Origin of the sequence: Dietzia papillomatosis NBRC 105045, from assembly GCF_001570845.1 — a bacterium.
Lineage (GTDB): Bacteria > Actinomycetota > Actinomycetes > Mycobacteriales > Mycobacteriaceae > Dietzia > Dietzia cinnamea.
In genome coordinates, this window is record NZ_BCSL01000032.1 from 1 (window position 1) to 43,661 (window position 43,661).

The 43,661-nt window shown below is 71.2% G+C and carries 38 protein-coding genes and 1 pseudogene; 20 read left to right on the top strand and 19 right to left on the bottom strand.

From position 1 onward, the window contains the following. Together DPA01S_RS17050 and DPA01S_RS11645 are read left to right on the top strand one after the other, a co-directional pair. Positions 1 to 240 (top strand): annotated as a pseudogene (locus DPA01S_RS17050) (HNH endonuclease signature motif containing protein); the annotation flags it as partial. A gap of 69 nt (positions 241 to 309) precedes the next feature. Beyond that, positions 310 to 1,455: an alkaline phosphatase family protein gene (locus tag DPA01S_RS11645; protein ID WP_061229140.1), complete on the top strand. Its 1,146-nt coding sequence runs from the start codon at positions 310 to 312 to the stop codon at positions 1,453 to 1,455. A gap of 27 nt (positions 1,456 to 1,482) precedes the next feature. On the opposite strand, the gene DPA01S_RS11650 is transcribed toward DPA01S_RS11645, so the two are convergent. Further along, positions 1,483 to 2,208 (bottom strand): serine/threonine protein kinase, encoded by a 726-nt coding sequence (locus DPA01S_RS11650; protein ID WP_232303116.1) that lies wholly within the window; start codon positions 2,206 to 2,208, stop codon positions 1,483 to 1,485. Between the two features lie 307 nt (positions 2,209 to 2,515). Between DPA01S_RS11650 and DPA01S_RS11655 the strand changes: the two genes are divergently transcribed. The 10 genes from DPA01S_RS11655 (at position 2,516) to DPA01S_RS11700 (ending at position 10,264) form a co-directional block, all read left to right on the top strand. Further along, positions 2,516 to 2,809 (top strand): hypothetical protein, encoded by a 294-nt coding sequence (locus DPA01S_RS11655; protein WP_061229139.1) that lies wholly within the window; start codon positions 2,516 to 2,518, stop codon positions 2,807 to 2,809. Between the two features lie 4 nt (positions 2,810 to 2,813). After that, the gene (locus tag DPA01S_RS11660) at positions 2,814 to 3,716 is read left to right on the top strand and encodes a hypothetical protein (RefSeq protein ID WP_153038744.1); all 903 of its coding nucleotides are present in this window, start codon (positions 2,814 to 2,816) and stop codon (positions 3,714 to 3,716) included. A gap of 5 nt (positions 3,717 to 3,721) precedes the next feature. Then, on the top strand, positions 3,722 to 4,702 hold the full coding sequence (locus DPA01S_RS11665; protein WP_153038743.1) for a hypothetical protein: 981 nt from the start codon (positions 3,722 to 3,724) through the stop codon (positions 4,700 to 4,702). Next, positions 4,699 to 5,184 (top strand): hypothetical protein, encoded by a 486-nt coding sequence (locus DPA01S_RS11670; RefSeq protein ID WP_061916422.1) that lies wholly within the window; start codon positions 4,699 to 4,701, stop codon positions 5,182 to 5,184. Before DPA01S_RS11665 ends, DPA01S_RS11670 begins: the two co-directional genes overlap by 4 nt. 129 nt (positions 5,185 to 5,313) lie before the next feature. After that, entirely contained in the window at positions 5,314 to 6,495 is a 1,182-nt protein-coding gene (locus tag DPA01S_RS11675; RefSeq protein WP_061916425.1) for a zinc-dependent alcohol dehydrogenase, read from the top strand. Next, positions 6,492 to 7,241: a histidine phosphatase family protein gene (locus tag DPA01S_RS11680; protein ID WP_061916428.1), complete on the top strand. Its 750-nt coding sequence runs from the start codon at positions 6,492 to 6,494 to the stop codon at positions 7,239 to 7,241. Before DPA01S_RS11675 ends, DPA01S_RS11680 begins: the two co-directional genes overlap by 4 nt. After that, entirely contained in the window at positions 7,238 to 8,158 is a 921-nt protein-coding gene (locus tag DPA01S_RS11685) for an NAD(P)H-hydrate dehydratase (protein WP_083324213.1), read from the top strand. The genes DPA01S_RS11680 and DPA01S_RS11685 overlap by 4 nt, the downstream gene beginning before the upstream one ends. A gap of 25 nt (positions 8,159 to 8,183) precedes the next feature. Further along, a complete protein-coding gene (locus DPA01S_RS11690; protein WP_061229132.1) occupies positions 8,184 to 8,717 on the top strand; it encodes a transporter substrate-binding domain-containing protein in 534 nt (177 codons plus the stop codon). Positions 8,718 to 8,730: 13 nt separating this feature from the next. After that, positions 8,731 to 9,705, top strand: a complete 975-nt coding sequence (locus tag DPA01S_RS11695; RefSeq protein ID WP_061916431.1) for a cation diffusion facilitator family transporter — start codon at positions 8,731 to 8,733, stop codon at positions 9,703 to 9,705. 58 nt (positions 9,706 to 9,763) lie between these two features. Then, positions 9,764 to 10,264 carry a hypothetical protein gene (locus DPA01S_RS11700; protein WP_061916434.1) on the top strand — a complete coding sequence of 167 codons (501 nt, stop codon included), beginning with the start codon at positions 9,764 to 9,766 and terminating at the stop codon, positions 10,262 to 10,264. Positions 10,265 to 10,300: 36 nt separating this feature from the next. Here the strand turns inward: DPA01S_RS11700 and DPA01S_RS11705 are convergent, their stop codons facing one another. From DPA01S_RS11705 to nadA, 3 genes are all read right to left on the bottom strand, one after another. After that, positions 10,301 to 10,822 (bottom strand): hypothetical protein, encoded by a 522-nt coding sequence (locus DPA01S_RS11705; protein WP_061916437.1) that lies wholly within the window; start codon positions 10,820 to 10,822, stop codon positions 10,301 to 10,303. A gap of 64 nt (positions 10,823 to 10,886) precedes the next feature. Next, entirely contained in the window at positions 10,887 to 11,807 is a 921-nt protein-coding gene (gene nadC, locus DPA01S_RS11710; protein WP_083961807.1) for a carboxylating nicotinate-nucleotide diphosphorylase, read from the bottom strand. Between the two features lie 41 nt (positions 11,808 to 11,848). After that, complete coding sequence (gene nadA, locus DPA01S_RS11715; protein WP_174521550.1) at positions 11,849 to 12,880, bottom strand: quinolinate synthase NadA; 1,032 nt, start codon at positions 12,878 to 12,880, stop codon at positions 11,849 to 11,851. A 132-nt stretch (positions 12,881 to 13,012) separates the two neighbouring features. Between nadA and DPA01S_RS11720 the strand changes: the two genes are divergently transcribed. Next, on the top strand, positions 13,013 to 13,720 hold the full coding sequence (locus DPA01S_RS11720; protein WP_061229144.1) for an NUDIX hydrolase: 708 nt from the start codon (positions 13,013 to 13,015) through the stop codon (positions 13,718 to 13,720). Positions 13,721 to 13,726: 6 nt separating this feature from the next. On the opposite strand, the gene DPA01S_RS11725 is transcribed toward DPA01S_RS11720, so the two are convergent. Continuing rightward, positions 13,727 to 14,329, bottom strand: a complete 603-nt coding sequence (locus DPA01S_RS11725; protein WP_061229128.1) for a hypothetical protein — start codon at positions 14,327 to 14,329, stop codon at positions 13,727 to 13,729. Positions 14,330 to 14,470: 141 nt separating this feature from the next. On the opposite strand from DPA01S_RS11725, the gene DPA01S_RS11730 reads away from it, so the two are divergent. From DPA01S_RS11730 to treY, 3 genes are all read left to right on the top strand, one after another. After that, positions 14,471 to 16,630, top strand: coding sequence for an acyltransferase family protein (locus tag DPA01S_RS11730; RefSeq protein ID WP_061229127.1), 2,160 nt, complete (start codon positions 14,471 to 14,473; stop codon positions 16,628 to 16,630). Positions 16,631 to 16,704: 74 nt separating this feature from the next. Continuing rightward, the gene (glgX, locus tag DPA01S_RS11735; RefSeq protein ID WP_061229126.1) at positions 16,705 to 18,834 is read left to right on the top strand and encodes a glycogen debranching protein GlgX; all 2,130 of its coding nucleotides are present in this window, start codon (positions 16,705 to 16,707) and stop codon (positions 18,832 to 18,834) included. Next, the gene (gene treY / locus DPA01S_RS11740) at positions 18,834 to 21,263 is read left to right on the top strand and encodes a malto-oligosyltrehalose synthase (RefSeq protein WP_061916440.1); all 2,430 of its coding nucleotides are present in this window, start codon (positions 18,834 to 18,836) and stop codon (positions 21,261 to 21,263) included. Before glgX ends, treY begins: the two co-directional genes overlap by 1 nt. Before the next feature lie 71 nt (positions 21,264 to 21,334). Here treY and DPA01S_RS11745 read toward each other — a convergent pair whose 3' ends face one another. Both DPA01S_RS11745 and DPA01S_RS11750 read right to left on the bottom strand, forming a co-directional pair. Next, positions 21,335 to 21,700, bottom strand: coding sequence for an RNA-binding S4 domain-containing protein (locus DPA01S_RS11745; protein ID WP_061229124.1), 366 nt, complete (start codon positions 21,698 to 21,700; stop codon positions 21,335 to 21,337). Between the two features lie 183 nt (positions 21,701 to 21,883). Further along, positions 21,884 to 22,813: a type IV toxin-antitoxin system AbiEi family antitoxin domain-containing protein gene (locus DPA01S_RS11750; RefSeq protein WP_232303118.1), complete on the bottom strand. Its 930-nt coding sequence runs from the start codon at positions 22,811 to 22,813 to the stop codon at positions 21,884 to 21,886. Positions 22,814 to 23,205: 392 nt separating this feature from the next. Between DPA01S_RS11750 and DPA01S_RS11755 the strand changes: the two genes are divergently transcribed. Then, positions 23,206 to 23,910, top strand: coding sequence for a nitroreductase (locus DPA01S_RS11755; RefSeq protein ID WP_061229122.1), 705 nt, complete (start codon positions 23,206 to 23,208; stop codon positions 23,908 to 23,910). A 42-nt stretch (positions 23,911 to 23,952) separates the two neighbouring features. On the opposite strand, the gene DPA01S_RS11760 is transcribed toward DPA01S_RS11755, so the two are convergent. Together DPA01S_RS11760 and DPA01S_RS11765 are read right to left on the bottom strand one after the other, a co-directional pair. Beyond that, positions 23,953 to 24,192: a hypothetical protein gene (locus DPA01S_RS11760; RefSeq protein ID WP_061229121.1), complete on the bottom strand. Its 240-nt coding sequence runs from the start codon at positions 24,190 to 24,192 to the stop codon at positions 23,953 to 23,955. 4 nt (positions 24,193 to 24,196) lie between these two features. Further along, the gene (locus tag DPA01S_RS11765) at positions 24,197 to 24,871 is read right to left on the bottom strand and encodes an IMPACT family protein (protein ID WP_061229120.1); all 675 of its coding nucleotides are present in this window, start codon (positions 24,869 to 24,871) and stop codon (positions 24,197 to 24,199) included. Positions 24,872 to 25,011: 140 nt separating this feature from the next. Between DPA01S_RS11765 and treZ the strand changes: the two genes are divergently transcribed. Next, on the top strand, positions 25,012 to 26,757 hold the full coding sequence (treZ, locus tag DPA01S_RS11770; protein ID WP_232303120.1) for a malto-oligosyltrehalose trehalohydrolase: 1,746 nt from the start codon (positions 25,012 to 25,014) through the stop codon (positions 26,755 to 26,757). A 12-nt stretch (positions 26,758 to 26,769) separates the two neighbouring features. Here the strand turns inward: treZ and ilvA are convergent, their stop codons facing one another. The 6 genes from ilvA to lspA all read right to left on the bottom strand — a co-directional run bounded on the left by ilvA (position 26,770) and on the right by lspA (position 34,943). Continuing rightward, on the bottom strand, positions 26,770 to 28,044 hold the full coding sequence (gene ilvA, locus DPA01S_RS11775; RefSeq protein ID WP_083324340.1) for a threonine ammonia-lyase IlvA: 1,275 nt from the start codon (positions 28,042 to 28,044) through the stop codon (positions 26,770 to 26,772). Between the two features lie 68 nt (positions 28,045 to 28,112). Continuing rightward, positions 28,113 to 31,658, bottom strand: a complete 3,546-nt coding sequence (dnaE, locus tag DPA01S_RS11780; RefSeq protein ID WP_061916449.1) for a DNA polymerase III subunit alpha — start codon at positions 31,656 to 31,658, stop codon at positions 28,113 to 28,115. Between the two features lie 35 nt (positions 31,659 to 31,693). Beyond that, complete coding sequence (rarD, locus tag DPA01S_RS11785) at positions 31,694 to 32,626, bottom strand: EamA family transporter RarD (protein ID WP_109149080.1); 933 nt, start codon at positions 32,624 to 32,626, stop codon at positions 31,694 to 31,696. A 37-nt stretch (positions 32,627 to 32,663) separates the two neighbouring features. Further along, on the bottom strand, positions 32,664 to 33,425 hold the full coding sequence (locus tag DPA01S_RS11790) for a hypothetical protein (protein ID WP_063935653.1): 762 nt from the start codon (positions 33,423 to 33,425) through the stop codon (positions 32,664 to 32,666). Continuing rightward, on the bottom strand, positions 33,422 to 34,348 hold the full coding sequence (locus DPA01S_RS11795) for an RluA family pseudouridine synthase (protein WP_061916452.1): 927 nt from the start codon (positions 34,346 to 34,348) through the stop codon (positions 33,422 to 33,424). The genes DPA01S_RS11790 and DPA01S_RS11795 overlap by 4 nt, the downstream gene beginning before the upstream one ends. Continuing rightward, positions 34,341 to 34,943 carry a signal peptidase II gene (gene lspA, locus DPA01S_RS11800; protein WP_061229115.1) on the bottom strand — a complete coding sequence of 201 codons (603 nt, stop codon included), beginning with the start codon at positions 34,941 to 34,943 and terminating at the stop codon, positions 34,341 to 34,343. The genes DPA01S_RS11795 and lspA overlap by 8 nt, the downstream gene beginning before the upstream one ends. Positions 34,944 to 35,012: 69 nt before the next feature. Between lspA and DPA01S_RS11805 the strand changes: the two genes are divergently transcribed. Next, a complete protein-coding gene (locus DPA01S_RS11805) occupies positions 35,013 to 36,083 on the top strand; it encodes a hypothetical protein (RefSeq protein ID WP_167349555.1) in 1,071 nt (356 codons plus the stop codon). Between the two features lie 31 nt (positions 36,084 to 36,114). Here the strand turns inward: DPA01S_RS11805 and DPA01S_RS11810 are convergent, their stop codons facing one another. Continuing rightward, positions 36,115 to 36,606 carry a WKL family lipoprotein gene (locus tag DPA01S_RS11810; RefSeq protein ID WP_061229114.1) on the bottom strand — a complete coding sequence of 164 codons (492 nt, stop codon included), beginning with the start codon at positions 36,604 to 36,606 and terminating at the stop codon, positions 36,115 to 36,117. Positions 36,607 to 36,769: 163 nt separating this feature from the next. Here DPA01S_RS11810 and DPA01S_RS11815 point away from each other — a divergent pair, with 163 nt between their 5' ends. Further along, positions 36,770 to 37,855 carry an asparaginase gene (locus DPA01S_RS11815; RefSeq protein WP_232303119.1) on the top strand — a complete coding sequence of 362 codons (1,086 nt, stop codon included), beginning with the start codon at positions 36,770 to 36,772 and terminating at the stop codon, positions 37,853 to 37,855. 330 nt (positions 37,856 to 38,185) lie between these two features. Here DPA01S_RS11815 and DPA01S_RS11820 read toward each other — a convergent pair whose 3' ends face one another. From DPA01S_RS11820 to DPA01S_RS11830, 3 genes are all read right to left on the bottom strand, one after another. Continuing rightward, complete coding sequence (locus tag DPA01S_RS11820) at positions 38,186 to 39,646, bottom strand: DNA polymerase IV (protein WP_061229112.1); 1,461 nt, start codon at positions 39,644 to 39,646, stop codon at positions 38,186 to 38,188. A gap of 53 nt (positions 39,647 to 39,699) precedes the next feature. After that, on the bottom strand, positions 39,700 to 42,918 hold the full coding sequence (gene ileS / locus DPA01S_RS11825; RefSeq protein WP_083961806.1) for an isoleucine--tRNA ligase: 3,219 nt from the start codon (positions 42,916 to 42,918) through the stop codon (positions 39,700 to 39,702). A 285-nt stretch (positions 42,919 to 43,203) separates the two neighbouring features. Then, positions 43,204 to 43,416 carry a hypothetical protein gene (locus DPA01S_RS11830; RefSeq protein WP_061229111.1) on the bottom strand — a complete coding sequence of 71 codons (213 nt, stop codon included), beginning with the start codon at positions 43,414 to 43,416 and terminating at the stop codon, positions 43,204 to 43,206. Between the last annotated feature and the right edge of the window lie 245 nt (positions 43,417 to 43,661).

Sequence of the window (43,661 nt, forward strand, 5' to 3'; positions counted from 1 at the left end):
ACCGCCGAGGCCTGCGCCGCGACCACGCCGCCACCCAAGACCGCGGACGAGACCGCGGGCAGCGCCGACGCCGCCCCGCACTCGGCCCCGGCCCCGGCCCCGCGTGAGCGCATGACCCCCGCCGCGGCCAGCCGCTGGTGGCAACGCAACAAACCCACCGACAGCGCCCTGGAAAAAGCCATCCTCCACGCCCTCCACGAGCACCTCGACGAACTCCTCCAACCACCACCACCCTTCTGAGGCAGTCGCCACGGCGGGTGAGCCGCCGGTTACCGCCCTCACCAGCGGCGGATGAGGGATGGTGAAGTCATGACAGAGATCCCGATCGAGCCCTCCGCCCATTCACTGGCCGATGTCATGCCGTCTGTCGCTGCGTCGCTGGGCTCCGGCCACCACAACCCGCTCGGGATCGCACCGGCTCACGACGCAGTCCTGGTCCTCGTCGACGGCCTCGGCGCCGAGCTGATCCGTCGGTACGCCACCGACGCCCCGACTCTCGCCGCCATGTCCTCCCGGATGATCTCCGCGGGCTTCCCGGCGACGACCGCGACCAGCCTGACGAGCCTCGCCGTAGGCGCTCCGTGTTCCAAGCATGGGATTGTGGGGTACAGCTTCCGAATCTCGGACGACGCCGACAACACCGCCGTCTCGTTCAATCCGTTGCGCTGGACCCTCGACTCGGCGGGCGGGCCGTCGGCGATGGATCGCTTCCCACCGCGGAGAATCCAGCAACGGTCGAGCCTGCTCGAACATCTCGCCTCAGACGGCATCGACGTCACCTACGTGATGCGTGAGGAGTTCCGCGAATCAGGACTGACCCGGGCGGCCTTCCGGGCGGACGGGGACTTTCGCTCTGCTGTCTCCCTCGACGAGGTGAAGCAGGGAGTGATCGACGCTGTGGGCCGCCCCTCGCGATCCAGGCGCTTCGTCTACGCGTACTACGGCGACCTCGACCTCATCGGACACATCCACGGCCCCGGCTCTCCGGAGTGGCTGGAGTCGCTCCGCGCTGTCGACGCCTTCATCGCCGACCTCGCCACCGATCTCCCCCGCGACTGCAGACTCATCGTCACCGCGGACCACGGAATGGTCAACGCCGAGACCGTCGTCGATATCGACCACACGCCCGCACTCCTCGCCGATGTCGAGATCGTCGCCGGCGAAGCTCGCGTCCGTCACGCGTACGCCCGCCCGGGCGCAGCGGACGACGTCCTCCACGCGTGGCGAGCCGAACTGGCCGGTCACGCCCGCGTGATCAGCCGCGAGCAGGCCTTTGACGAGCGTCTCTTCGGCCCCGATCGCACCTACGCCGACCGGCTCGGTGATGTCATCGCCATCGCGAGCGGCGGCGTCATCCTCTCGCGGTCGGAGCACGAGCCGATGGAGTCGTCCCTCCTGGGCCACCACGGCGCCAACACCGCGGCGGAGCAACACATCCCGCTCATCCTCCGGTGATCCCGGCGTCGGCGCACCACGCCGGCGTCAGCAGGTGACGAGAACAGACGGATCGCTGGTGATGTCCAGCCACCGACCGTAGGCCGGGGGCCCCGCCGCGCGGACATCCGCGCACAGTTCCTGCCGGGTGTAACCCGACGCCCGATAGACCGCGTAGATGACGTTGCCGTTCTCGTCGCGCGGCCGCAGTGACGGGCACGCCATGTCCGTGCGTAGGTAGGACGCTCCCGGATACCTGGCCAAGGCCGAGGCGATCTCCTGGGCGTACGCGCCCGGGGTGACCGCCGAATAGAGGACGACGATCCCCCGGCCGTCACACGCCGGTCGAGACATGGGCGTGTCGAGTCCCAGATCACCGACGGTCACGGCGGGTTCCGGCGCGGCCGACGCCCCCGGTGCCACCGGCGCCGCCTGTGGAGTCGGCGCGAGCGGCGAGCTGGGGGCCTCCGTCGACGGGACGACCGGACTCTCCGTCGCCACGGAAGCAGCGATGGGAGTCGCGCCGGGTGCAGCGGCGGGCTGATCGTCCCGCGCCGCGACCAGGTAGCCGACCCCCGCTGCGAGCACGAGGAGCAGTACCACGACGATCCCGCCCAGGATCCATACCGCGGTGTTCCGACGCGGCTCCCGGGTGTCGTTGAACGGCGCGTATCGCCAGTCATCGGTGTCCCAGCCGTTCCCGGGCGATCTCGTCATGTCCACCACCGTCGCCAGGGCCGTGTAACCGGCCACTCCCGCCTGAATGACGATCACTTTATCCACGGTGAAGCGGCGACACTTCGTTTTCGCGTCCGCGCAGGCGTGGAACCGAACCGGCGATCCCGCGCGTCGAACAGGGTGCACGGAAACAGGGTGCACGGATAGGTCGCACAGAACCGCAGCAACAGCGACACCGACAGCAACAGAGACGTCACCACGACCAGCGAGGCGGAGATGAGAACGCAGGTATGAGTACGACGACGACGAGCGCCACCACAGCACCAGGCCGCTTCCACCGGGATACGCGGGCCCGTCAGGGGGAATCGGCGCGGCCGGTGGTCGAACCCACGGTGGGGCGACGATGACCGGGCCTCTCGATGTCACGCCGGCGGAACTGACGAATCTCGCCCGGCGCGTGGACGGATTCGGCGACCAGATCGGCGGGATCACCCCGGAGGGCGACCTCTCCACGCTGGCGAATGTTCTGAGGGGCAGCAGGGTCGCGGCTATCGCGAGCACGCTCGGCGCGCGGCTGAGTCAGTCGGCCGACAGGCTGAGCTCCGACCTGTTGGAGGAGGCGGGCCGCCTCCGGACCGCTACCGGGGTCATCGTCACGGCGGACGGCCACAACGCCGCGATGTTCGGCGGGAGGTGAACCGGTGCCGATACGAGTCAGCGACGCACTAGCGTGGCAGGTGGACGACGCCGAATCGCGCCTCAGCGCGGTCCGCGCGGGAATCACCGTGACGAATGACGTCGCGGCCCGCCTGCGCGACGATGCGGAGCGGGTGCTGGACGGGATGGAGGGTCAGTCCGTCGACGCGGCGCGCTCATCGGTTCAGGATCTGCGTCGGCGCACATTCGCACTCGGCGACGACCTGCGCAGCACCGCGAATCCCCTGTCGTCGTTCGCTCGATCCGTCGCCATCCACCGGGATCGGCTGAGGGCGGGCGTCGAGGCGGTACTCCGACAGGGGGCGACCCTCGCGGAGGACGGAAGCGTGGTGTGTCCTCCCGACATGGAGGCGACCCGATCGCGAGAACTCCGAGAGCTCGAAGTGACCATCAAGGACGCGCTCCGTGCGATCGACTCTCTGGACGTCGAGACTGCGGACACGCTCACCCGCCTCTATGAGACCATCGCCGACCACAGCAACAACGTCGACGCCAAGACGATCACCGTGGGCGTGGTGAACTCGGTGATGACGGAACCACTGGCCGCCGCGATCGCGGCCGGCGACGACGGACTGCGCAGCACCCGAGTCGTCGCCAAGGGGCTCGGCCCGTTCGGGTCGGCGCTGAGCTTCGTGGCCGGGGTGTACGGCGCGCCGGAGGACGAGCCGTTGACGGAGACGCTCGCCGCCGAGGGCGCCGGTCTCGGAGCGGGGCTCGCGGCGAGCATCGTCGGTTCCGCCGTAGCGGGTGGCGTGGCCGGAAGCATCGTTCCCGGCGCGGGGACGGTGGCCGGCGTACTCGGGGGCATCGTCCTCGGCACGTTTGCGAGCGCCAGGGCGTCCGCGCACGTCCGCGACCGATTCGACGACCAGCGGCAAGGCGGGTGAGGGTGATGTCCCAACCGGCACCGGACTCTGCCGCCCGGACCATCGAGTGGACCTACCGCGTCGCCCAGAACCCTCGGTGGCTGCTGGCGTTCGCGGCCCTGTGTTGGTACGCCGGGCAGGTCGTATGGGCTGCCACGTCGATCGACGTCTGGTGGTTTCTGGGTGTCATCGACCCGGTGCGCGCCGCGTACTCCGAGCGGCCCGACCTCGTGGAGCTCGCGTATCTTGGGTCCAGTGCGATGGTCGCCGTGCTCGTTCCGACCGTCACAGGTTTCGTCCACCTCAGGACTCCACCCCGGATCGATGAACCCCGAACACCGATTCCCGCATACGGGCACTGGCGCCTCCACATTCCCTTCGTGGTCGGGATCGCGCTGGGCTCATGGATGCTGATCCGCTGGTTCTCCGATCCCGACTACGACAACCTCTGGTCTCAGGTCTCGGCCTACGTGGCCCTGGCGATCGGGTGGGCGGGCATCGCCTTGGTCGGCTGGTCCCTCGTCGCCGGAGGTCACCGTTGCGCGCTCGTCTTCACACCCGGGGCGCTGCACTACACGCGCGGGTACTTCCAGGCCGCCATCCCGTGGGACTCCGTCACCGCACTCCGATCCGTGTGCGACGCCAACATCAAGAACGGGGGCCCCGGCGAGATTCACCGGCCCTCCCACCGCAATCTCCGCGCGGGGGTCCAGATGTTCGTTCGCGAAGGAGTGGAGACCAGAAGGAAGACCATGCTCTTCCGCATCGACGATCAGGACGTGATCGGCGTGGACTGCTCCGGTTACAAGATCGAGCCGAACACGCTTATCAACGCCATCTACCTCCTCGTGGAGAACCCCGGGCTCCGGCCACTGCTGGACACTCCCGAGTGCGCCGAGTTCTTCGTGGGTCCGGACTGGAACACGCGTCGGACGATGCGCGTCGGCGATCGTTGGGATCGGTCCACGGGCGAAATCGTCCGCGCCGACGACAAGGACACGCCATGACGACGCTCGCAGAGTTCCTCGAGGCCGGTGACCGCGTCCTCGAGCCGCTGGATGACGCCTCACTCGCCGGGCTCGACCCGGGTGCCGGCTGGCGACTGGTCGAACAGGCCGTGCCGGTGGGCAACGTCGCGATCTGGGCACATCCCGGGTTGTACCGCCAAGGATTCCAACCGACCGTTGTCCTCTCGCTCGCGCGGATCAGTCCCGCGATCGACCTCGGAACGCTGCTGGACCGGCTCGACGACACGGCTGCGACGCTCGAACGCTGGCGGGTGCGGGCCACCGACAGGGTGGTGGACGACCGGGGTCGACTGGTCTCGGACACCCTCGGCGAGTTCCGCGTGGGCCCTCACGAGCTCACCGCGTCGACCATCGCCACCGTGTGGCACGACGGCGGCGCGACGGTGCTGCGCCAGGTGGTGGTCACGACCTTCACCGACCAGGTGACGACGCACTCCGGCGTCCTGCGCGTTCTGGACTGAGGCCGCGACCAGCTGCGCCTCGCGTGCGCGCCGCGGGGCGCGTCCACCGGATGCGGGCCGTCGGCGTCGTTACTACGGTCGGGAATATGCGCGAAGGCGCATAGCACGACCCGAGGGAGGAGCCCGAACATGAAGGCAGTCACCTGGCACGGCAAGCGCGACGTCCGCGTCGAGGACGTCCCCGATCCCAGGATTCAGGAACCCACCGACGCGATCGTCAAGATCACCAGCACCAACATCTGCGGTTCCGACCTGCATCTGTACGAGGTCCTCGGGCCGTTCATGCACGAGGGCGACATCCTCGGCCACGAACCCATGGGGATCGTCGAGGAGGTCGGCGCCGAGGTGACCGGCCTCAAGCCCGGCGACCGCGTGGTCATGCCGTTCCAGATCTCGTGCGGGCACTGCTACATGTGCGACAAGGGACTGAACACCCAGTGCGAGACCACCCAGGTCCGTGATCAGGGCATGGGTGCGATGCTGTTCGGGTACTCCGAGTTGTACGGCAGCGTTTCCGGCGGCCAGGCCGAGTACCTGCGGGTCCCGCAGGCGCAGAACACGACCATCAAGGTGCCGCACGAGCACGCCGACGACCGCTACCTCTACCTCTCGGACGTCCTGCCCACCGCGTGGCAGGCGGTGGACTACGCCGAGATTCCCGACGGCGGGACGGTCGTCGTGTTGGGACTCGGTCCCATCGGAGACATGGCGGCCCGGATCGCCGCCCACCACGGACACCGCGTCATCGGCGTCGATCCCGTCGCGGAGCGACGCGCACGCCAGGCACACCGCGGCGTCGAGGTGATCGACCCGACCGACGTTCCCGGAGAGCTGGGCGACGTCATCCGCGACATGACCGACGGCCGCGGCCCGGACTCGGTGGTGGACGCCGTGGGCATGGAGGCGCACGGTTCCCCGGCCGCCAGTGCCGCACACGCGGCCGTGGGGATGCTGCCCAAGTTCCTCGGCAAGAAGGTGATGGAGAACGCCGGCGTCGACCGGCTCGACGCGTTCTACTCGGCGATCGACATCGTGCGCCGCGGCGGGACCATCTCGCTCTCCGGCGTGTACGGCGGCAGCGCCGATCCCCTGCCCATGCTGACGCTGTTCGACAAGCAGATCACGCTGAAGATGGGCCAGGCCAACGTCAAGCGGTGGGTGCCCGACATCATGCCGCTGCTCACCGACGAGGATCCCCTGGGCGTCGACGACTTCGCCACCCACCGGCTGCCGCTGGCCGACGCCCCGCGCGCGTACGAGATGTTCCAGAAGAAGCAGGACGGCGCGGTGAAGGTGGTCCTCCAGCCGTGACAGAACTCGCGCGGCTCCAGCTGATCCGCCACGGACAGAGCATCGGCAACGTCGCCGACGACCGAGCCCGCGCCGCCGGCGCCCACCGCCTCGACCTGGACTACCGCGACGCCGACACCCCGCTGTCGGAGGCCGGGGTCGGCCAGGCCCGCGCGGTGGGCGCCTGGCTCGGCGAGCTGCCGGAGGAGCTCCGGCCCACCGTGTGGTTGACCTCGCCGTACCGCCGGGCGGCCGACACCGCGTCCCTCACACTCGAGGCGGCGGGCGGGGCGGCGGGCGCGCCGACTCTGCTCACCGACGAGCGCCTGCGGGAGCGCGATCTGGGGATCCTGGACGGTTACACCGGTGGGGGGATCCGAGAGCGTTATCCGGAGGAGGCCGAGCGGCGGGACCGGATCGGCAAGTTCTACTACCGGCCGCCCGGTGGCGAGAGCTGGACCGACGTGCTGCTGCGTGTGCGCTACCTGCTCACCGACCTGCGCCAGCAATACGCCGGCGAGCGGGTATGCGTGTTCAGCCACCAGGCGGTCATCATGTGCTTCCGCGTGGCCCTCGAGCGGATGGCCGAGCACGACGTGCTGACGATCGACCGCGAGGACCCGCTGCCCAACTGCTCGGTGACGACCTACCGGCGCGCCGACGACCAACTCACACTCGAGCACTACGCTGACACGACAGCTGTAGAGCGCGCGGATGCGCCGACGACGCATGAGACGCCGACGACGCAGGAGGAGGCGGCGACATGACGGGCGGCGACATGACGGGCGGCGGATCCGGTGGTGCGAGCGGGGCCGAGACGGTCCTCACGCCTCACCTCCTGCGGGACTGGCCACTGCCCGCGCCCGGCGGGGGCAAGGAGGGCCGAGGACGCGTGATCGTCGTGGGCGGCAGCCGGGCCACCCCGGGGGCGGTGAAACTGGCCGGCGAGGGCGCGCTTCGCAGCGGCGCGGGCAAGTTGCAGATCGTCACGGCCGAGTCGGTCGCGCCCGGACTGGCGATCCACATCCCCGAATCCAAGGCCGTCGGGCTGCCCGAACGCGAGGACGGGGAGCTCGCAGCGGTGGGCGCCGAGACGATCATCGGGCTCGCGAAGTCCTGCGACGCCGTGGTCCTCGGCCCCGGCATCGGGGACAAGACCGCCGCGACAGACCTACTCGCAGAGGTGCTCCCCCGGCTGGAGACCACCCTGGTGCTGGACGCGCTCGGCATGGCGTACGTCACCGAGCACCCCGACGGCCTCGAGCACCTCGGCGGCCGCGTGGTCCTCAGTCCGAACCCCAAGGAGCTCTCTCGAACCCTGGGTGTCGACCAGGACGACGTGGAGGCCGACACGCCCGCGCACGTCACCGAACTCGCGCGCCGCGCCCGCGCGGTCGTCGTGTCCGGCACCTCGACCTCGTGGATCGCCACCCCGGACGGCCGTCTCTGGCGGGACGAGTCAGGATCGTTCGGACTCGGCGTCTCCGGCTCCGGTGACGTCAAGGCCGGCATCATCGCCGGGCTGTTGGCCCGAGGGGCGGATCCGGCACAGGCCGCCGCGTGGGCCACCTACAGTCATGGCCGGGCCGGAGAGCGCCTGTCCGCCCGGACCGGCCCCACCGGCTTCCTCGCCCGCGAGCTGCTCCCCGAGGTGCCGGGGATCCTGGTGGAACTCTCGTCCTGAGCAGGACGTCGGGAGGGTGTCAGTCATGCAGGTCCGGCAGCGCGGGTTCCCGGTCGGCCGGTCGCGCCGGGTCGGGGGTCGGAACGCGCTCGTCGTCGTATACCTCCTCGCCCTCACCGGCGCCCTGACCGCCGCGTGCGGCGGACCGTTCCCCAGGGATACCGACGGCAGCCTCGACCGGATCACCGGGGGCGTGCTACGCGTGGGCGTGTCGGAGAACCCGCCGTGGACCGAGGTGTACGACGACGGGCGCGTCGCCGGGCGGGAGGTCGACCTGGTGCGTGGGTTCGCCACCGAGCACGGAGCCGACGTGGAATGGATCCCCGGTGCGGAGAGCGAACTCGTGATGGCGATGGTCCGCGGCGATCTCGACGTGGTCGTCGGCGGGCTGACGTCCGATACGCCGTGGGAGTCCGAGGCGGCGGTGACCCGACCCTACGCCGATGAGGTCACACCGGACGGCGACACCGAGCAGATGGTGATGGCCACGCCGCTCGGCGAGAACGCCCTGCTCGTGGCGTTGGAGACGTACCTCGCCGGCACCGGGGAGGCGTCGTGAGCGGGGAAGCGTCATGAGCGGGAAGACGGCGCTCGGCGGTCGGGACCTACCCGAGGAGCAGCAGGCCGCACTGCGACGCGCGATCCGGCTGGAGTGGGTGACCCTCGCCGTTCTCGCCGTGACGGTCGCGGCCGTGTACTCGGTGTCGGGCCAGTCGCAGGCGATGAAGGCGGCGTGGATCGAGGACTCGCTGTCCTTCCTGCCGCCGATCGCGTTCCTCGTGGCCGTACGCGTGTCCAGGATCCCGCCGAGCGCGCGGTTCCCGTACGGGCATCACCGGGCGGTCGACATCGGGCACCTCGTGGCCGGCGTGTCGCTTCTGGTCATGGGCGTGTTCCTCATCGTCGACTCGGGCACCGGGCTGATCACCGGCGAGCGACCCCCGCTGGGTGTGGTGGAGATCGGCGGGCACGTCATCTGGTCCGGGTGGCTGATGGTGGTGGTGATGGGGCTGTCGGTCATCGGGCCGTTCATCCTCGGCCGGATGAAGCTCGCACCGGCCGAGGCGCTGCACGACAAGGTGCTCTACGCCGACGCCGCCATGAACCGCGCCGACTGGAAGACCGGTCTGGCCACGATCGTCGGGGTGTTCGGGATCGGCCTGGGGCTGTGGTGGGCGGACGCGGTCGCGGCACTGGTGGTGAGCGTGTCGATCATCAGCGACGGGTGGTCCAATCTGCGCGGCGCGATCGAGGGGCTCGCCGACGCGCGCCCCACCCGCTTCGACGGCACCGACCCCCACCCGCTCGTCTACGAGATCGACGAACTGCTGGCCGAGGTGGACTGGTCCGTGGACCGCGGCGCGCGCGTGCGTGACGAGGGGCATGTCTTCCACGTGGAGGCCTTCCTCGTCCCCGCCGACGGCCGCGAGGTCACCGTCGAGGCCCTGTCGGACGTCCGTCGGCGGTTGGCGCGGCTGAGCTGGAAGATCGAGGACGTCGTGGTGACCGTCGTGCCGGAGGTGCTCGACGGTCACCGGCCGTGTTGACGCGCGCACCGGCCGCGTACCGGCTGCGGATCGCCGTGCGGGCTGGCACTCTCGGGGCATGCCCACTCTCGACGCCATCCGGACCGCCATCGACGCCGCCACCGAGCCCGAGCAGCCCGCGCTGGAGCGGGCTCGCATGATCATCGTGGACAAACTCGGCGAGCGCGACAGCCTGGGGCTCGACGAGCTCATCGAGTCAGTGTGCGAGGCGTACGACGCCCACTCGGGCGAGCCGCTGCGTCTGGTCGACGTCGACCCGTCCGCCCCTGAGACCGACACGCCCGCCCTGCGGAACCTGCGCTACGCCCGCGCCGCGCGCACGGCGATCATCGCGCTGCTCGACGAGGGGACGATCGTGGCGGTCGAACCGCTGCCCGGCGACGGTGAGATGGTTCGCGCCACCGGCGAGGGGGACCCCGCGGGAGACCAGGACGACGACGAGGTCACCGCCGCCAAGGAGACCACCGACGCGGCGGCCGCGAAGGCCGGGGCCGAGGAGGTCGTCGTCGCGACGGGCCCGCAGCCGGAGGGGCGGCGGTTCTCGCTCGCCGACCGCTGACCGCCCCGCCGGCGGAACCGAAACCTGCGGGGTGCTTTACAGGGTGACGGTCTCGTCCGGGTGGTCGGTGTCCTTGAGCGGCTTCTGCGCCCCGCCGGACAGGGTCGCCTCCCCGAGGCGGGCCTCCCTGTACCGCTCGGCCTGCGCCTGGGTGATGGGTTCGCGTGAACCGTCCTTGGCGTAGCAGACCGGCAGCCAGGCGCCCTCGTCGTCCAGGCGGGCGACGATCCGCTGGCGCAGGCGGAACGGCTGGATGGAGTCCGACCACGCGACCAGCAGGTCGAGGTTTCCGCCGCGGGCGTCGGGAGTCGAGTCGGTGCTGCAGAAATGCTGCACACTGCGCCACACCGCGAACTGGGCGCCGGACACCGACAGCGGGTCGACGGTCGCGGCCTTCGGCGCACGGGCGGACCGGGTGCGAGAGGCCTTGGCGGGCGCGGGGGGCGGCGGCGGGGAGGTGTTCTCCCCGGCCTCGACGCGGCGCCGGGCCTCCTCCATCCGCTGCAGTCGTCGCTCCGCCGCCGTGCTCTTCTCGCCTGAGTCCCAGAACCCCGTCATGGCAGACGACTTTACGCGGCCCGCCGCCCGGCGCCCGAGCCCGAACGCCCCCGTGGGGCGGACCTCACAGGTCCAGACCCAGATCGAGTACTGCGACGGAGTGGGTCAGGCCCCCGACCGCGAGATAGTCCACGCCGCAGCGCGCGTAGTCGGCGGCCACGTCGAGCGTGAGCCCGCCGCTGGACTCCAGCCGCGTGCAGGGCGAGACCTTGTCGCGGCGCTGCACCGCGATCTGCGTCTGCCACACCGGGAAGTTGTCCAGCAGCACCAGGTCGACGCCCGCGGCCAGCATCTGGTCGAGCTGCTCCAGGGAGTCCACCTCGACCTCGCACGGTAGATCCGGGAAGCGCTCGCGGACCGCCGTCAGCGCCGGGAGGACCCCACCGGCTGCGACGACGTGGTTGTCCTTGACCAGTACCGCGTCGCCCAGGCCCAGGCGGTGGTTGACCCCGCCGCCGCACCGCACCGCGTACTTCTGCAGCAGCCGCATTCCGGGCATCGTCTTACGCGTGTCGCGGACCGCGCAGTTCGTTCCGGCGAGTTCGTCGGCCCACGCGCGGGTGGCGGTGGCGACCCCGGACAGGTGGCACACCAGGTTGAGCACCGTGCGCTCGGCGGTGAGCAGCCCGAGGGTGGGCGCGCTGATCTCGGCCACGACGTCGCCGGCCGCCACGCGGTCGCCGTCGCGGGCGTGGAGGGTCACGGAGAACCCGGGGCCGCTCTCGCCGGACGAGCCGCCCGTGCCCCGGCCGAGCACCTCGGCCAGCACCATCTCGATCAGCGGCAGGCCCGCCACGACGCCGTCTGCGCGGGTCGCCAGCCGCGCGGTCGCCCGGGCATCGGCCGGCACCGTGGCCAGCGAGGTGGCGTCCGGGCCGTATCGCAGGTCCTCCTCGAGCGCGCGACGGATCGCGAGCACCGCGTCCGCACGGGTGTCGGGGTCGAAGAACTCGTCGTCGTCGACCCCGGCTGCACCGCTCGCCACCGTTCCGCGGTCCGACACGCCGCCCGACACGCCCGGGCGGCTCACTCCCCGGACCCCGGGTTGCCGATGGCGATCATCCGCTCGACCGACCCGCGCGCGGCCTCGGCGGTCACGGGGTCGACGTGGACCTCGTCGGCGCCCTCGACGAGGGCGCGTAGCAACGCGGCCGGGGTGATCATCTTCATGTACGGGCAGCTGGCCTGGTCGTTGACCGGCAGGAAGTCGATCTCCGGGGCGGCCTTGCGCAGCTGGTGGATCATGCCGACCTCCGTCGCCACGAGCACCTCGCGGGCGCCCGAGGCACGGGCGGCGTCGATCATGCCGCCGGTGGACAGGATCTTGACCTGATCGGCGGGCACCGCGCCCTCGGTGGCCAGGTGCAGCGCGCTGGTCGCGCAGCCGCACTCGGGGTGGACGAAGAGCTCCGCGCCCGGGTGGGCGCCGGCCTTGGCCGTGAGCTGGTCGCCGTTGATCGCGGCGTGGACGTGGCACTCGCCCGCCCACACGAGGACGTTGTCGCGACCGGTCTTGCGCCGCACGTGCGCGCCGAGGAACTGGTCTGGCAGGAAGAGCACCTCGCGGTCGGGGTCGATCGAGGCGACCACGTCCACGGCGTTGGAGCTGGTGCAGCAGATGTCGGTGAGCGCTTTGACCGCCGCGGTGGTGTTGACGTAGGAGACCACGACGGCGTCCGGGTGCTCGGACTTCCACTCGGCCAGCTGCTCGGCGGTGATGGAGTCGGCCAGCGAGCAGCCCGCGGCCTCGTCAGGGATGAGGACGGTCTTGTCGGGCGAGAGGATCTTGGCGGTCTCGGCCATGAAGTGCACGCCGCAGAACACGATCGTCGACTGCTCGACGGCCGCCGCGATCCGCGACAGGGCCAGCGAGTCACCGACGTGGTGGGCGATGTCCTGGATGGCGGGGATCTCGTAGTTGTGCGCGAGGATCACCGCGTCCCGCTCGGCGGCGAGGCGGCGGATCTCCGAGGCCCACTCGGCGTCCGGCTCGACGCCCGTGTACACGGAGCCGTCGTGACGGATCCTCGCGGCGAGCGGCGAGTCGAGCCGCCCGATCGTGGTGCCGGGCCGCGGCGCGACCGTCGTGCTGTGTCCTGTGGCAGTGCTCAACGCTGCCCCCTCCCGGGTGAAGTCTCACGGCGCCCTCCGGCAACCGCCCGGGGACGTTTTCGACTTATGATCGAATACATGAAGGAGTGTAACACCGGTCACGAGGTGCTCGTCGTGGTGAGCCAGGTGCGGCCGGTCTCCGAGGCCTCGACACCCGCCCTCCACGTGCTGCTCTGGCAACACTCCCTGGGGCCCGCCGCCGGCCGGTGGGCGCTCCCGGGCGGCGAGGTCCGTGACGACGAGGACCTGCGCGCCTCCGCCACCCGGCAGCTCGCCGAGAAGGTCGACGTGCGGTCACTGAGCCACCTCGAACCGGTCGCCGATTTCTCCGACCCGGCCCGCGTCCCCGGCCGGCGCGTGTTCGCCTCCGGCTTCCTCGGCGTGCTGCCCTGCGACGCCGCGCCGGCCCTGCCCGACGACACCGCGTGGTTCCGCGTGGACGAGCTGCCCGACACGGTCTACGACCACGCGGGCATCGTCGCACTGGCCCGCGACCGCCTGGCGGCCAAACTGTCCTACTCCAACCTCGGCTTCGCCCTCGCGCCCGAGGAGTTCACGCTGTCCTTCCTCGCGCAGCTCTACGCGGCCGCGCTCGGGCACCCGGTGGACCCGACCAACCTCCAGCGCGTCCTGACCCGCCGCCGCGAGCTCGAGGCGTGCGGGCGCAGCGCTCCCCCGGGCCCGTCGGGCGGGCGGCCGGCGGGGCTGTACCGGTTCGCCGAGAGGCGACTGCGCATCACCGACCAGTTCGCCACCCTGCGCCCGCCGACCGGCAGCGGGTGGTGAGTCCCGTCAGTCGGCGTGCAGGTCCGCCGACGGGTCGAGGTACGCCAGGGCGGCGACCGTGAACGCCGCGATCATCGTCCCCAGGGCCAGCCAGCCGACGCCGGGAGGGAACCAGTCCCACGCCGGGCCGGACAGGCCGTAGATCATCCGGTCGTAGAAGAGCTCCCCCGCCGCCGGGGCCTGACGCACCACCTGCCCGTACGGGGCGTCCTCCGGCGGCGCCGCGAGCACCCCGGCCACCGGGGACGCGGACATCGCGGCCGTCGTCGCCGCCAGCCCGGGCACGAGCGCGAGCGCGGGCACGCCTCCCGGCCGCCGCAGGCGGGGATGTCGGTGCCAGAGCACGAGCACCGCGCACACCGTGGCGGAGCCGGTGAGCACGACGAGCGTGAGCAACTGGCTGCCACCGTCCGCCCCCGAATCGGTCAGCCGCAGGCCGCGTCCGCCGCCGACGGACAGAAGCTCCGAGCGGGGGGCCGCGACGGCCCACAGCGTCAATGCCGCGAGAAACGGGGCGACGACGCCCAAGAGTGTGCCCGCCGCGCGTGGGGCGGTGCCGGGCGTGCGGTCGGACGAACGCACGACACCTGACGACGACGGGCCGGTCATGCGGCCCGACTGTACCAACGGCGGTGACGCCGACCCGCTGTGGTGTAATCGGACCCGGCTCCGCTCCCCCCGGCGTGGCGCCCGGATGCCGGGCCGGGGCCATCCGCGACCCCCGGACAAGACGTCAGGAAGTATCAGCCAGTGGCCTCCACCCCTGCTCCCGCGCCCGCCCCCCGGCGCCGCGGGACGAAGGCCTACCGGCACGACATCGACGGCCTGCGCGGCCTCGCGATCGCACTGGTCGTGGTGTTCCACATCTGGATGGGCCGCGTCTCCGGCGGCGTCGACGTGTTCCTCACCCTGTCCGGGTTCTTCTTCCTCGGCTCGCTCCTGCGCGGCGCCGGCGACCCGGACACGCCCCTCAACCCGCTGCCGCACCTCAAGCGCCTGGTCCGCAGGCTGTACCCGGCGCTGGTGGTGACGGTCGCCGCGACCGTCCTCGGCACCGTGCTCGTCAAGCCGCCCACCCAGTGGTCGGCGATCTTCGAGCAGACCGTGGCCTCGCTGCTGTACTACCAGAACTGGGAACTGGCGCTCACCGCCTCGGACTACGCGGCCGCCGACGCGACCATCTCGCCACTGCAGCACCTGTGGTCGATGTCCGTCCAGGGCCAGTTCTACCTGGTGGCCCTGGTGGTGGTCCTCGGCGTGAGCCTGCTGTGGCGTCGGCTCGTCCGCCGCGGCACCCCCAAGTGGGTCCTCGTCGGCATCGTGGCCGCGGGCACCGCCACATCGGCGTGGTGGGCCGTGCTCGGACAGTCCGCCAACCAGTCGTGGAACTACTACGACACCGGCGCCCGCATGTGGGAGCTGCTCGTCGGCGGCCTGGCGGCGATCGTCCTGGCCGGGATCGTCCTGCCCTGGCCCCTCCGCCTGCTCACCACCGCCACCGGCCTCTTCCTGGTGGTGAGCACCGGATTCCTCTTCGACGGCGCGGGCCACTTCCCCGGCCCGCTGGCCTGGTACCCCATCGGCGGCGCGCTGCTCATCATCCTCGGCGGCAACCTCCCGCCCGGCCTGCGCGCCACCCCGGCCCGGGACCCCATCACCTGGCTGCTGTCCGGCCGGCTGTTCCGGCGCCTCGGGGACATCTCCTACTCGCTCTACCTGTGGCACTGGCCGCTGCTCATCCTGTGGCTCTCCCACGACCGCGAGGCCGAGATCACGCTCGCCTCCGGCCTGGTGATCATCGCCGTGTCGATCGTGCTGGCGCTTCTCACGGAGAAATACATCGAGCGACCGGTGCGGATGGCCAGCCGGGCCCGGGGACGCACCACCCCGGCGGCCGCCGCCCGCGACCGGCTCCGGGGCGGCCCGGAACGCTCGCCCCGGGAGCAGAGACTGTTCGTCCGCGCGAGCGTCCTCGTCGTCGTCGCCGCCGTCGCCAGCGTGGCCACCGTCGGCTGGTGGGGCGCCACCTCCGGTTCCCGCTCGGCCGTCCCCTACGTCGACTCCCTCACCGACCCGGACCACCCCGGCGCGCGGGCGTTCCTCGAGGGAGTCCCCGCGCCCGACGACGTCGCGTACGTCCCCTCCCTGCTCCAGGTGGGCAACGACCTGCCCGCCAGCACCATGGACGGCTGCATCTCGACCTTCGAGTCCTCCGAGGTGGAGATGTGCGTCTACGGCGACGTCACCTCGCCCCGCACCATCGCGCTCACCGGCGGCTCCCACGCCGAGCACTGGATCAGCGGCCTCGACGAGGTCGGTCGGCACTACGGCTTCCGCGTGGTCACCGTCCTCAAGATGGGCTGCCCCCTCACCCTGGACGCCACGGTCTCCGACGGCGGCGAACAGCTCTACGAGAGCTGCGCCGAGTGGACCCCCGAGGCGCTGGCGGCGCTCGTCGGGCTGGACCCGGACTTCGTCTTCACCACCGCCACCCGACCCGTCGGCGTCGTGGGACCCGACGTCACCCCCCGCCAGTACGTCGACCTGTGGCGCGCGCTCGGCGAGCAGGGCATCGGGGTCATCGCCATCCGCGACACCCCGTGGCTCAACCGCGGCCGCGGCCCGATCCGCGCCTCCGACTGCCTCGGCGACGGCGGCACCCCGGCCGAGTGCGGCATGCCTCGCGAGCGCTCCATCTCCCCCGTCAACCCCGCCGCGCTCGCCGGCGCCGGCCTCGACTCCGTGCGACTGCTCGACCTCACCGACGGGCTGTGTGATCCCGAGGTCTGCCCCGCCGTGGTGGGCAACGTGATCGTCTACCACGACTCCCACCACCTGTCCGGCTCCTGGGTGCGCTCCGCGTCCGGCGAACTGGCCCGTCAGATGGGGCCCGCCACCGGCTGGTGGTGACCGGGACCTTCGCGTACGAGGGCCTCGCCGGGTACCGATAGGCACTACCCTTGGGCAGCGTGACCCAAGATGACGTGACGCAAGCCGCCCCGGAGCTCATCCGCGCCTGGCCGGGAACCCCTTACCCGCTGGGGGCCACCTACGACGGCACCGGCACGAACTTCTCCCTGTTCTCCGAGGTCGCGGAGCGCGTCGAGCTCTGCCTGATCGACGACGACGGCAGCGAACAGCGAGTCGAACTCGAGGAGGTCGACTACCACATCTGGCACTGCTACCTGTTCGGAGTGACCCCGGGTCAGCGGTACGGATTCCGCGTCCACGGGCCGTACGAGCCGGAGAACGGACTGCGGTGCGACCCGTCCAAGCTGCTGCTCGACCCGTACGGCAAGGCGTTCGACGGCAGCTTCGACGGCCACCCGAGCCTGCACAGCTACGACCTCGACAACCCGGACGAGCGCAACACCGACGACTCGCTCGGGCACACCATGACCACCGTCGTGATCAACCCCTACTTCGACTGGGGCAATGACCGGGCGCCCGGCCACGAGTACCACAACACGGTGATCTACGAGGCCCACGTCAAGGGCATGACGGCCACCCATCCCGACATCCCCGCCGAGATGCGCGGGACCTATGCGGGCATGAGCCACCCCGCGATCATCGACTACCTCACCGAACTGGGCGTCACCGCGATCGAGCTCATGCCCGTGCACCAGTTCATGCACGACCAGCCGCTCATCGACAAGGGCCTGCGCAACTACTGGGGCTACAACAGCTTCGGGTTCCTCGCCCCCCACAACGAGTACGCCTTCTCCCGCCAGCCCGGCGACGCCGTGAGCGAGTTCAAGGCCATGGTCAAGGCCTTCCACGAGGCGAACATCGAGGTGATCCTCGACGTGGTCTACAACCACACCGCCGAGGGCAACCACCTGGGGCCCACCATCGGCTTCCGCGGTATCGACAACCAGGCCTACTACCGGCTCGTCGAGGGCGACAAGCAGTTCTACATGGACTACACGGGGACCGGCAACACCCTCAACGTCCGGCACCCGCACTCGCTGCAGCTCATCATGGACTCGCTGCGCTACTGGATCCTCGACATGCACGTCGACGGCTTCCGCTTCGACCTCGCCTCGTCGCTCGCCCGCGGCCTGCACGAGGTCGACCGGCTGTCCTCGTTCTTCGATCTCGTCCAGCAGGACCCGGTGGTCAGCCAGGTCAAGCTCATCGCCGAGCCGTGGGACGTCGGTGAGGGCGGCTACCAGGTGGGCAACTTCCCGCCCCTGTGGACGGAGTGGAACGGCCAGTTCCGCGACACGGTGCGCGACTTCTGGCGCGGCGAGCCCGCCACCCTGGGCGAGTTCGCCTCCCGCCTCACCGGCTCCTCCGACCTGTACGAGGCCACCGGCAGGCGCCCCACTGCGTCGATCAACTTCGTCACCGCGCACGACGGTTTCACCCTCAACGACCTCGTGACCTACAACGAGAAACACAACGAGGCCAACGGGGAGGACAACAACGACGGCGAGAGCCACAACCGCTCCTGGAACTGCGGCGTCGAGGGGCCCACCGACGACCCCGAGATCCTCGCCCTGCGCCGCCGTCAGAAGCGCAACCTGCTCACGACCCTCATCCTCTCGCAGGGCACGCCGATGATCGCCCACGGTGACGAGATCGCGCGCACCCAGCACGGCAACAACAACGTCTACTGCCAGGACAACGAGACGTCGTGGATGAACTGGGACCTCGACGAGGAGCAGGAGGACCTGCTCGCCTTCACCCGCGAGCTCGTCCAACTGCGGAAGAACCACCCCGTGTTCCGGCGTCGACGCTTCTTCGGCACCCCGGTGCGCGGCGAGGAGGACCCGCAGGACATCGCGTGGTTCGCCCCCGACGGCTCGGAGATGACGAGCAAGGACTGGGACTCCGGCTTCGGCAAGTCCCTGGCCGTCTACCTCAACGGCGAGGGCATCCGCGAGCCGGACGAGCGTGGGCAGCGGATCATCGACGACTCGTTCCTCATGCTGTTCAACGCCCACCACGAGCCCATCGACTTCTCGTTGCTCGGCCCCGAGTACGCCGAGGCGTGGGAGATCGTCCTCGACACCACCCGGCCCGCCGGCGACCACAACGGGGACCTGCCCTCCGACGGCACCCTGGTCGTGGCCGGCCGCGGCACGGCCGTCCTACGGAAGCTGCGCTGATGGGCGACGCCGCGAACGGCGCGGGGTCGGGCCTGCGGGCCCGGGTCGACGCTCTCTCCAGCACCTACCGCCTCCAGCTGCGCACCCCCGCCTCCGACCCCGACGGCCGCGGCTTCACCCTGGCCGACGCCGAGCAGCTCGTGCCCTACCTCGCCGACCTCGGGGTGGGCGCGGTGTACCTCTCGCCCGTCCTGACCGCCACGCCCGGCTCGACCCATGGTTACGACGTCGTCGACCCCACCGAGGTCTCGCCCGAGCTCGGTGGGATCGACGCCCTGCGGTCCCTGCGCGCGGCGTGCCGCGCCCACGGGCTGGGGCTGATCGCCGACATCGTGCCCAACCACCTCGGCGTGGACGAGCCGGCCGCCAACCCCTGGTGGTGGGACGCGCTGCGGCGGGGCCCCGACTCGGAGTATCACCGCTTCTTCGACTTCGACACCGAGAAGGCCAACGGGGCCGACGGCAGGATCGCGATACCCGTCCTGGGCTCTCCGGAGGACGTGGCCGACCTCGTCGTCGTCGCCCCCGAGGACTCCCCGAGCGGCGAGGCCGAGCTCCACTTTTACGACCACCGCTTCCCCGTGGCGCCCGGCACCGGGGACGGCACCGCGCAGGAGGTGCACGACCGCCAGCACTACCGGCTCACCCACTGGCGGGAGCCGCTGCTCGGCTACCGTCGCTTCTTCACCGTCACCGGCCTGGCCGGACTCCGCCAGAAGGACCCCGAGGTCTTCGACGCCACCCACGCCGAGGTGCGCCGCTGGTGCGAGGAGGACCTCGTCGACGGCATCCGCGTCGACCACCCGGACGGGTTGTCCGACCCGGTGGGCTACGCGCACCGACTGCGGGACCTCGTCGGACCGGACCGGCTCGTGCTGGTGGAGAAGATCCTCGCGCCCGACGAGGTCCTCGAGCCCGCCATGGGGGTCGACGGCACCACCGGTTACGACGCCCTGCGGCTCATCGATCAGCTGCTCGTCGACGCCTCCGGCGAGGCCCGGTTGTCCGAGCTCGCCGCGCGGTACAGCGGTGACCCGGGCGACGAGGACCGGATCCACGCGCAGTCCGCCGAGCTCAAGAGACAGATCGCCGCCGAGGATCTCGCCCCCGAGTTGGCGCGGCTCGCCCGCGTCGTGCGCCACGAGGCCGCCGCCGGGCACGGGGGGTCGACGAGCGACGACGTCGAGGAGCGCGATCTCCGCGAGGCCCTGATCTCGGTGATCGCGCGTACGCCGTTCTACCGGGCCGACTATCCCGTCCTGCGGGGCACCCTCCCGGCCATCGTCGACGGCCTGCGCCGCGACCGGCCCGAGCTCGCGCCCGCACTGCGCCTCGTGGCCGGTGCACTCGCGCGCGGCGGCGAGGCGTCCACGCGGCTCGCGCAGGTCACCGGCGCCGCCACCGCGAAGGCCGAGGAGGATCGGCTCTTCTACCGCCTCGGGCGGCTCGTCTCGCTCAACGAGGTCGGCGGCTCACCCGGGCGAATGGGCATGGCCGTCGAGGCGTTCCACCTGGCGATGGCCGAACGCGCCCGCGCCACACCGCTGGCCATGACCGCGCTGAGCACCCACGACACCAAGCGCGGCGAGGACGTCCGCGCCCGGATCTCGGTGCTGTCCCAGGTCCCGGACGCGTGGGCCGACCTGGTCTCGCGCGTGTTCGAGGCCCATCCCCCGCCGGCCGAGGACGCCGGGTACTTCCTGCTGCAGATCGTCGTGGGCGTGTGGCCGGAACCGGGCGGGCCGACCGACGAGCTGCGTTCGCGTCTGCACGACTATGCCGACAAGGCCCTGCGGGAGGCCGCGGTCCACACAAGATGGACCGATCAGAACGCGGAGTTCGAGTCCGCCGCGCACGAGTGGATCGACACCCTACTCGGCTCCGGTTCCGCGCTCATCGGCCCGTTCGTCGAGCGCATCGCCCCGGCCGGACGCGACAACGCACTCGTCGCCAAGGCCGTGCAGCTGCTCTCCCCCGGCGTGCCGGACGTCTACCAGGGCACCGAGGTGTGGGAGGACTCACTCGTCGACCCGGACAACCGGCGGTTCGTGGATTACGGTCCGCTCCGCTCGGGCGCCGTCGCCCGTGCCGGCCATCCGAAGTTCGCACTGGTCCGCGAAGTGCTCAGGATACGCCGGTCGCACCCGGCGGACCTCGTCGGCGGGGCACACGTGCCGCTACCCGTGCACGGTCCCGCGGCCGCGGACGTCGTCGCGTTCACGCGGTCGGTCGACGGCCGCGCGGCGGTCGGGCTGATCGCCCGGCGGCGGACGGCGGTCCTCAGCGCCGGCGATCTTGGAGGCACCACCGCCCTGCTGCCGGAGGGGACGTGGGCGGTGCGGCCCGGCGGGGCTCCGATCTCCGGCCGCGTCGACCTGGGCGAGTTGCTCAGCGCCTTCCCCGTCGTGGTGATCGTTCGCGAGGACTGAGGCGGGTCGACTGGCGTGTCGGGTCCGTCCGGTCGGGCTGGGTGGGGTCGAGCTGGGCCGGGTGGGCTGGGTCAGCCGCGGCCCAGCAGCCTGTCGGTCTCCCGCCGCTCGCGCTTGGTGGGCCGGCCCGCGCCGCGGTCCCGTCGCGGTTGGGAGGCCAGGACCTCCTTGGGCGGCGGCGGGGGCGAGTGGTCGATATAGCAGGTCGCCGCCACCGGAGCCCCGACCCGCTTGCTCACCGTCTCGACCACCTCGAGAATGCGAATCCGGCCGAGCGTGCCCGTCACCTGGACCCGGTCGCCGGGCACGACGTTCTTCGACGGTTGCACCGCCTCGCCGTTGACCTTGACGTGGCCACCCCGACAGGCGGCCGCCGCCTTGGTCCGCGACGGGAACAACCGCACCGACCACGTCCACGCGTCCACCCGCACACCCATGGCCCGAGGATAACCGCGCCCGAAGCCTCCACGCGGCCCGCGCAGTCTCATGACGGCGTTACGCCCTTCGATCGGTGATCCGCCCCTCGGATGACGATCTGCACTCGGAGTTCCTAGGGCAAATCGATCTGCGGAGGGCGGATCGAGGTTCGAGGGGCGGATTGTGACGGTCAGCCGCCGTAGTCAGGCGGCGGCCGGGTACATCACGCTCCGAAGGCGCTGCACCAGGAGCCGAGGCTTGTCGAGATCCGCCCAGCGCCAGTGGAGCACCCGGTAGCCCAGAGCCATGAGCGCGGCATCTCGATCTTTCTCCACACCCAGTCGGCGCCGGGCCTCTGTCGCATCCGCGCCATCGAGGTACTTGCCGAAACCGTCGCATTCGCCGATCAGACCGAGCTCCGGCCAGAGAAAGTCCACGCGAGCGACGAAGTTGCCGTGGGTATCGAAGATGTCGACCTGTGTCTGAGGCTCAGGAAGACCGTAGTCCGCGAAGATCAGGCGACTGCGGGTCTCCGCGACGCTCTCGCTGCGGGCATCGACTCGCGCCAGCGCGGCCCGCGCGCGTTTGACACCGGATTTACCGGCCGCGCGGCTCAGCGCGTCGTCCACCGACGCCGCAGTGACCGCCTCCGCCTTGAAGGCCGCATCTGCGACTGCCACGCTCGCCGGTGGTGCGCACGCCCTGGCCACGTCCACGATGGTGCGTTTTGGGCGGGTCACGCGGAGCCCGTCGACCACGTGGACGTCGTCTTCCGCCAACGGGGTCACGTCATGCCTGGTCAGCCTGGTGGTACGGGATCTCTGGGCGTACCCGGCGCGGGACAACGACACGGTTCCGAGTGGCAGATCCCAGCCCGGCAATCCGAGGACGAGTGCTGCCGACCAGTGGGTGAACACCGGGCATCCGAGGGCGCGGTCCGCCGCCAGCACCATGAGCAGGTGCCGCTCCTCTCGCCCGAGCTCTCGCGTGGACCGGTCGACGTAGAAGCCGGGCCGCAGGCGGATGAGATCGCCCGAGGTGACCGCTCTACCGAGCGACTGGGTGCTGAAGCCGGCCGCCATCAACTGCTCAGTCGTGTGGAGAAGTGCTCGCAGGTCATCGAAAGTAGCCATGGTCAGATCCTCGGTGCTCATCTGGCCGGTTCCGGCTCATCCCGGTGCTCGACTCGTTCTCCTGTGGATCACGCCGGCGACTGTGACTGCGTGCTCGCAGCCAACTGACCTGCCTCATCGCCGCTGTCGGGGCGGCGAGTGGACGAGTTCCCGCCGGGCGATCCGGATCCTCACGACTTGCTTCCGACGGCCGAAAGTCCCGTCAGAGTGGACATCCAGCCGTAGCCGGCGTGAGCCTCCGATGCGGCCGTGGCGTTCTGCCCCTCGGATCGCGAGTTGCTCCAGGAGTTCCTAGGGCAGGTGACGATCCGAGGGGCAGATCGTCGGGGGGCCCGAGCCGGGGCGCCATGGGAGACTGGGATCACACCACCCCGCAGCTCGCTGGAGGACCCATGACCGACGCCGCCTCGATCGCTCCGGCGACACTCGACGCCGCCGCCACGCTCGAGCGGATCCTCGACGAGCGCTACAGTTGCCGCGGCTTCACCTCGGAGCCGGTGCCTGAGGAGACGATCGAGCAGATCCTGCGGATGGCCCAGCGCACGGCATCGTGGTGCAACTCGCAGGCCTGGCAGGTCGACCTCGTGACCGGGGACGCGACGGCCGCGTTCAGCACGCACCTCACCGAGCACGTGTTGGCCAACGACATGCGCTCGGATTTCCCGGCGCCGGAGCGGTACGACGGCGTCTATGGGGACCGCCGGCGGGCCAGTGGCTACGGCCTCTATACCGCGCTGGGCATCGAGCGGTCGGACCAGGAGGCGCGACTGCGCCAGATGCTGGAGAACTACCGCTTCTTCGGCGCCCCCCACGTCGCGATCATCACCTCGGACGCGGGCCTGGGCACCTATGGGGCAGTCGACTGCGGCGGGTACGTCTCGACGTTCCTGGCCGCGGCCACCTCACTCGGCGTGGCGACGTGCGCGCAGGCCGCGATCGCCCTGTATTCCGACGCTGTCCGCGAGCACCTGTCGATCCCGGCCGACCGGCTCATCGTGTGCGGGATCGCCTTCGGCTACGCGGACGAGAACCACCCGGCCAACACGTTCCGCGCCGAGCGCGCGGACCTGGGCGACGTCGTGCGCCGCCACGGTTAACCTGCATCCAGCCGTTCGGGCCGGCGAGCGGCTGGCGACGGCTCAGTACAGCTCGCGCTTCTGGTCCGGCTTGCCGGAGATCGCCTTGCGGACCTTGTTGCCGTGGTAGATCGTCAGAATCCCGGCGATGATCGCCACCAGCGTAAAGAACGAGCTCGCGAACAACGCGATCGGCAGCGACACCACAGTCACACCCAGCGCGATCGCCGTGTTCCGCGCATCCTTACGGACCTGCTGCTTCTGGGCCTCGATCGAGTTCGGCTGGTAGGGCTGCATGCTCATACGTTCAGGATTCCATATCCGGGCGTGTCGCCGCGGTCTCGGTGGTCGCGACCCCCGCCTCTGACCACTCGGCGCCCCCGGACGTGCGGGCGGCGAGGATCGGCCCGATCACCCCGAACTCCCCCGCCACCGTCAGCCCGACTCGACGGCCGTAGTCCACGTCGAGCACGCGGACGCCGGCCGAGCGCAGCGCCGCCTCGAGTCCACCGGCGACGGAGTGGTCGACCACGGCCTTCCACGCGGGGGTCCGGGTCACCTCCACGACGCGCCCGTCGGTCCACGCCTGCTCGACGGCATCGCTCACCGCGGCGGAGTAGGCGCGGGCGAGGCCGCCGGTGCCGAGCTTGGTGCCGCCGAACCACCGGACGACCACCGCGCACACGCCGGTCAGCCCGCTTCCCCGCAGGACGTCCAGCATGGGGGTCCCGGCGGTGCCGGAGGGTTCGCCGTCGTCGTTGGTCCGCTCGATCGGGCCGGCCCCGGGGTCGCCCACGATGAAGGCACTGCAGTGGTGGCGAGCCGCCGGATGCGCGGAGCGGAGGTCGGCGATCAGGGCGCGGGCGTCCTCCTCGTCGTCGCACCGTCTCAACACCGCCACGAACCTGGAGCGCTTCTCCTCGTACTCCCCCGTCACGTCCGGACCGGCGGAGAGCCTGAGCACGGGCGGCAATGCGGTCATGCCCCCAGTATCGCGCCCGGTGGCGGTGACGCGGCGCGGCGGTCCGACCCGACCCCTCACCACGGGCACCGGTTTTCCCTACGCTGGGTGATGTGACCTCTCCGAGCGCATCGACCTCGTCCACAACCACCGGCGCCGACATGTTCTCCGTGTGGGCGCCGGAGGCACGCGCGGTGGGGCTGGTGCTGGACCACCCCGACGCCGATCCCGTCCCCATGCGGCGTGCCGCGGACGGCTGGTGGACGTGCGGCGTTGCCCGGGAACAGGGCAGGGACTACGGGTTCGTGGTGACCGGCGACGACGACGAGGTCGGTCCGCCGCGTCCCGACCCGCGGTCGACGCGTCAGCCGGACGGGGTGCACGGGCTGTCGCGGGTCCACCGCCTCGACCCGTCCCGCTGGACGGACGCGGCGTGGACCGGCCGGCAGCTGGCCGGGTCGGTGATCTACGAGATGCACGTGGGCACCTTCTCGACCGGCGGGACGCTGATCAGTGCGATCGAGCACCTCGACGAGCTGGTCGAGCTGGGCGTGGACATGGTCGAGGTGATGCCCCTGGGCGCGTTCAACGGCGAGTACGGCTGGGGTTACGACGGCGTGGCGTGGTTCGCCGTGCACGAGCCGTACGGCGGGCCGGACGCGTTTCAGCAGTTCGTGGACGCCTGCCACGCGCGCGGCCTGGCGGTGTGCCTGGACGTGGTCTACAACCATCTGGGCCCGTCGGGGAACTACCTCCCGGAGTTCGGGCCGTATCTCTCGGCCGCGGACGGGCCGTGGGGGTCGGGACTGAACCTCGACGGCGAGCACTCGGGCGAGGTGCGGCGCTACATCATCGACAACGCGCTGCGCTGGTTCGACGAGTTCCACGTCGACGCACTGCGTCTCGACGCCGTGCACGCGCTGCACGACGCGTCGGCCGTGCACCTGCTGGAGCAGCTGGTGGTGGAGGTCGAGTCGCTGTCCACCCATCTCGGGCGGCCGCTGTCGCTCATCGCGGAGTCCGACCAGAACGATCCGCGGACCGTCACCGCGCGGGAGGCCGGCGGGCTCGGACTGGACGGGCAGTGGGTCGACGACGTGCACCATGCCGTCCACGCCGCGGTCTCCGGAGAGCGACAGGGCTATTACGTGGACTTCGGGTCGCTCGAGTCGTTGCGGCAGGTGCTCACGGGCGCGTTCCTGCATGCGGGAACCTATTCGACCTTCCGGGGTCGTGTGCACGGGCGGCCGCTGGACGTGGATCGGGTGCCGGGTAGTCGGTTCGTCGCCTACACGCTGACCCACGACCAGGTGGGTAATCGCGCGGCGGGCGATCGGCCGTCGATGAATCTCACGCCGCAGCAGCAGCTGGCCAAGGCCGCGATCGTGCTGTGTTCGCCGTTCACGCCGATGTTGTTCCAGGGCGAGGAGTGGGGTGCGCGGACGCCGTTCTGCTTCTTCACCTCGCATCCCGAGCCGGAGCTGGCCGAGGCGGTGCGGCAGGGACGGACGCGCGAGTTCGCGGCGATGGGTTGGGATCCCGACACGGTGGCGGACCCGCAGGATCCGGAGACGTTCCGCCGCTCGGTGCTCGACCGCTCGGAGCAGGCAGCCTATGAGCACGCTGAGATCCTGCGCGTCTACCGCGCGCTGATCGCCCTGCGCAAGGCCGAGCCGGAGCTGAGCGATCCGTGGCTCGCGCCGGTCCGTGTGGAGTGCGGTGTGGAGGCCGACGACGACCGCTGGCTGGTGGTCCATCGTGGATCGTTGGCGTTGGTGGTGAACCTGGGCACCGAGCCGTGCCGGGTCCCGCTGGCCGGCGAGGCGGTGCTGGCCTCTGCTGCGGTGGTCGACGCCGAGTCGGTGTTCTGCCAGGCGTTCGGGTTCGCGGTGGTGCGGACACGCTGACGCCCGGTCGGGTCAGGTCAGGTATTCGTACGCGGCGGTGCCGGGCTCGAGGCGCTCGCAGTCGATGCGGGAGGCGTCCATACGCTCGAGCAGCGAGTGCAAACCGGTGGCCGACCCGAGCTCGATGCCCACCAGCGCCGCGCCGAATTCGCGGTTGTTGCGCTTGAGGTACTCGAACAGCGTGATGTCGTCCTCGGGACCCAAGACCTCGTCGAGGAAGCGACGCAGCTGGCCCGGCTCCTGCGGGAACTTGACCAGGAAATAGTGCTTGAGGCCCTTGTGGACGAGGGACCGCTCGATGATCTCGCTGTACCGCGAGACGTCGTTGTTCCCGCCCGAGACGATGCAGACGACAGTGGCGCCCTCGTCGATCTCGAGCTGGTGGAGGGCCGTCACCGCCAGCGCGCCGGCGGGCTCACAGATGATCCCCTCGTTCTGGTACAGCTCCAACATCTCCGTGCACACCGCGCCCTCGTCCACCGTGAGGACCTGGATCCGCTCGGTCATCGAGGAGATGACGCCGAACGGGAAGTCACCGAGCCGGGCGACGGAGGCGCCGTCGACGAAGGTGTCGACCGTGTCGAGGGTGACGGGCTCCCCCGCTTCCAGAGCTCTCGTCAGCGACGGGGCGCCAGCGGGCTCGACGGCGATGATCTTGCAGTCCGGCGCGTACTCGGCCAGATAGGTCGCGATGCCCCCGGCCAGTCCGCCGCCACCGACCGGGACCACCACGGCGTCGGGGACCTCGTCGAGCTGCGCGAGGATCTCGGCGGCGATCGTGCCCTGCCCGGCCATCGTGTCGGGGTGGTCGAACGGGGGCACCATGGTCGCCCCGGTGCGCGTGGCGTCCGCGCGGGCAGCCGCCTGGGCGGCGTCGAAGTTGGTCCCCGTCACCACGAGCTCGACCCAGCTGCGGCCGTGGGCCAGGATCCGGTCGCGCTTCTGCTTGGGCGTGTTGGTCGGCACGTAGATGCGGCCGTTGATCCCGAGGACCCGGCAGGCGAACGCCACTCCCTGGGCGTGGTTGCCGGCGCTGGCGGTGACCACGCCCGCGCTGCGTTCGTCGCCGGTCAGCTGCGCCATGAGGTTGTACGCGCCGCGGATCTTGTAGGAGCGGACCGCCTGCTGGTCCTCCCGCTTGAGCAGGATGCGCGCGCCGGTCTGCTCGCTGAGCCGCTCGCTGGCCTGCAGGTCGGTCGACCGGATGACCTCGCCGATCCGGCGGGCTGCGGCGTCGATGTCGTCGGTGGTCACGACCTGGGTGGGCGCGGGTTCGGTGGCGGTCACAACCACCAGTGTCCCACCGCCCCCGCGATCACCGCCAACCGGTCACCGCGTGCGCCGGGCGGCCGCGGTCAGCCCGCGAGGCAGCCGGCGCCGAGTAGCGCCTTGAGGTCCCCCATGAGGGAGGACGAGGTCTCGACCCGCAGTTGGTCGTCGAGCCGCAGGACCGTCGAGGAGTTGCCGTTGACCAACCGCAGGTGGACGTCCGAGGGGCCGGGGTGGCGGACCAAGACCTGCTTGAGCGCGGTGACGGTCTCGATGGTGCACATCCGCGTCTGCAGCGTCAGCGCGAGCGGCGCGCCGTTCCCGCCGACGACCAGGTCCGGCACCTCGAGGGTGTCGCCGAAGACCGACACGCGGTCCTCACGGATGTTGATCCTCGCCTTGACCAGCACGACCGCGTCCTCGGCGATGTCCAGTGCAGCGATCCGGTAGGTCTTGGGGAAGAACAGCACCTCGACGCTGCCGTTGAAGTCCTCGATCGTCACGATCGCCCACGGCTCGCCGTTCTTGTTCACCCGCCGGTCGACTCCGGAGATGATCCCGCCGATCGTCACGGCGGTGCCGTGGGCCAGCTCGCCCTCATGGATCGTGGCGATGTTCGTGTCGGTCTTGGCCTCCAGTGCGGCCTCGAGCCCGTCGAGAGGGTGCCCGGACACGTACAGGCCCAACATCTCGCGCTCGAGGGCCAGTTTCTGCTTGGTGTCCCACTCCTCGTCGGGCACGCGGACGGCGAACACGTCACCGAAGCCGGTGTCGGCCGCGGTGTCGTCTCCCCCACCGAAGAGGTCGAACTGGCCGACGGCCTCGGCCTTCTTGGTGGACATCACCGATTCCACGGCGTCGGCGTGGACCAGGAACAGACCCTTGCGCGGATGACCGAGCGAGTCGAAGGCGCCGGCCTTGATGAGCGACTCGGTGACCTTCTTGGTGCAGGCGGTCTGGTCGATCTTGGCGAGGTAGTCCGAGAAGTCGGTGAACTCGCCCTTGGCCTCACGCGCGGCGACGACCGAGTCCACGACCTGCGCGCCGACGTTGCGCACGGCACCCAGGCCGAACCGGATGTCCTCGCCGACGGAGGCGAAGTTGGTCAGCGACTCGTTGACCGACGGCGGGAGCACCCTGATGCCCATCTGCCGGCAGTTGGACAGGTACAGGGCGGCCTTGTCCTTGTCGTCCCCGACGGAGGTGAGCAGCGCGGCCATGTACTCGGCCGGGTAGTTGGCCTTGAGGTAACCGGTCCAGAAAGACACGAGGCCGTAGCCGGCGGCGTGCGACTTGTTGAACGCGTACGAGGCGAAGGGCTCGATGGTGCCCCACAGCGCGTCGACGGCCTCCTTGGAGAACCCGCGCTCGAACATACCGCCCGAGAACTTCTCGTACTCCGCGGCCAGGACCTCGGCCTTCTTCTTACCCATGGCCTTACGGAAGCCGTCGGCCTCACCGGCCGTGTATCCCGCGAGCTCGCGGGAGATGGCCATGATCTGCTCCTGGTAGACGATCAGGCCGTGGGTCTCCCCGAGGATCTCCTTGAGCGGCTCCTCCAGCTCAGGGTGGATGGGCACCAGTTCCTGCTTGCCGTTCTTGCGGTCGGCGTAGTTCCAGTGCGTACCCATGCCCATGGGGCCGGGCCGGTACAGCGCGAGGGCGGCCACGATGTCGTTGAAGCCGGTGGGCTTCATCCGCTTGAGCAGCTCGCGCATGCCGCCGGAGTCGAGCTGGAACACGCCCAGGGTGTCACCGCGGGCGAGCAGATCGTACGTCGCCTGGTCGTCCGTGCTCAGCGTGTCGAGGTCGATCTCCTCGCCACGGTTGAGCTTGATGTTCTCCAGGCAGTCACCGATCACCGTGAGGTTGCGCAGGCCCAGGAAATCCATCTTGAGCAGGCCGATGTCCTCACACGACGGGTAGTCCCAGCCGGTGATGAGGGCTCCGTCCTGCGCGCGCTTCCACATGGGGATCACGTCGAGCAGCGGCTCGGAGGACATGATCACCGCACACGCGTGAACGCCGGCCTGACGGACCATGCCCTCCAGCCCGCGGGCCGTGTCGTAGATCCGCTTGACGTCGGGGTCGGTCTCGAGGAGTTGGCGCACCTCGGCGGCCTCGCCGTACCGCTCGTGCTTGGGGTCGGTGATCCCGGACAGCGGGATGTCCTTGGCCATGATCGGCGGCGGCAGCGCCTTGGTGATGCGGTCGGCGATCGCGTACCCGGGCTGGCCGAAGTTGACGCGGGCGGCGTCCTTGATGGCGGCCTTGGTCTTGATGGTGCCGAAGGTGATGACCTGGGCGATCTTGTCGGCGCCCCACTTGTCGGACGCGTAGCGGATCATCTCGCCGCGACGCCGGTCGTCGAAGTCGATATCGATATCGGGCGCGGACGGCCGCTCGGGGTTGAGGAACCTCTCGAACAGCAGTCCGTGCTCGATGGGGTCGATGTTGGTGATCTTCAGCGCGTACGCCACCAGCGCGCCGGCGGCGGAGCCTCGGCCGGGGCCGACCTTGATGCCGATCGAGCGGGCGTGCTCGATGAGGTCGCCGACCACGAGGAAGTAGCCGGGGTAGCCCTTGCCCTTGATGACCTCGAGCTCGAAGTTCGCACGCTCGATGTACTCCTGCGGCACCCCGTCGGGGAAGCGCCACTGCAGACCCTTGTGGACCTCCTTGGCCAACCAGGTGTCCTCCGTCTCGCCCTCGGGTACGGGGAACTTGGGCATCCGGTCGCGCGGGGTCCAGATGTCGTCGTACGGCTGGACACGCTCGGCGATCCACAGCGTGTTGTCGCAGGCGCCGGGGACCTCGGAGTCCCACTGGGCGCGCATCTCCTCGGCGGACTTGAGGAAGTAGCCGTCCCCGTCGAACTTGAAGCGGTTCTCGTCGGCCAGCGTCTTGCCGGTCTGGACGCAGAGCATGGCCTCGTGGGCGTGGGCCTGCTCGCGGGTGACGTAGTGGCAGTCGTTGGTCACGAGCGGCGGCATGCCCAGGTCCCTACCGAGCTTGAGCAGGTCCTCGCGGACCCGACGCTCGATGTCGATCCCGTGGTCCATGAGCTCGAGGAAGAAGTTGTCCTTGCCGAAGATCGACTGCCACTTCTCGGCGGCCTCGTAGGCCTCCTTGATGTGGCCGAGGCGCAGGCGGGTCTGGATCTCGCCGGAGGGGCAGCCGGAGGTGGCGATGATCCCCTCGGAGTACTCGGCGAGGATCTCCGCGTCCATGCGCGCCCACTTGCCCAGCTGCCCCTCGTACGAGGCCAGCGAGGACAGCCGGAACAGGTTGCGCAGGCCGGTGGCGTTCTCGGCGACCATCGTCATGTGCGTGTAGGCGCCGGAGCCGGCGACGTCGTCACTCTTCTGGTGCTTCTCGCCCCACAGGATGCGCTTCTTCTCGAACCGCGACTCCGGGGCGACGTACGCCTCGATCCCGATGATGGGCTTGACCCCGGTCTTCTTGGCCTGCTTGTAGAAGTCCGAGGCGCCGTACATGTTGCCGTGGTCGGTCATCCCAACGGCCGGCATACCCAGACGTGACGCCTCCGCGAACAGCGGGTCGATCTGCGCCATCCCGTCGAGCATCGAGAACTCGGTGTGATTGTGCAGATGCACGAACTGATCGCCCACGAAAGCACTCCTCCTACGGACTCGTCCGCCACAGTCTAGGTCGGATCACCGACAGTCCTCGAACCCCCAGGACGGGCCGCGCGCGGCGTGCGACCGGCCAGCGTGAACGCGATGACGGCGGTCCAGATGAGCGCGAAGCCCACCCACTGGACGGCGTCGAGTCGCTCGCCCACGACGAGCAGTCCCCACGCCATCTGCAGCACCGGGACGATGTACTGCAGCATGCCGACGGTGGCCAGCGGGATGCGCTGCGCGGCGACGGCGAACAGCAGCAGCGGCACCACGGTGACGAGGCCGGAGGCGGCCAGCAGCGCGGAATGCCCCGCACCGTGCCCGGTGAAGGTGCCCGCGCCGGACGCGCCCAGCCAGACCAGGAAGGCCACCGCGACGGGCGTCGTCACCGCGACCTCGCCGAGCATCCCGGTCACCGGATCCACGCGCAGCTTCTTCTTGAACACGCCGTACAGACCGAAACTCACGGCGAGGATCACCGACAGGTACGGGAAGTGACCGTATCCGGCGGTGAGGACCCCGACGGCGACGACGGCGAGGGCCACCGCGAGCCACTGTGGGCGGGTGAGCCGTTCGCGGAAGACGATCACGCCCAGCAGCACGCTGACCAGCGGGTTGATCGTGTACCCCAGTGCCGCCTCGGTGACCCGCTCGGAGTTGACCGCGTACACGTAGACGCCCCAGTTGGCCGAGACGAAGGCGGCCGCACCCCCGATGCGGGCCCAGGAGGTGCGGTCCATGGCGCGCACCCGCCCCCAGCCGCGCAGCAGCGTGACCACGATGGCCATGACGACGAACGACCACACGATCCGGTGCGCGAGGATCTCGACCGCCCCGGCGGGCTCGAGCAGCGGGAAGAAGGCGGGGAAGAAGCCCCAGAGCGTGTACGCCGCGACGCCGGCCGCCATGCCGACGGCGACCGTCCTGTCCTTCTCCCCTGCCGCCTCACCGTTCACCGGCGCAACCCTAGCGCCGGTCGCCCGCGGTGGCCGGTCAGGCGGGGGGTACGGGGGCGGCGTCCGGGAGCGGCAGGGCCGAGTCGACCTGCTGAGGCAGCAGGGGCCGGACGGCGAAGCGCCCGTACACCGCGTCGGGGGGCAGCGCCTCCACCGCCCGCACACCGCGGTGGTCGGCCACCGCGCGCAGCTGTCCGGTCGTGCCGCGCACGAGCAGGCCGATGATCGCGGGCTCCCCCGCCCGGATGCGGGACGCGGTGAGCGCGGCGGCCGCGGCGGCCCGGTCCGATCCCGCCGGGGCCGGATCGAGCCGCGCGGCCGCCTGCTCGAGGCCCCGGCCGAACACCGCCTCGCGCCCGGCCTCCCCCGCCACCGGCTCGGCCAGCGCCACGTCGGAAACGGGCATCGCGACCCCCTCGACCGGCACCTGCACGGACAGCCCCGAGACGCGCGGCAGACCCCGCACCGCGCCGGCGGCCTCGGCGACCGACCACGCCTCACCCGCGCTGACGAGGGCCCAGCGGTGGGCGTCGGGGTCGCGGGCGCGGCCCTCGTCGTCGTCGCCATCATCACCGGATCCCCCCGGGACGTCCGTCCCGCCGCCCACGGTGACCAGTGAGGCGGCCGCGCGGTCGAGGTAGTCGCCGACGCGCTCGCCGGGGTCGGGGCCCAGGGCGTCGCTCATCACCCCCGGGCTCCGCGGGAGCTCGGTGCGCAGCGCGGTGAGGATCGTCACCAGCGCCAGGACGACCACCACCCCCACGCCGGCGGCCCGCAGCAGCCGCGCGGCGCCGGTCATGCGTCGCGGAGGACGTCGATCGCGTGCTGCAGGTCGTCGGGGTACCGGCTCGCGAAGTCCACGCGCGCCCCCGTGCCCGGATGCTCGAAGCCCAGGCCCACCGCGTGCAGCCACTGCCGCTCGAGCCCCAGCCGCCGCGCGAGGACCGGGTCCGCGCCGTACGTGAGGTCACCCGCACACGGGTGGTGCAGCGCCGAGAAGTGCACGCGGATCTGATGGGTGCGCCCCGTCTCGAGCTTCACCTCGACCAACGTCGCCGCCTGGTGCGCCTCGAGGGTGTCGTAGTGCGTGATCGACGGCTTGCCGTCGGAGGTGACCGCGAAGCGCCAGTCGTTCGACGTGTGCCGGCCGATCGGCGCGTCAATCGTCCCCGAGAGCGGATCGGGGTGGCCCTGCACCAGCGCGTGGTAGGTCTTGTCGACAGTCCGGTCGCGGAACGCCCGCTTGAGCAGCGTGTACGCCCGCTCCGACGCCGCCACCACCATGAGGCCGGAGGTCCCCACGTCGAGGCGGTGGACGATCCCCTTGCGCTCCGGCGGTCCCGAGGTCGAGATGCGGTACCCGGCGGCGGCCAGGCCGCCGATCACCGTGGGACCGGTCCACCCGACCGAGGCGTGCGCGGCCACACCGACGGGCTTGTCGACGACGACGATGTCCGCGTCCGAGTACACGACCGCCATCCCCTCGACCGGCTCGGCGACCACCGCCGGCTCGGCCCGCGGCTCCGGCATCTCTACCTCGATCCAGGACATCCCGGTGAGCTTGTCGGACTTGCCCACGGTGCGGCCGTCGAGCAGAACCTTGCCCTCGCCGGCCAGGTCCGCCACCGCGGTGCGCGAGATGCCCAACAGCCGGGAGACGCCGGCGTCGACGCGCATGCCGTCGAGACCGTCCGGCACGGGGAAGGTACGCAGCTCACCCATCGGCCGGGTCCCCCTTGGCGACGGGGGCGGCGTCGTCCGACACGCGCGAGCCGTCGAAGTCGATGTTGCGCAGGACCGCCACCGCCACCACGATCACACCGGCGACCAAGCAGGAGTCCGCCACGTTGAACACCGGCCACCAGCCCACGGACAGGAAGTCCACGACGTGGCCCTGCAGGATCCCGGGCGCCCGGAAGTAGCGGTCCACGAGATTGCCGGCGGCGCCGCCGAGGATGAGGCCCAGCCCCCACGCCCACCATGTGGAGTGGACGCGGCGGGAGAACCACAGCAGCCCCAGCACCACGACCGTGGCGACGACGCTGAGCACGACCGTCGACTCCGTACCCATCGAGAACGCGGCGCCGGGATTGCGCAGCAGCACCAACCGCACCGTGTCACCCACGAGCTCGATCGGGCGGGCGTTCTCCAGGTTGGCCACCGCGAGCACCTTGGTGACCTGATCGATCAGGACCACCACGCCCGCGATCGCCAGCATGACCGCCGGCCCCGCGCGGAAGTACCCGGGCGCGGTGGCCCGAGGTCCGGGTGTGCTCGCTCCCGCGGCGTCAGGCCGCGTGCCGTCGGTCTCCGTCATGCCGCCCAGTATCCCTGATGATGTCGCCGACCCGACGGCTGCGGGTGGGCGACCCTCTAGGCTCGGGGCGTGGACCCGCGATCGACCGTCATCCCCGGCCCCTCCCGAACCACCCGCCGCGAGCGTGGCGGCGACCGAGGACGGGGTGGCCGCGGCGGCTCCGGTCGACGTCTCCTCGCGGCCGCGCTCGCGGCCACCCTCGTAGTCGGTACCGCCGGGTGCGCCGACGACGACGCCTCTGACCCCGCCGCCTCGGGGCAGGCGACGACCACCGGGGCGGGCGCCGCTGCGGACCCGGACGCGCAGGCGCTCGAGCCCGAGGTGAGCGTCGACCCCGGACCCGCCCCCACCGTGGAGCTGGTGGACGCCGGGCAGGGCGAGCGGCGGGTACTCGCCTACGCCCCGTCGCTCGAACCGGCGGTCGTGGCCGTGACCCGTGCAGCCACGTCCCGCACCGAGGTCCCGGGTTCCGAGCCGAGGGTCGACGACACTCCGGAACAGACACTCACCCTGGAAGGGCGTTCCGAACCGGACGTCGACGGCGCCCAGCGGGCGACCGTCACCGCGCGCGAGTTCACCTCCGTCGACGACCGCCGGTCCGCGCAGTTCGCCACCGCGCCCGGTTTCACCGTCACCTGGACCCGCAGCGCCGACGGCGTCATCCGCGAGCTCTCACTGGCGGCACCGGCGGGTGCGACCGACGCCGCTCGCGCCGGCGTCGAGATCACCGCCAACGCGATCTCGGACGCGACCGTCGCGTTCCCCACCGAGGAGATCGGCGTGGGCGCCCGGTGGACGGTCACCCGGCAGGTCGACGACGCGGTCGCCCCGACCCGGGTCACCACCTACGAGCTGGTGGACCTCGACGGCGACGTCGCCACCGTCCGGTCACGCACCGAGGCCCCCGATCCGCAGGACACCCTCACCGCACCCGCGCCCGACGGCGGGCCGGGCGTCACCCTGGACGTGGAGTCCTACGACGTCTCCGGCTCCGGCGAGCTGACGGTCGACCTCCGGGCCGCCCTGCCGGTGGGCGGGACGACCGAGTCCTCCACGCGGACCGCCTACGTCGACCCGGATTCCGGACGACGGTCGACCTACGAGGAGGACTCGGAACTGAGCTTCCGCACGGTGGACTGACCGCCGGCGCGGCGCCCGGCGGTCGCCCGGATCAGGCCGCGGCGCAGGTGGCCGGCGGCTGGAGCCCGGCGTTGGTGATCAGCGCGCAGGCGAAGGACTTCTGCAGCTGCCACTGGCCGTTCTGGTTGATGAACTGCGCCTGGACGTTGATGTCCTCCTGGCCCGGCTGGGTGATCACCGCGTTGGCGATGAGCGTGCCCGGGATGTCGCCCTCCGCCACGCCGGTGATCGTCACGCCGGCACCCTGCTCGGCCTTGAGGGCGGCGATCTGGTCGAAGATCTCGGGCGCCTCGGCACCCCCCTCGACGAGGTCGACCTTCTCCTCCACCGGAACGGCGGGATCGGACGCCCGGTCGAGGAGCCCGGTCAGCTCCGCGGCGGTGGGCACGGCGGCGGTCTCCTGCGCGCTCGTGGTGGGCGCGGGTGCGGTCTCGCGCTCATCGCCTCCACCCCCACAGGCGGCGAGGCCACCCATGGCGAAAGCGGACAGGGAGAGAGCGGCGATGGTCCGTCGAAGACTCACGCGGGGGTCCTTTCGTCGAGATGTGGGGCACCGGGCATCCGGCGCCGAGCCGGTCCCGGCTCCGAACCGTGTCACCGGCCCAACGAACACTGGTCGGTCATTGTTCCATCGTCGGCGGCCCGGGTGTTTGACGACGAGCCGCCCGCACAGCACTGTGGACCGGGTGACCAGCGGCCAGACCAGCACCGATACCCCCCACATCGTGATCTGCACCACCGGCGGCACGATCACCGCCTCCACGACGCCCGAGGGCGCGGTGGTGGCCGGGGACTCCGATCCGGCCACGGCGGCGATGCTCGACGCGCTCCGCGCCGTGCTGCCCGGCGAGATACGGGTGAGCGCCCGCGCCGTCCTCGACGCCGACTCCTCCACCTTCGGACCCGCCGAGTGGGACCTGATCGTCGACACCGTCGCGGACGTCCTGGCCGACCCGGAGGTCTCCGGGGTGGTCGTGACCCACGGGACGGACACCCTCGAGGAGACCGCCATCGCGCTGGACCTGCATCACGCGGACCCGCGGCCCGTGGCGCTCACGGGCGCGCAGCGTGCCGCCGACCACCCCGAGGCCGACGGGCCCGCGAACCTGCTCGACGCGGTGCTGTTGGCCGCCGACCCGGTCTCCCGCGATCTGGGGGTGCTGGTGGTGCTCGGGCGGGCGATCCTTCAGGCCCGCGGGGTGCGCAAGTGGCACACGACCGATTCCGTCGCCTTCGCCCGAAACTCCCCCGAGCACCCGGTGGAGGACCTGCCGCCGGAGCTCGAGCGCCCCACGCTGACCGGGCGGGCCCGGTTCGCCGACACCCGGGTGGACGTGGTCGCCTGCCCGCCGGGCTCCGACGCCGCGGCGGTGAACGCCTGCGTCGACGCCCGCGCGCGCGGGCTGGTCCTGGAGGGTTCGGGGTCGGGCAACCTCCCGCCCCTGGTCGCCGACGCGGTGGCCCGGCTCGCCGAGGACCGGCCCGACATCGTGGTGGTGGCCTCCAGCCGGGTGCCGCGGGGCGAGGTGACCGCGACGTACGGCGGCCGGGGCGGCGGTGCCGAGCTCGCGGCCCGCGGGGTGCTCTCCGCCGGCTACCTGCGCTCGGGGCAGGCCCGTGTCCTGCTGGCCGCTCTCCTGTCCGTCGCGGAGGGGGCGGAGGCCGACGTCGACGTCGACGCTGACGCTGACGCCGAGACCCGCGCCGACACTGATGTCGATGCCGCGGCGCGGGTCCGCCGCGAGTGGTCGAGGTTCCACCTCTACAACTGACGAGCAGGCCCCGAGCAGCCCGAAAACCCCTCACCGCCGCGGGCCGTTGGCGGCGCGGGCCGAGCGGGAGAACAGCCGCCCGTCGCCATGGCGTCTCGCGCGCACCGCGGTGGGGGCGAGACGCCATGCCGGGGGGCGGCTGAGTCCGGGGCGAGCATGCGCGAACGCGAGGCGCCATCGGCAGGAGCGGCTGCGAACCGGGGCGCGCACGCGCGAACGCGAGACGCCATCGCCGGGAGCGGCTGCGAACCGGGGCGGGCATTCGCGGGCGCGAGACGCCATCGCCGCGAGCGGCTGCAGCTGGGCCGGGCGGCTGGCGTGCGAGGGGTGTCACCAGCCCAGGGAGTCCAGGGGGTCCGCGGGCTCGAGCGCCGGATCGTCCTCGGCGAAGGTGCGCATCCGGCCCGGCCCGGTCACCGCTGTCTCGAACCGCACAGAGACCCGCCCGTGCCCCGAGCCCTGCACCCAGCCGTGTCCGAACTCCGGGTGACGCACGTCCGCGCCGGTCTCGAACCGACGGTCCTCGCCCCGACGCCACGCCCCGATCGCCGGGAGTTCCCCCGCGCCCGTTTCCGCGGCAGCCCCCGCGCCCGCGGGCCCCGACCCGGCATCGGCCGGCTCGGACTCCTCCGTGGTCACGGTGGTGCCCACACCGACGATGTCTGGCAGGTCCTCGTCGTCGTCGACCCCCGCCCCCGGCCGCACGCCCAGGGTGAACTCCTGCTCGAACAGCGCGTCCTGGTGGAAGTCCGTCAGGCCCGCCACCCCCACGCCCAGAAGGCGGATCGCACCGAAGTCCACCGGATCCGGCGCCAGGGACCTGGCCACCGCGATGATCGTCTCGAGCGAGGTCGTGCCCTCCGGCAGCGTGTACGAGCGGCTAATCGACGTGAAGTCCGAGCGCTTGACCTTCACCGTCACCGTGCGGGCGGCACGCCCGTCGCGCAGCAGCCGCCGGTGCGCGGCCTCCGCCGCCCGTCGTACCGCCGCGGTGACCTGACCGGGCGTGGTCAGGTCGGCGGCGAACGTGCTCTCCGCGCTGATCTGCTTGGCCTCGGCCCGCTCGTGCACCGGCCGGTCGTCGTACCCGCGGGCGATCCGGGCGATCGCCGGGCCCACCGTCTTGCCAAGCGCGTGGGCCACGTCGTCGTCGTCCATCGCGGCCAGGTCGCCGATCGTCGTCACCCCGAACTGCGCGAGCCGCTCCCCCGCCACCGGGCCCACGCCCCACAGACTCCGGACCGGCAGCGGGTGCAGCACCCGCTCGTGATCGCGGCGCGCGACCACCGCGACCCCGTCCGGCTTGGCCAGCTCGGACGCGATCTTGGCGTACTGCTTGCCCGCCCCCGCACCGACCGAGGCCGGCAGCCCGGTGGCCTCGCGGATCGCCGCCCGCAGATCCTGCGCCCACCGCCGGGTGCGGTCCACGTCCGCGCCCCGCAGCCCGGGCGGCTCGAGGAACGCCTCGTCCACCGACACCTGCTCGACCACCGGCGCGTGCTCGGCGAACACCTCGAACACCCGGCGGCTCAACGCGCGATACACCGGCATCCGCGGCGAGACGAACACCGCCGACGGGCCGACGAGACGCCGGGCCTGGTGCGACGGCATCGCCGATCGCGCCCCGAACGCCCGCGCCTCGTACGAACACCCCGCCACCACGCCGCGGCCGCCCTGCCCGCCCACGAGCACCGGCCGACCCCGCAGGGTCGGCCGGGTGAGCTGCTCGCAGGAGGCGAAGAACGCGTCCATGTCGACGTGCAGGACCCAGCGGTCCTGTCCGTCGGTCACCGCCGCCTCCGTCGGCTCACGATCGCGTCCGTCAGGGGTCGGGTCCGGGCCGATCAGACCCGCGCCAGCGTCATCCGGACGCCCTCGGCGAGCTCCACCGCGTCCCCCTCGGCCGCGTCCAGGCCGTCCACCACCGCGAAGTCGGTCGCCAACACCTCGGCGGCGATGAGCTGCGCGTGCCGATCGGCCCACTCCCGGCGATCGGCCGGCACCGCCATCCGCACACGGATGCGGTCGGAGATGTCGAACCCGGCCGCGCGGCGCGCCTCCTGGATCTCGCGGATGCGGTCCTTGGCCCAGCCCTCCGCCTCGAGCTCCTCGGTCACCGTCAGGTCCAGCACCACCAGGCCGGTGCCGCCGGGCAGCGCGGCAGTCGACTCGGGATCGGCGGCGACGAGGCGGTGCTCGTACTCGCCCTCCTGCAGCTCGATGCCGCCGGCGGTGACCACCCCGTCGACCTCGGTCCAGTCGCCGGTCTTGGCGGCCTTGATGCAGGTCTGGACCTGCTTGCCGAGCCGCGGGCCGGCGGCTCGGGCGTTGACCGCCAGCTCCATCCGGCCGTGCGCGGCCACGTCGCTGGTCAAGTGGACATCACGGACGTTCACCTCGTCGGCGATGATGCCGGTGAACGGCTCGAGCCGCTGCGCGTCCGGCATCGCCACGGTGAGCGAGTTCAGCGGCAGACGCACCCGCAGGTGCTTGGCCTTACGGATCGAGGACACGGTCGAGCACACGTCGCGCACGGCCTCCATCGCCTCGACCAGCGCGGCGTCGCGGGGCAGCTCGTCCGCGGCCGGCCAGTCCACGAGGTGCACCGACTCCTCGCCGGTGAGCCCGGTCCACACGACCTCGCTCATCAGCGGCAGCAGCGGCGCAGCGAGCCGCATGGTCGTCTCGAGCACCGTGTACAGCGTGTCGAACGCGTCGCGAGAGTCCCGCCCGCTGTCCTCGCCCGCCCAGAACCGGGACCGCGACCGACGCACGTACCAGTTGGTCAGCGCGTCGGCGAACAGGCGCAGTTCGTCGCACGCGGCGGCGATGTCCGTGGCGTCCAGTGCCTCGGTCATGGCGTCGCGGGTCGAGGCCAACCGGGACAGGATGTAGCGGTCCAGCACGTGCTGGGAGTCCGTCCGCCACGTCGCCCGGCGGGAGGCGTACAGCTGGAAGAAGCTGTACGAGTTCCACAGCGGGAGCATGGCCTGGCGGACGCCCTCGCGGATCCCCTGCTCGGTCACCACGAGGTTGCCTCCGCGCAGGATCGGCGAGCTCATGAGGAACCACCGCATGGCGTCCGAGCCGTCACGGGCGAACACCTCGTTGACGTCCGGGTAGTTGCCCTTGGACTTGCTCATCTTGAGCCCGTCGTTGCCCAGGACGATGCCGTGGGCGGCGACGTGCGTGAACGCCGGGCGGTCGAACAGGGCGGTGGCCAGCACGTGCAGGGTGTAGAACCAGCCGCGGGTCTGCCCGTTGTACTCGACGATGAAGTCGCCCGGGTTGTGGGTCTCGAACCACTCCTTGTTCTCGAACGGGTAGTGGACCTGCGCGAACGGCATCGACCCGGACTCGAACCAGCAGTCGAAGACGTCGGCGACGCGCCGCATGGTCGACTTGCCCGTCGGGTCGTCCGGGTTGGGTCGGGTCAGGTCGTCGATGTACGGCCGGTGCAGGTCCGTGGGCCGGACGCCGAAGTCCCGCTCGAGCTCGTCCAGCGAGCCGTACACGTCCACGCGCGGGTAGGCCGGGTCGTCGGACTCCCACACCGGGATGGGCGCGCCCCAGTAGCGGTTGCGGTTGATGTTCCAGTCACGCGCCCCCTCGAGCCACTTGCCGAACTGGCCGTCGCGGACGTGCTCGGGCATCCACGTGATGTGCTCGCGGTTGAGCTCCACCATGCGGTCCCGGAACGCGGAGACCTTGACGAACCACGCGGGCAGCGCCATGTAGATGAGCGGCTGGCCCGAGCGCCACGAGTGCGGGTAGGAGTGCTCGATGGTCTCGTGGCGGATCAGTCGGCCCGCCGATCGCAGGTCGCGGGAGATGGGCGCGTTGGCGTCAAAGACCAGCTGCCCCGCGTACGGCGGCACCTCCGAGGTGAACTTGCCGTCCGGGCCCACCGGGATCACCAGCTCGATGCCCGCGGCGTCGCAGGCGTCCTTGTCCTCCTCACCGAAGGCCGGGGCCAGGTGGACGATGCCGGTGCCGGACTCGGTGGAGACGTAGTCGGCCGAGAGCACGACGTGCGCGTTCGGGTGTCCGGCGAAGAAGTCGAACGGCGGAGTGTAGCGCAGGCCCACCAGCTCGGAGCCCTTGACGACGGTCTCGACCTCGGCGTCGTCACCGAACTCGGCCGCGTAGACGCCGCGGCGCGCCTCGGCCAGTACGAATACACGGCCGGCGAAGGGCCCCGAATTGACCCGCACGACCGAGTAGTCGATCTCGGGGTGCACGGCGGCGGCGAGGTTGGACGGCAGGGTCCACGGCGTGGTGGTCCACACGAGGGCCTCGGCCCCGTGGAACGGGCTGTCCTGCGGCGCCTCGAGCGGCAGCCCCACGGTGACGGCCGGGTCCTGGCGCATCTTGTAGGCGTCGTCGAGCCGGGTCTCCTGGTTGGACAGCGGCGTCTGCTCGTACCAGGAGTACGGCAGGACGCGGAAGCCCTTGTAGACGAGGCCCTTGTCGTACAGCTGCTTGAAGGCCCACAGGACGGACTCGGTGAAGTCGATGTCGAGCGTCTTGTAGTCGTTCTCGAAGTCCACCCAGCGCGCCTGGCGGTGGACGTACTCCTCCCACTCGTCGGTGTACTGCAGCACCGACTTCTCGCAGGCGGCGTTGAACTCGGCCAGACCCATCTCGAGGATCTGGGACTTCTCGGTGATCCCGAGCTGCTTCTCGGCCTCGAGCTCAGCGGGCAGTCCGTGGCAGTCCCAGCCGAAGCGGCGCTCCACCTTGTAGCCGCGCATGGTGCGGTAGCGCGGGATGACGTCCTTGACGTAGCCGGTGAGCAGGTGGCCGTAGTGGGGCAGGCCGTTGGCGAAGGGCGGGCCGTCGTAGAAGACGTACTCCTCCGCGTTCGCCCGGTTGCGGATGGACTCGCGGAAGGTGTCTCGCTCGTCCCAGCGGGCGAGGACCGTCTCCTCGAGGGCCGGGAACGAGGGGGTCTGTGACGTGGTACCACCGGTGAGGTCGACGATCGGGTACGCGCTGCCGGTGACACCGGCCTCGCCGGACGCCGGGTCGGCGGATTCGCGGTTCACGGGCTCGGTGCTCATGGTGGGGCGGACTCCTCACATAGGGGGCCCGCACGAGTTCGCATCCGTGGGGCCGGTCAGGCCTGCGCTCGGGGACGATCCGGCGGCGCCCAGCGCGCCACGGTCCGCGGTACCACCCCGTTTGGCGACGACGTGCGACGCCCACTCGTGGGTCGGGCTGTGACGGGCTCCCCCGTTCGGTTCTACTGAGCGGGTCCCGAAGCGGGACCGCGCCGTTCTTCCGAGCGCTCCCCGGTGATGGCCGGATCATCGCGCGTCCGACTCGGGGCCGGACGGTGTCCAATGTTACCCATCCGCCCGGACGTCCGCCTCTCCCGAGGGCCCGCGGGTGCGAGTGTCACGGTCCCCGCGCCCCTTGATGAGGTCGATCACCAGCAGCAACAGCCCCAGGGCTCCCACCCCGATGCATGCCCAGGCCCACCCGATCTGACCGGTCGCGACCGCGGCGACGAGAAAGCCGAATCCGAGGATCGTCAGTCCGAGCGCGGCGACGAGCATTCGTGCCTCCTGGGGGCGGTGCGTGGTGGCAGGGGATGCGCCACGCACTGTGGTGCGCACCCCTTGCCGTCGAATATACGTCGGTCCCCGCACCCTGGGCAGGGGCGGGGACCGTTCACGCCGCGCGGATCGGGCGCGTCACGCGTGAGGGGTCAGTCGGCGCGGTGGCCGCCGTCCTTCTTGGCCGCCTGGTCGGCGGCGCCACCGGCATCGGCGGGGGCCGCCGGGGCGGCGGAGCCGGTCTT

Coding starts and splice junctions, on each gene's coding strand:
- DPA01S_RS11670 (WP_061916422.1), top strand. CDS start 4,699: ATGACGACGCTCGCAGAGTTCCTCGAGGCCGGTGACCGCGTCCTCGAG.
- DPA01S_RS11705 (WP_061916437.1), bottom strand. CDS start 10,822: ATGACGGGGTTCTGGGACTCAGGCGAGAAGAGCACGGCGGCGGAGCGA.
- DPA01S_RS11760 (WP_061229121.1), bottom strand. CDS start 24,192: ATGAGCATGCAGCCCTACCAGCCGAACTCGATCGAGGCCCAGAAGCAG.
- DPA01S_RS11725 (WP_061229128.1), bottom strand. CDS start 14,329: ATGACCGGCCCGTCGTCGTCAGGTGTCGTGCGTTCGTCCGACCGCACG.
- treY (WP_061916440.1), top strand. CDS start 18,834: ATGGGCGACGCCGCGAACGGCGCGGGGTCGGGCCTGCGGGCCCGGGTC.
- DPA01S_RS11750 (WP_232303118.1), bottom strand. CDS start 22,813: ATGGCTACTTTCGATGACCTGCGAGCACTTCTCCACACGACTGAGCAG.
- DPA01S_RS11690 (WP_061229132.1), top strand. CDS start 8,184: ATGCAGGTCCGGCAGCGCGGGTTCCCGGTCGGCCGGTCGCGCCGGGTC.
- DPA01S_RS11675 (WP_061916425.1), top strand. CDS start 5,314: ATGAAGGCAGTCACCTGGCACGGCAAGCGCGACGTCCGCGTCGAGGAC.
- DPA01S_RS11720 (WP_061229144.1), top strand. CDS start 13,013: ATGAAGGAGTGTAACACCGGTCACGAGGTGCTCGTCGTGGTGAGCCAG.
- DPA01S_RS11665 (WP_153038743.1), top strand. CDS start 3,722: ATGTCCCAACCGGCACCGGACTCTGCCGCCCGGACCATCGAGTGGACC.
- ileS (WP_083961806.1), bottom strand. CDS start 42,918: ATGAGCACCGAGCCCGTGAACCGCGAATCCGCCGACCCGGCGTCCGGC.
- DPA01S_RS11795 (WP_061916452.1), bottom strand. CDS start 34,348: ATGGGTGAGCTGCGTACCTTCCCCGTGCCGGACGGTCTCGACGGCATG.
- DPA01S_RS11685 (WP_083324213.1), top strand. CDS start 7,238: ATGACGGGCGGCGACATGACGGGCGGCGGATCCGGTGGTGCGAGCGGG.
- treZ (WP_232303120.1), top strand. CDS start 25,012: ATGTTCTCCGTGTGGGCGCCGGAGGCACGCGCGGTGGGGCTGGTGCTG.
- DPA01S_RS11755 (WP_061229122.1), top strand. CDS start 23,206: ATGACCGACGCCGCCTCGATCGCTCCGGCGACACTCGACGCCGCCGCC.
- lspA (WP_061229115.1), bottom strand. CDS start 34,943: ATGACGGAGACCGACGGCACGCGGCCTGACGCCGCGGGAGCGAGCACA.
- DPA01S_RS11830 (WP_061229111.1), bottom strand. CDS start 43,416: ATGCTCGTCGCCGCGCTCGGACTGACGATCCTCGGATTCGGCTTTCTC.
- DPA01S_RS11655 (WP_061229139.1), top strand. CDS start 2,516: ATGACCGGGCCTCTCGATGTCACGCCGGCGGAACTGACGAATCTCGCC.
- DPA01S_RS11695 (WP_061916431.1), top strand. CDS start 8,731: ATGAGCGGGAAGACGGCGCTCGGCGGTCGGGACCTACCCGAGGAGCAG.
- DPA01S_RS11745 (WP_061229124.1), bottom strand. CDS start 21,700: ATGGGTGTGCGGGTGGACGCGTGGACGTGGTCGGTGCGGTTGTTCCCG.
- DPA01S_RS11700 (WP_061916434.1), top strand. CDS start 9,764: ATGCCCACTCTCGACGCCATCCGGACCGCCATCGACGCCGCCACCGAG.
- DPA01S_RS11645 (WP_061229140.1), top strand. CDS start 310: ATGACAGAGATCCCGATCGAGCCCTCCGCCCATTCACTGGCCGATGTC.
- DPA01S_RS11790 (WP_063935653.1), bottom strand. CDS start 33,425: ATGACCGGCGCCGCGCGGCTGCTGCGGGCCGCCGGCGTGGGGGTGGTG.
- DPA01S_RS11765 (WP_061229120.1), bottom strand. CDS start 24,871: ATGACCGCATTGCCGCCCGTGCTCAGGCTCTCCGCCGGTCCGGACGTG.